General features: G+C 71.9%; 52 protein-coding genes. 23 read left to right on the top strand and 29 right to left on the bottom strand.

What is annotated here, in order from left to right; translation table 11 throughout:
* The first annotated feature begins 1 nt into the window (after position 1).
* The 7 genes from WD341_RS17725 (at position 2) to WD341_RS17695 (ending at position 6,586) form a co-directional block, all read left to right on the top strand.
* Complete coding sequence (locus WD341_RS17725; RefSeq protein ID WP_368426818.1) at positions 2-244, top strand: DUF6489 family protein; 243 nt, start codon at positions 2-4, stop codon at positions 242-244.
* Between the two features lie 4 nt (positions 245-248).
* Complete coding sequence (locus tag WD341_RS17720) at positions 249-845, top strand: nitroreductase (protein ID WP_368426817.1); 597 nt, start codon at positions 249-251, stop codon at positions 843-845.
* A gap of 33 nt (positions 846-878) precedes the next feature.
* A complete protein-coding gene (mnmE, locus tag WD341_RS17715; protein WP_368426816.1) occupies positions 879-2,216 on the top strand; it encodes a tRNA uridine-5-carboxymethylaminomethyl(34) synthesis GTPase MnmE in 1,338 nt (445 codons plus the stop codon).
* A gap of 80 nt (positions 2,217-2,296) precedes the next feature.
* The gene (gene mnmG, locus WD341_RS17710; protein ID WP_368426815.1) at positions 2,297-4,165 is read left to right on the top strand and encodes a tRNA uridine-5-carboxymethylaminomethyl(34) synthesis enzyme MnmG; all 1,869 of its coding nucleotides are present in this window, start codon (positions 2,297-2,299) and stop codon (positions 4,163-4,165) included.
* A complete protein-coding gene (rsmG, locus tag WD341_RS17705) occupies positions 4,165-4,788 on the top strand; it encodes a 16S rRNA (guanine(527)-N(7))-methyltransferase RsmG (protein WP_368426814.1) in 624 nt (207 codons plus the stop codon). The genes mnmG and rsmG overlap by 1 nt, the downstream gene beginning before the upstream one ends.
* Positions 4,785-5,657, top strand: a complete 873-nt coding sequence (locus tag WD341_RS17700; protein ID WP_368426813.1) for a ParA family protein — start codon at positions 4,785-4,787, stop codon at positions 5,655-5,657. Before rsmG ends, WD341_RS17700 begins: the two co-directional genes overlap by 4 nt.
* A gap of 17 nt (positions 5,658-5,674) precedes the next feature.
* Positions 5,675-6,586, top strand: a complete 912-nt coding sequence (locus WD341_RS17695) for a ParB/RepB/Spo0J family partition protein (RefSeq protein WP_368426812.1) — start codon at positions 5,675-5,677, stop codon at positions 6,584-6,586.
* Between the two features lie 35 nt (positions 6,587-6,621).
* Here WD341_RS17695 and holA read toward each other — a convergent pair whose 3' ends face one another.
* The 4 genes from holA to WD341_RS17675 all read right to left on the bottom strand — a co-directional run bounded on the left by holA (position 6,622) and on the right by WD341_RS17675 (position 11,478).
* Positions 6,622-7,674: a DNA polymerase III subunit delta gene (gene holA, locus WD341_RS17690; protein WP_368426811.1), complete on the bottom strand. Its 1,053-nt coding sequence runs from the start codon at positions 7,672-7,674 to the stop codon at positions 6,622-6,624.
* Between the two features lie 25 nt (positions 7,675-7,699).
* Positions 7,700-8,209, bottom strand: coding sequence for an LPS assembly lipoprotein LptE (gene lptE, locus WD341_RS17685; protein ID WP_368426810.1), 510 nt, complete (start codon positions 8,207-8,209; stop codon positions 7,700-7,702).
* A 52-nt stretch (positions 8,210-8,261) separates the two neighbouring features.
* Positions 8,262-10,826 (bottom strand): leucine--tRNA ligase, encoded by a 2,565-nt coding sequence (gene leuS, locus WD341_RS17680; protein WP_368426809.1) that lies wholly within the window; start codon positions 10,824-10,826, stop codon positions 8,262-8,264.
* Between the two features lie 85 nt (positions 10,827-10,911).
* The gene (locus WD341_RS17675; protein WP_368426808.1) at positions 10,912-11,478 is read right to left on the bottom strand and encodes a DUF3576 domain-containing protein; all 567 of its coding nucleotides are present in this window, start codon (positions 11,476-11,478) and stop codon (positions 10,912-10,914) included.
* A 506-nt stretch (positions 11,479-11,984) separates the two neighbouring features.
* Between WD341_RS17675 and WD341_RS17670 the strand changes: the two genes are divergently transcribed.
* The 5 genes from WD341_RS17670 to WD341_RS17650 all read left to right on the top strand — a co-directional run bounded on the left by WD341_RS17670 (position 11,985) and on the right by WD341_RS17650 (position 17,044).
* Positions 11,985-13,073, top strand: coding sequence for a porin (locus tag WD341_RS17670; RefSeq protein ID WP_368426807.1), 1,089 nt, complete (start codon positions 11,985-11,987; stop codon positions 13,071-13,073).
* A gap of 192 nt (positions 13,074-13,265) precedes the next feature.
* Complete coding sequence (locus WD341_RS17665; protein ID WP_368426806.1) at positions 13,266-14,513, top strand: cupin domain-containing protein; 1,248 nt, start codon at positions 13,266-13,268, stop codon at positions 14,511-14,513.
* Positions 14,514-14,517: 4 nt separating this feature from the next.
* Entirely contained in the window at positions 14,518-15,465 is a 948-nt protein-coding gene (locus tag WD341_RS17660; RefSeq protein WP_368426805.1) for a sulfotransferase domain-containing protein, read from the top strand.
* A gap of 11 nt (positions 15,466-15,476) precedes the next feature.
* Positions 15,477-16,364: a sulfotransferase domain-containing protein gene (locus WD341_RS17655; protein WP_368426804.1), complete on the top strand. Its 888-nt coding sequence runs from the start codon at positions 15,477-15,479 to the stop codon at positions 16,362-16,364.
* Positions 16,361-17,044 carry a YggS family pyridoxal phosphate-dependent enzyme gene (locus tag WD341_RS17650; protein WP_368426803.1) on the top strand — a complete coding sequence of 228 codons (684 nt, stop codon included), beginning with the start codon at positions 16,361-16,363 and terminating at the stop codon, positions 17,042-17,044. The genes WD341_RS17655 and WD341_RS17650 overlap by 4 nt, the downstream gene beginning before the upstream one ends.
* Here the strand turns inward: WD341_RS17650 and WD341_RS17645 are convergent.
* The 3 genes from WD341_RS17645 to ribA all read right to left on the bottom strand — a co-directional run bounded on the left by WD341_RS17645 (position 17,041) and on the right by ribA (position 19,849).
* Positions 17,041-17,559, bottom strand: coding sequence for a L,D-transpeptidase (locus WD341_RS17645; protein WP_368426802.1), 519 nt, complete (start codon positions 17,557-17,559; stop codon positions 17,041-17,043). The two genes, WD341_RS17650 and WD341_RS17645, sit on opposite strands and share 4 nt — an antisense overlap.
* A 56-nt stretch (positions 17,560-17,615) precedes the next feature.
* Positions 17,616-18,725, bottom strand: a complete 1,110-nt coding sequence (locus WD341_RS17640; protein WP_368426801.1) for a hypothetical protein — start codon at positions 18,723-18,725, stop codon at positions 17,616-17,618.
* 110 nt (positions 18,726-18,835) lie between these two features.
* Complete coding sequence (gene ribA / locus WD341_RS17635; RefSeq protein WP_368426800.1) at positions 18,836-19,849, bottom strand: GTP cyclohydrolase II; 1,014 nt, start codon at positions 19,847-19,849, stop codon at positions 18,836-18,838.
* Positions 19,850-20,089: 240 nt separating this feature from the next.
* On the opposite strand from ribA, the gene WD341_RS17630 reads away from it, so the two are divergent.
* The 5 genes from WD341_RS17630 to WD341_RS17610 all read left to right on the top strand — a co-directional run bounded on the left by WD341_RS17630 (position 20,090) and on the right by WD341_RS17610 (position 25,078).
* Positions 20,090-20,974 carry an alpha/beta hydrolase gene (locus WD341_RS17630; RefSeq protein WP_368426799.1) on the top strand — a complete coding sequence of 295 codons (885 nt, stop codon included), beginning with the start codon at positions 20,090-20,092 and terminating at the stop codon, positions 20,972-20,974.
* Between the two features lie 46 nt (positions 20,975-21,020).
* Positions 21,021-21,716, top strand: a complete 696-nt coding sequence (locus tag WD341_RS17625) for a response regulator transcription factor (protein WP_368426798.1) — start codon at positions 21,021-21,023, stop codon at positions 21,714-21,716.
* A gap of 91 nt (positions 21,717-21,807) precedes the next feature.
* Positions 21,808-22,647 carry an MBL fold metallo-hydrolase gene (locus tag WD341_RS17620; protein WP_368426797.1) on the top strand — a complete coding sequence of 280 codons (840 nt, stop codon included), beginning with the start codon at positions 21,808-21,810 and terminating at the stop codon, positions 22,645-22,647.
* Positions 22,648-22,687: 40 nt separating this feature from the next.
* On the top strand, positions 22,688-23,548 hold the full coding sequence (locus WD341_RS17615) for a class I SAM-dependent methyltransferase (protein ID WP_368426796.1): 861 nt from the start codon (positions 22,688-22,690) through the stop codon (positions 23,546-23,548).
* Positions 23,549-23,701: 153 nt separating this feature from the next.
* Complete coding sequence (locus WD341_RS17610; protein WP_368426795.1) at positions 23,702-25,078, top strand: adenylate/guanylate cyclase domain-containing protein; 1,377 nt, start codon at positions 23,702-23,704, stop codon at positions 25,076-25,078.
* 27 nt (positions 25,079-25,105) lie between these two features.
* Here the strand turns inward: WD341_RS17610 and WD341_RS17605 are convergent, their stop codons facing one another.
* From WD341_RS17605 to WD341_RS17565, 9 genes are all read right to left on the bottom strand, one after another.
* Positions 25,106-25,573 (bottom strand): tellurite resistance TerB family protein, encoded by a 468-nt coding sequence (locus tag WD341_RS17605; protein ID WP_368426794.1) that lies wholly within the window; start codon positions 25,571-25,573, stop codon positions 25,106-25,108.
* Positions 25,574-25,615: 42 nt separating this feature from the next.
* Positions 25,616-26,818, bottom strand: coding sequence for an ABC transporter permease (locus WD341_RS17600; protein ID WP_368426793.1), 1,203 nt, complete (start codon positions 26,816-26,818; stop codon positions 25,616-25,618).
* Entirely contained in the window at positions 26,815-27,813 is a 999-nt protein-coding gene (locus tag WD341_RS17595; protein WP_368426792.1) for an ABC transporter permease, read from the bottom strand. Before WD341_RS17595 ends, WD341_RS17600 begins: the two co-directional genes overlap by 4 nt.
* Positions 27,813-29,717, bottom strand: coding sequence for a dipeptide ABC transporter ATP-binding protein (locus WD341_RS17590; RefSeq protein WP_368426791.1), 1,905 nt, complete (start codon positions 29,715-29,717; stop codon positions 27,813-27,815). The genes WD341_RS17595 and WD341_RS17590 overlap by 1 nt, the downstream gene beginning before the upstream one ends.
* Positions 29,718-29,731: 14 nt before the next feature.
* Positions 29,732-30,283, bottom strand: coding sequence for a PH domain-containing protein (locus tag WD341_RS17585; RefSeq protein WP_368426790.1), 552 nt, complete (start codon positions 30,281-30,283; stop codon positions 29,732-29,734).
* Entirely contained in the window at positions 30,280-31,476 is a 1,197-nt protein-coding gene (locus WD341_RS17580) for a glycosyltransferase family protein (RefSeq protein WP_368426789.1), read from the bottom strand. Before WD341_RS17580 ends, WD341_RS17585 begins: the two co-directional genes overlap by 4 nt.
* Positions 31,473-32,612 carry a glycosyltransferase family 4 protein gene (locus tag WD341_RS17575; protein WP_368426788.1) on the bottom strand — a complete coding sequence of 380 codons (1,140 nt, stop codon included), beginning with the start codon at positions 32,610-32,612 and terminating at the stop codon, positions 31,473-31,475. Before WD341_RS17575 ends, WD341_RS17580 begins: the two co-directional genes overlap by 4 nt.
* Complete coding sequence (locus WD341_RS17570; RefSeq protein WP_368426787.1) at positions 32,609-33,856, bottom strand: glycosyltransferase; 1,248 nt, start codon at positions 33,854-33,856, stop codon at positions 32,609-32,611. The genes WD341_RS17575 and WD341_RS17570 overlap by 4 nt, the downstream gene beginning before the upstream one ends.
* 64 nt (positions 33,857-33,920) lie before the next feature.
* Positions 33,921-35,138: a glycosyltransferase family protein gene (locus WD341_RS17565; RefSeq protein WP_368426786.1), complete on the bottom strand. Its 1,218-nt coding sequence runs from the start codon at positions 35,136-35,138 to the stop codon at positions 33,921-33,923.
* Between the two features lie 171 nt (positions 35,139-35,309).
* On the opposite strand from WD341_RS17565, the gene WD341_RS17560 reads away from it, so the two are divergent.
* Both WD341_RS17560 and WD341_RS17555 read left to right on the top strand, forming a co-directional pair.
* Complete coding sequence (locus tag WD341_RS17560; RefSeq protein ID WP_368426785.1) at positions 35,310-38,024, top strand: ATP-binding cassette domain-containing protein; 2,715 nt, start codon at positions 35,310-35,312, stop codon at positions 38,022-38,024.
* A gap of 54 nt (positions 38,025-38,078) precedes the next feature.
* On the top strand, positions 38,079-38,522 hold the full coding sequence (locus tag WD341_RS17555) for a cyclic nucleotide-binding domain-containing protein (RefSeq protein WP_368426784.1): 444 nt from the start codon (positions 38,079-38,081) through the stop codon (positions 38,520-38,522).
* Positions 38,523-38,647: 125 nt separating this feature from the next.
* Here WD341_RS17555 and xth read toward each other — a convergent pair whose 3' ends face one another.
* Both xth and WD341_RS17545 read right to left on the bottom strand, forming a co-directional pair.
* Positions 38,648-39,433: an exodeoxyribonuclease III gene (gene xth, locus WD341_RS17550; RefSeq protein WP_368426783.1), complete on the bottom strand. Its 786-nt coding sequence runs from the start codon at positions 39,431-39,433 to the stop codon at positions 38,648-38,650.
* 312 nt (positions 39,434-39,745) lie between these two features.
* Positions 39,746-40,534, bottom strand: a complete 789-nt coding sequence (locus tag WD341_RS17545; protein ID WP_368426782.1) for a gamma-glutamyl-gamma-aminobutyrate hydrolase family protein — start codon at positions 40,532-40,534, stop codon at positions 39,746-39,748.
* 150 nt (positions 40,535-40,684) lie between these two features.
* On the opposite strand from WD341_RS17545, the gene WD341_RS17540 reads away from it, so the two are divergent.
* Positions 40,685-41,515, top strand: coding sequence for a sterol desaturase family protein (locus WD341_RS17540; RefSeq protein WP_368426781.1), 831 nt, complete (start codon positions 40,685-40,687; stop codon positions 41,513-41,515).
* Between the two features lie 19 nt (positions 41,516-41,534).
* Here WD341_RS17540 and WD341_RS17535 read toward each other — a convergent pair whose 3' ends face one another.
* From WD341_RS17535 to WD341_RS17520, 4 genes are all read right to left on the bottom strand, one after another.
* A complete protein-coding gene (locus WD341_RS17535) occupies positions 41,535-42,191 on the bottom strand; it encodes an outer membrane lipoprotein carrier protein LolA (RefSeq protein ID WP_368426780.1) in 657 nt (218 codons plus the stop codon).
* A gap of 99 nt (positions 42,192-42,290) precedes the next feature.
* The gene (locus WD341_RS17530; RefSeq protein WP_368426779.1) at positions 42,291-44,726 is read right to left on the bottom strand and encodes a DNA translocase FtsK 4TM domain-containing protein; all 2,436 of its coding nucleotides are present in this window, start codon (positions 44,724-44,726) and stop codon (positions 42,291-42,293) included.
* Positions 44,727-44,746: 20 nt separating this feature from the next.
* Complete coding sequence (locus WD341_RS17525; protein ID WP_368426778.1) at positions 44,747-45,982, bottom strand: aminotransferase class I/II-fold pyridoxal phosphate-dependent enzyme; 1,236 nt, start codon at positions 45,980-45,982, stop codon at positions 44,747-44,749.
* A 305-nt stretch (positions 45,983-46,287) separates the two neighbouring features.
* Positions 46,288-46,809 carry a cytochrome c gene (locus tag WD341_RS17520; protein ID WP_368426777.1) on the bottom strand — a complete coding sequence of 174 codons (522 nt, stop codon included), beginning with the start codon at positions 46,807-46,809 and terminating at the stop codon, positions 46,288-46,290.
* 140 nt (positions 46,810-46,949) lie between these two features.
* Between WD341_RS17520 and WD341_RS17515 the strand changes: the two genes are divergently transcribed.
* The gene (locus WD341_RS17515; protein ID WP_368426776.1) at positions 46,950-47,570 is read left to right on the top strand and encodes a glutathione S-transferase family protein; all 621 of its coding nucleotides are present in this window, start codon (positions 46,950-46,952) and stop codon (positions 47,568-47,570) included.
* Positions 47,571-47,685: 115 nt separating this feature from the next.
* Here WD341_RS17515 and WD341_RS17510 read toward each other — a convergent pair whose 3' ends face one another.
* Positions 47,686-49,035: an ammonium transporter gene (locus tag WD341_RS17510; protein WP_368426775.1), complete on the bottom strand. Its 1,350-nt coding sequence runs from the start codon at positions 49,033-49,035 to the stop codon at positions 47,686-47,688.
* A gap of 11 nt (positions 49,036-49,046) precedes the next feature.
* Positions 49,047-49,385, bottom strand: coding sequence for a P-II family nitrogen regulator (locus tag WD341_RS17505; protein WP_368426774.1), 339 nt, complete (start codon positions 49,383-49,385; stop codon positions 49,047-49,049).
* Positions 49,386-49,701: 316 nt separating this feature from the next.
* Here WD341_RS17505 and WD341_RS17500 point away from each other — a divergent pair, with 316 nt between their 5' ends.
* The gene (locus WD341_RS17500; protein WP_368426773.1) at positions 49,702-51,000 is read left to right on the top strand and encodes a UbiH/UbiF/VisC/COQ6 family ubiquinone biosynthesis hydroxylase; all 1,299 of its coding nucleotides are present in this window, start codon (positions 49,702-49,704) and stop codon (positions 50,998-51,000) included.
* Positions 51,001-51,105: 105 nt separating this feature from the next.
* Positions 51,106-52,050, top strand: coding sequence for a phytanoyl-CoA dioxygenase family protein (locus tag WD341_RS17495; RefSeq protein WP_368426772.1), 945 nt, complete (start codon positions 51,106-51,108; stop codon positions 52,048-52,050).
* A gap of 131 nt (positions 52,051-52,181) precedes the next feature.
* Here the strand turns inward: WD341_RS17495 and WD341_RS17490 are convergent, their stop codons facing one another.
* The 5 genes from WD341_RS17490 to trxA all read right to left on the bottom strand — a co-directional run bounded on the left by WD341_RS17490 (position 52,182) and on the right by trxA (position 55,756).
* Entirely contained in the window at positions 52,182-53,402 is a 1,221-nt protein-coding gene (locus WD341_RS17490; protein ID WP_368426771.1) for a M24 family metallopeptidase, read from the bottom strand.
* Between the two features lie 131 nt (positions 53,403-53,533).
* Positions 53,534-53,917 carry a gamma-butyrobetaine hydroxylase-like domain-containing protein gene (locus WD341_RS17485; RefSeq protein ID WP_368426770.1) on the bottom strand — a complete coding sequence of 128 codons (384 nt, stop codon included), beginning with the start codon at positions 53,915-53,917 and terminating at the stop codon, positions 53,534-53,536.
* A gap of 28 nt (positions 53,918-53,945) precedes the next feature.
* The gene (locus WD341_RS17480) at positions 53,946-54,143 is read right to left on the bottom strand and encodes a Trm112 family protein (protein WP_368426769.1); all 198 of its coding nucleotides are present in this window, start codon (positions 54,141-54,143) and stop codon (positions 53,946-53,948) included.
* A gap of 34 nt (positions 54,144-54,177) precedes the next feature.
* A complete protein-coding gene (locus WD341_RS17475) occupies positions 54,178-54,867 on the bottom strand; it encodes an LON peptidase substrate-binding domain-containing protein (protein WP_368426768.1) in 690 nt (229 codons plus the stop codon).
* Between the two features lie 13 nt (positions 54,868-54,880).
* The gene (trxA, locus tag WD341_RS17470; RefSeq protein ID WP_368426767.1) at positions 54,881-55,756 is read right to left on the bottom strand and encodes a thioredoxin; all 876 of its coding nucleotides are present in this window, start codon (positions 55,754-55,756) and stop codon (positions 54,881-54,883) included.
* Positions 55,757-56,094 lie beyond the last annotated feature (338 nt).

The raw sequence follows: 56,094 nt of genomic DNA, 5'->3' as shown, positions 1-56,094 counted from the left end.
GATGAAGGTCACCGTGGACATCGACTGCACGCCCGAGGAGGCGCGCGCCTTCCTCGGCCTGCCCGACGTGGCGCCGATGCAGGCCTCGCTGATGGCCGAGATCGAGAAGCAGATGAAGGCCAATCTCCAGGCGATGGACCCGGAGACGCTGTTCAAGACCTGGCTGCCGGCGACGATGCAGAACTGGGAGCAGCTGCAGAAGCTGTTCCGGAACCAGATGGCCGGCAGTGGCCGGAAGGAGTGACACTTTGGACGCCCTGGACGCGATCCTGACGCGCAGCTCGGTGCCGGCGCGGCTGCTGGGCGAGCCGGCGCCGAGCGACGGCGAGCTCGCCGAGGTCTTCGCCGCGGCCGTGACCGCGCCGGATCACGGCTCGATCCGCCCCTGGCGCTTCGCGGTGATCCGCGGGCCGGCGCTGGAGCGCTTCGCCGACCTCTTCGCCGAGGCGACCCGGCGCCGCGATCCCGAGGCCGGTGCGGCCGTGCTCGAGGAGGCGCGCCGCAAGGCGCTGCGCAGCCCGCTGGTCATCGCCGTCTGGGCGGAGATCCGCGAGGACCATCCCAAGGTGCCGCCGATCGAGCAGATCGTCTCGGCCGGTGCGGCGGTGCAGAACATGCTGATCGCACTGCACGCCAAGGGCTACGGCGCGATCCAGCTGACCGGCCCGAACGCCCACGACCCCTTCGTCAAGGCCGGCTTCGGGCTCCAGCCCAAGGACGAGATCGTCGGCTTCCTCTACGTCGGTACCCCGAGCGAGCCGCCGGCGGCCAAGCGCCGGCCCGATGCCGCGGCCTTCGTGCGCCACTGGGACGGCGCCGCCGCCCTCGATTCCGCAGCCGACTGAGCCCTCAGGAAGATACGGACCGGCAGCGGAACCGTGGCGGATCGGGACAGCATCTTCGCCCTCTCGACGCCGCCGGGCACCGGCGCGATCGCCGTCCTGCGCCTTTCGGGCCCCGGGGTCGGCGACGCCCTCGAGGAGCTGCTCTCCGGCCCGCTGCCGCCGCCCCGGCGCTTCAGCCAGCGCGCGCTCCGGGCACCCGACGGCGAACTGCTCGATCGCGGGGTGGTGGTCTGGCTGCCGGCCGAGGCGGGGAGCTACACCGGCGAAGACATGGCAGAGCTCCAGGTCCATGGCGGGCTCGCGGTCGTGCGCTCCCTGCTCTCGCTGCTCGCGTCGCTGCCCGCCTTCCGACCGGCCGATCCCGGCGAATTCACACGGCGCGCCTTCGAGGCGGGCCGGCTCGACCTGGTCGCCGCCGAGGCGGTCGCCGACCTGGTCGCCGCCGAGACCGCGCGCCAGCGGCGCCAGGCGCTGGCCGGCACCGAGGCCCTGACCGGGCGCCTCGCTGCCTGGGAAGGCGCGCTGGTCGCGGTCTCGGCGCGTCTGGAGGCGGCGATCGACTTTCCCGACGAGGATCTGCCCGCCGATCTCCTGGCGCGGGTCCGTGCGGAGACCGCCGGCCTCCGGGACGCGCTCCTGGCCGCCAGCTATGAGGTCGCGCTCGGCGAGCGGCTGCGCCAGGGCTTCGAGATCGCGCTGGTCGGCGCGCCCAATGCCGGCAAGTCGAGCCTGCTGAACGCCCTGGCGCGTCGGGAGGCGGCCATCGTCCACGAGACGGCGGGCACGACCCGCGACGTCGTCGAGGTCCGGCTCGATCTCGCAGGCTTCGCGGTGACGCTGCTCGATACGGCGGGCCTGCGGGCGGCGGCCGCGGTCGACCCCGTCGAGCAGGAAGGCATGCGCCGGGCCCGCGCGCGCGCGGCGGGGGCTGATCTCGTCGTTGTCCTGTTCGACAGCGAGATATTGCCGGTCATGGATCACGAAACGCTAGATCTGGTGGATGATCGGAGCCTGGCGGTGCTTTCGAAGTGCGATCTCGAAGCCGGCGGGGCAATGGCGCCCGGCGGCCTGCGAGCGCTGCGCGTGTCGGCGAAGACCGGCGAGGGCCTCGAGGCCTTGCAACAGCGCCTGGCCGAGCGGGTCACGGACCTATGTTCGGGGCAGGGCGATGCGCTCTTCAACCGCGAGCGCCATCGCGCCGCCCTCGCCGCCTGTGCAGAGGCGCTCGAGCGAGCCCTCGCGGCGAGGGAGCCGGCGCTGATGGCAGAGGATCTGCGGGTTGCCCGCAGCGCCCTGGGGCGACTGGTCGGGCGAATCGACGTCGAGCGGCTGCTCGACTCGGTCTTTCGCGAGTTCTGTATCGGCAAGTGACGCTGTTTCACGTGAAACAGCGGCATCGCCTGGCGACCCGGCGCCTTGACCGACGCGCACGGGCCTCGCATCTTGCGGACATGGCACCGCATTGGGACGTTCTGGTGGTCGGAGGCGGGCACGCCGGCTGCGAGGCGGCGGCGGCGGCGGCGCGCCTGGGTGCCCGGACCCTGCTCCTGACCCACCGGCCAGAGACCATCGGGGCGATGTCGTGCAATCCGGCGATCGGGGGTCTGGGAAAGGGCCACCTGGTGCGCGAGATCGATGCCCTGGACGGTCTCATGGGCCTCGCCGCCGACCGGGCCGGCATCCAGTTCCGGCTACTCAATCGCAGCAAGGGCGCGGCAGTCCGGGGCCCGCGGGCCCAGGCGGACCGCAAGCTCTATCGCCAGGCGATGCAGGGGCTGCTCGCCGAGCAGGCCGACTTGGCGATCGAAGCCGGGGCGGTCGAGGATCTGCTCCTCGACGGCGAGGGACGCTGCTGCGGCGTGCGCCTGGCGTGCGGGACGGAACGGCTGGCCGGCGCCGTGGTGCTGACCACGGGAACCTTCCTGCGGGGCGTGATCCACCTGGGCGAGAGCCAGACTCCTGCCGGCCGCGTCGGCGAGGCACCGGCCGTTCCCCTGGCCCTGACCCTGCAGCGCCTGGGCTTCGCGCTCGGCCGCCTCAAGACCGGCACGCCGCCGCGGCTCGACGGGCGCAGCATCGGCTGGGCGGATATCGAGCGCCAGTTGGGTGACGACCCGCCTGAAGCCTTCTCGACCCTCACCGAGACGATTGCCAATCCGCAGGTCGCCTGCGGCGTCACCTTCACGGGCCCCGAGACGCACGCCCTGATCCGCGACAATCTTCATCGCAGCGCCATCTACAGCGGCGCCATCGAGTCGCTCGGACCGCGCTACTGCCCCTCGATCGAGGACAAGGTGGTGCGCTTCGCCGAGCGGGAGCGGCATCAGGTTTTTCTCGAGCCGGAGGGCCTGGAAGACGACACGGTCTATCCCAACGGCATCTCGACGTCGCTGCCGGTCGAGGTTCAGAAAGCCTTCCTGAAGACGATCCCCGGGCTCGAGAAGGCCGTGATGCTGCAGCCCGGCTATGCTATCGAGTACGACTTCGTGGACCCCCGGCAGCTGAGCCGCGAGCTGGAATGTCGCCGTCTCCCGCGCCTCTACCTCGCGGGCCAGATCAACGGCACCACCGGGTACGAGGAGGCCGCCGCCCAAGGTCTCGTCGCCGGTCTCAACGCGGCCTTGGCCGCAGGTGGCGCCGAAGCCCGCTTCCTGCCGGACCGCGCGGACGCCTATCTCGGCGTGTTGATCGATGACCTGACCGGACGCGGCGTCACCGAGCCCTACCGGATGCTGACCAGCCGCGCCGAGTACCGGCTCCGGCTTCGGGCCGACAACGCCGACCAGCGGCTGACCGGGGTCGGCGTGGCGCTCGGTTGCGTGAGCCGCCGCCGGGAGCAGGCCTTCGCCGCCAAGACGGCGGCCCTGGCCGAGGCGCGGCGGCTGGCCGAAAGCCTGTCCGCGACGCCCGATGCCCTCGCGCGCCATGGCCTCGCGATCAACCGCGACGGTTTGCGCCGCAGCGCGTTGGCGTTACTCGCCTATCCCGAGGTCACCTGGGCACGGCTCTCGACGGTCTGGCCGGCGTTGGGTGCCGTCGCGCCGGCGATTGCCGAGCAGCTCGAGACCGACGCCCGCTACGCCAGCTATCTGACGAGGCAGGAAGCCGATGTAGAGGCTTTCCGCCGTGACGAAGCCCTGCGGCTGCCGCCGGCCCTCGACTACCGGCAGGTCCCCGGACTGTCTCGCGAGGCCTCACAGCGACTGTCCGAGGCGCGCCCGCTGACGCTGGGCTCCGCGTCGCGCCTGCCCGGCGTGACCCCGGCGGCGCTCCTGACGCTGCTGCGCTATGTCAAGCGTACCTCCGGCAGGGCGGCGTGATGGCCGCGCCGCTGACGGTGGAGGATCTGGCCGACCGGATTCCTGTTTCACGTGAAACACAGACCAAGCTCGAACTCTACGAGGCGACCCTGCGCCGCTGGAACCCTGCGATCAACCTCGTCGCCCGCAGCAGCCTCGAGGACCCCTGGCGCCGGCATTTCCTCGACTCCCTCCAACTCCTGCCGCTGATCGCGGCGGAAGGGGGTTCGTTGCCCCGGATTCTCGATCTCGGCAGCGGCGCGGGCTTTCCGGGGCTGGTGCTGGCCGTCGCCGGCGCCGGCGAGCTGCACCTGGTCGAATCGGATCGCAAGAAAATCGCCTTCCTCAGGGAGGTCGCGCGCGCCACGCAGACCCCGGTGACGCTGCACAACGAGCGCATAGAGGAATTGCCGCCGCAGCGCGCGGATTTCATCACCGCGCGCGCCCTGGCCTCCGCCGAGCGGCTCCTGGCCTGGTCGGCACCGCACCGGCAGGCGGGCACGGTCTGCCTTTTCCACAAGGGGCGCGGCGCGCAAGCCGAATTGACCCGACTCCCTAGCTCGGTGCAGGATCGCAGCGAGCTGTTGCCGAGCCTCAGCGACCCGGAGGCGCGCATCCTTCGCATTCGAGGACCCTGGACATGAACCCTGAGCCGGTCACCATCGCCGAGCGCGAAACCGCCGGCCCCGCAGCGCTCGCCCGTGCCCTCCCGGTGCGCACCAGCCGCATTCTCGCCGTCGCCAACCAGAAGGGCGGGGTCGGCAAGACGACCACGACGATCAACTTGGCGACTGCGCTGGCCGCCTGCGGCAAGGAAGTGCTGATCGTCGACCTCGACCCCCAGGGCAACGCCAGCACCGGCCTCGGTCTCGACCCCTCGAGCCGCAAGATTACCGTCTACGACGTGCTCATGGGCGAGCGTCCGCTCCTTGAGGCCGTGGTCGACAGCCCCGTGCCGCACTTGCAGATCGTTCCGGCCTCGGTCGAGCTGTCCGGTGCCGAGATCGAGTTGGTCGGCGAGATGGCGCGTGAGAACCGGCTGCGCAGCGCACTCGCCAGCTGCGCCGGCACTTGGGACTACATCCTAATCGACTGCCCACCGGCGCTCGGACTGCTGACTCTCAACGCCATGGTCGCCGCCCATTCCGTTCTGGTGCCGCTGCAAGCTGAGTTTTACGCCCTGGAGGGCCTGAGCCACCTGCTGCGTACCATCGAGCGCGTGCGTCGCGCTCTCAATTCGGAGCTCCGAATCCAAGGGGTCGTGCTGACCATGTACGACAAGCGCAACAACTTGTGCGACATGGTCGCCAAGGACGTGCGGCAGTATCTCGGCGCCCAGGTCTACGACACCATGATTCCGCGCAATGTCCGGATCTCCGAGGCGCCCTCCCACGGCAAGCCGGTGCTGCTCTACGACTTCCGCTGCGCCGGCGCCCAAGCCTACATCCGCCTTGCCCGCGAGATGCTGCGCCGCGAGGAGGCGCCGAAGCCGCTCGCCGCGATCGCCTCGTGAGCGGCGGACAGATCCCGATGACCGACAGCGACGCCCCCCGCCGCAGCAACCTCGGCCGAGGCCTGGCGGCCCTGCTCGGCGAGGACAGCGAGGACTACGCCTCCCTCGACCGCATGCGCAGCGCCAAGGAAGTGCCGATCGAGCGCCTGCACCCGAGCCGCGTGCAGCCCCGTCGCACCTTCACCGAAGATGCGCTTGAGAGCCTGGCCGCCTCGATCCGCGAGCAGGGCCTGCTGCAGCCGATCCTGGTGCGCCGCCATCCCGAGCGCACCAACGACTACGAGATCATCGCCGGCGAGCGGCGCTGGCGGGCCGCCCAGCGCGCCCAGGTTCACCAGATTCCGGTGGTCATCCGCGAGCTCACCGATGCCCAGGCGCTCGAGGCCGCCCTGGTCGAGAACGTCCAGCGCCAGGACCTCGACGCCATCGAGGAAGCCGATGGTTACCGCCGCCTGATGGAGGAGTTCGGCCACAGCCAGGACGACCTGGCCCGGCTGATCGGCAAGAGCCGGCCGCATATCGCCAACACGCTGCGCCTGCTCAACCTGCCCGAAGCGGTCAAGGAAAGCCTGCGGGCGCGGACCCTGACCGCCGGCCACGCCCGGGCGCTGCTGTCGGCACGCGATCCCGAGGCCCTGGGCCGGCAGGTCGTCGAGCGCGGCCTCTCGGTGCGCGAGACCGAGCGCCTGGCCGGCGAGGCGGCGAAGACGCCCCGGACCAGCCGCCAGCGGGCCGCCGCGGAGCGGTCCGCCAAGGCCTCGAAGGACGCCGATACCCTGGCGATCGAGCGGGATCTGGCCCAGGTGCTCGGCCTCAAGGTCCTGATCGACCTCAAGGACGGCGAGCGCGGCACCCTGACGATCCACTACGATACGCTCGACCAGCTCGACGACGTGCTGAAGCGCCTGAACAAGGCGGGCCAGCTCTAACCGGGCAGGGGCGGCGGGTTCAGCGCGCGCCGGTATCAGCGCGCCGGGCGCCGCTCGCGCCGCGCCGCCGCCAGCGCCGCCAGTTCCAGCAGCAGCCGGCCGCTCAGGGCCTCGTCGGGAAAGCCCGTACGCTTGCAGTCCGCCTCGGCCGCCATCAGCCGGTCCAGGGCCGACCCCAGCGCGCGCGGCGGCCACAACCGCATCTGTGCCTTGAAGGCCGCCGCCTGTTTCCAGAACACCGGTGGCCGCAGCTTCTTCATGGCGGCCTCGGCGTCGCCGCTCTCGCTCGCCAGGCCGACGGCCAGGTGGAGGCGCTGGAAGTGCCGGGAGACCGCGCGCAGCAGACCGACGGCCGTGACGCCCTCCTGCAGGCTGCGGGTCAGCGCCCGGTCGGCGCCGGCGAGGTCGCCGGAGCCGACGGCCAGCGCCAGGTCGTCCAGGCTCAGCGCCGCGCTGTCGCCGATCATCGCGCGGGCATCCTCGAGCTCGACGCGGCGCTTCGCGCCCTCGCCCATGTAGAGCACCAGCTTGTCGAGCTCGCGCCGCGTCAGCTGGCGGTCGCCACCGAGGTTGGCGGCAAGGTAGGCGGCGGCGTCCGGCGAGGCTGACAGCCCGGCCGCGCGGAGGCTCTCCTCGACGACCCGGCCGACGTCCCGGGCCTCGTCGCGGTAGCAGGCGATGACCGCCGCCTCGGGCCCGGCCGCCTCGAAGGCCTTGACCAGGGCCGCGCGCTTCGGGAGGTCGCCGGCCTCGACGACGACCAGGGCCTCGCCGGGCAGCGCGGCCAGGAACTCCTGGACCAGGCGGACCTGGGAATCCGCCAGGTCGCGCAGCGCGACGACGCGCCGGCCGCCGGTGAAGGAGAGGGCGGCCGCCTCGTCGAACAGGCGGGTCGGATCCTCCTTGAGGTCGCCGCCGGTCAGCTCGGTCAGGCGAAAGGGATCGTCGGCAGCGCCGAGCACGGCCGTGCGCGCGCCCTTGGCTCGCTCGCGCACCAAGCCGGCATCGGGGCCATAGAGCAGCAATGCGCGCAGCGTCGGCGGCGGGGCCTTGACCAGAGCCTCGGCTTGCTGCGGCTTGATCAGCATCGGCGGCGCGCGCCCCGGGCCCTGGTCAGGGCGCGACGGCGCCGGTCGCCAGGCGCTCGAAGTAGGCGGCCAGGCGAAGCCTCATCTGCTGCGCCAGCTGATCGATGCCACGATCGCGGGCGTCCGACTCGGCGGCATAGGTGCCGAACTCGGAATCGACGATGTTGTACGAGACGATCGACTTGGCGACGCCGCGGGTCATCAGCACTTTGTCGGCGTTGCGCACCAGCCGGTAGCTGCCGGCCAGGATCAGGTTGGCCCGGGTTGCCGTCTCGTCCTTGCGGACGCCGACCTCCTGCTCCTGGATCTCCAGGTCGACGCTGAGGTTGTAGCGTGGATCCACCGGCTGGCCGCGGGGGTTGAGCTCGTTGCGCAGGGCATTGTGCAGCTGCTGGCCGGGGCGGTCCGCGATCGGCAGGATCCGCACCGTCTGCAGCTCGCCCACGGTCGTTCCGCCTGCCGGGTGCTCGCCGTAGAGCGGCCGCAGGCCGCAGCCGGCGAGCGCGCCGGCCAGCAGCAGGACGCCGGCCGCCAAGAGAGCCGTGCCGCGCGCGGAACGGCGGCGGCCCGGGGCGCCTGCCGCGGCCCTAGGCAACGATGTTGACCACACGATTGGGCACGACGATCACCTTGCGCGGCTCCTTGCCCTCGAGATGCTTGCGGACCGAGTCCTCGGCCAGCGCGGCTTCGCGCACCAGCGCCTCGTCGAGGTCGCGGGCGAGATCCAGCCGGCCGCGCAGCTTGCCGTTGACCTGGATCGCGACGGTCACGCTCTCGTCGACGGTCAAGCGGCCGTCGGACTCGGGCCAGGGCTGGTCGGTCAGCAGGCCGGTGCGACCGAGATGGCGCCAGAGCTCCTCGCCCAGGTGCGGGACCATCGGCGCGGCGAGGCGCGCCAGCATTTCGCAGGCCTCGCGCAGGGCCCAGCGGTCGGCCTCGTCGCGCGGGGTGAAGCCGCCGAGCGCGTTGGCCAACTCGTAGAGGCGGGCGACCGCCTTGTTGAAGCCGAAGCCTTCGATGTCGCGGCCGACCTGCTCGACCGTCTTGTGAACCTGGCGACGCAGCACCGTGGCCTCTGCGCCGAAGGCCTCCGGCGCCGCCGAGCCGGGCGCCGGAAGCGAGGGCGCGGCCTCGGTCACCAGTCGGAATAAACGCTGAACAAAGCGCCAGGCGCCCTCGATGCCGGCCTCGGTCCATTCCATGTCCCGGTCCGGCGGGCTGTCGGACAGCATGAACCAGCGCGCCGTGTCGGCGCCGTAGCTGCCGATGATCGCCTCGGGATCGACCGTGTTGCGCTTGGACTTGCTCATCTTCTCGACCCGGCCGAGGGCGACGGGACGGCCGTCGGCGGTGGCGAGCCGGCCCTGGGCGTCCCGCTCGACCTCCTCGGGTGACAGCCAGCGGCCCTCCGGGTCCCGGTAGGTCTCGTGGCAGATCATGCCCTGGGTGAAGAGCGCGCCGAAGGGCTCGGCCTCGCGGGTGTAGCCGAACCGCTTGAGGCCGCGCGTGAAGAAGCGCGAGTAGAGCAGGTGCAGGATAGCGTGCTCGATGCCGCCGATGTACTGGTCGACCGGCATCCAGTAGTCGAGCGCCGCCCGGTCCAGCGGCGCCGCCTCGAGCTGCGGCGAGCAGAAGCGCGCGAAGTACCAGGAGGAATCGACGAAGGTGTCCATGGTGTCGGTGTCGCGCTCGGCGGCGCCGCCGCACTGCGGGCAGGCGACCGCCTTCCAGGTCTCGTGGCGCGACAGCGGGTTGCCGGGCTGGGCGAAGTCGACGTCCTCGGGCAGCGCGACCGGCAGGTCCGCGGCGGGCACCGGCACGGCGCCGCAGCCCGGGCAGTGGACGATCGGGATCGGGCAACCCCAGTAGCGCTGGCGCGAGACGCCCCAGTCGTGCAGCCGGTACTGGACCGTGCCGCGCCCGGCCTCCAGGGACTCGAGGCGTTCGACGGCCGCGCGCTTGGCCTCGGGCACAGCGAGGCCGTCGAGGAAGGCGGAGTTGATCAGGGTGCCGTCCTCGACGAAGGCCTCGTCCTCGACCTCGAAACCGTCCGCGGCACGGTTCGCCGGCAACACCACCGGCACGACCGGCAGGCCGTACTTGCGGGCGAAGTCGAGGTCGCGCTGGTCGTGCGCGGGGCAGCCGAAGATCGCGCCCGTGCCGTACTCGTAGAGTACGAAGTTCGCGACGTAGAGCGGCAACCTGCGCTCCGGGTCGAAGGGGTGGCTGACGCGCAGCCCGGTGTCGTAGCCCTGCTTCTCGGCGCGCTCGATGGCCTCCTCGCTGGTCCCCAGACGGTCGCACTCGGCGATGAAGTCGCGCAGCGCCGGATCGCCGGCGGCCAGCTCGGCGGCCAGCGGATGGTGCGGCGAGAGGGCGCAGAAGGAGGCGCCGAACAGCGTGTCGGGCCTGGTCGTGAAGACTTCGAGCGCATCGTCGCGGCCCTCGAGGCGGAAGCGGACCCGCGCGCCCTCGGAGCGGCCGATCCACTTGCGCTGCATCATCCGGACCTTTTCCGGCCAGCCGTCCATGCCATCCAGGGCATCGGCCAGCTCATCCGCAAAGGCGGTGATGCGGAAGAACCACTGCGACAGCTTGCGCCGCTCGATCGGCGCGCCGGAGCGCCAGCCGCAGCCGTCGATGACCTGCTCGTTGGCGAGCACGGTGCGGTCCACCGGGTCCCAATTGACCCAGGATTCCTTGCGGTAGACCAGCCCGGCCTCGAGGAACTGCAGGAACAGGTGCTGCTGGTGCCGGTAGTAGCTCGGATCGCAGGTCGCCAGCTCGCGGCTCCAGTCGATCGAGAGACCCATCGACTTCAGCTGTTCGCGCATGGCGTCGATGTTGGCGTACGTCCAGGCCGCGGGGTGCACGCCGCGTTCCATGGCCGCGTTCTCGGCCGGCAGGCCGAAGGCGTCCCAGCCCATCGGGTGCAGCACGTTGAAGCCGCGCGCACGCTTGTAGCGCGCGATCACGTCGCCGATGGTGTAGTTGCGCACGTGCCCCATGTGGATGCGCCCCGAGGGATAGGGAAACATCTCGAGGACGTAGTACTTCGGGCGCTCCGGATCGGCCTCGACCCGGAAGCAGCCGGCCGCGTCCCACGCCGCCTGCCACTTCGGCTCGCTGACCTTCGGATCGTAACGGCTCATGGGAGTCCTCGTGCTGCGGCCGGCAAGGGCCGCGGTCGTGATCGGTGCCGCGCCGGCGCGGGCGAGCCAGCGCTCGCGCCCGGGCTCAGCCCGCCTGCGCGATGCGCAGCTGCCGGGCCCGCGTCAGGATCGCGTCCTCCATCTCGGTATTGGTCTCCTCGCTGGCCGGCGCGTCGGCCCAGACACCGGCCTCGTCGCGGACCTGGCGGAACACGGAGGCACGGACGCCGTCGGCGCGCAGTTCCCGTCCCAGGATGAAGATGTTGACCTTGAAGCGCTCGCGCGCGCTCTGCTCGGGCGTGTACCACTCGGTGATGATGACGCCGCCGAAGGGATCGGCCGAGGCGAGCGGCATGAAGGACAGCGTGTCAAGCGAGGCGCGCCACAGGAAGGCGTTGACGCCGATGCCGGTGCCGCCGCCGTCGAACCCGGGCTGCTCCTTGCCGCCGCCGAAGAGATTGAGGCCGCCGGGGCCGAACAGGCTTTCCGACTCCTCGTAGGTGGCACCACCGCCTGGCCTGCTGCGGGGGTACGTCGTATTGGGGTCTGCTGCCGAGCAGGCGACGAGGCCGCCGACCAGGAAAGCGGCTACGGCGCCGCGAAGCAGGGGCCTGGCGGCCCGCGACAGACCGGTCGTGACGGAGAGGTTCAAGGACGGCATCGCTCTTCTTCAGTGCAAGCCCACCGCCGGTCGCGGGGGGTGGTCCGAGGGCGCCCGATGATAGACCATGGCCTTCGCCGCTGCGTCAAGCTGGCGGGGTTCTCCGGCTGCCCCGGCGTGCGCCCCCGCGTGAGCCGTGAGCGCGCTCGCGGCCCCGTCGGCGCCGAGGGGGCGGGGCGACGCAGCCCGATCGCTGCTTTCGCCCGGCGCGGCGACCCCGACCTAAGGCTGTTCGCGAAGGTGGCTCACTAAGGCTTTGTATCGACGGAGCTTCGCCGCCCTGTGGCATCGATGACACAGTATTGTCCAAACAGCACAGGACCGGCACGATCCACGTTGACCGGGGCCCGGCCGTCGAAGAGACTGCGCCTCGGATCGGAGCGCGGCTCGGCGCATCGATCGCCTTCTGTGACCGGGGTCGGGGACACTCCCATCCCTCTGGGGCAGAAAATCAACCGGTCCGGCACAAGCCGGGCTTAAGAAGGAAGGGTTGAGCAATGAAGAAGCTTCTTCTCAGCGGTACGGCTCTGGCGGCTGCCGGTGCTGTCGCTGGTGTGGCTGCTCCCGCCCAGGCTCAGATTGAGCTCGGTCTCGGCGGCTACATGTGGCAGTACGTTGGCTACGCCAACAGCGACACGAACATGGGCTCCGACAGCGACGCCTTCAACGGCTTCGACGTCAAGTCCAACTCCGAAATCTTTTTCGTCGGTTCGACGACCCTGGACAACGGCCTGAAGTTCGGCGTCAACGTCCAGCTCGAGGCCAACAGCAACGCCGCCGACCAGATCGACGAGTCGTTCCTGTTCGTCGAGGGTTCGTTCGGCCGCTTCAACATCGGCTCCGAGAACTCGGCCGGCTACCTGATGACCTACACGGCGCCGAACGTCGGCGTGGGCATCAACTCCACGGGCATCCTGACCGGCTTCCTGCCGCAGGGCGGCGGCACGACGGCGCAGTTCTTCCGCGCGCCGCTCGGTTCGACCTACCTCGAGGTCGATGCCAACAACGACTCGAACAAGATCACCTACTTCACCCCGCGCTTCTCGGGCTTCCAGTTCGGTGCGTCCTACCTGCCGGATCCGCAGCAGGACTCGAACTCGCAGGTCGACGAGGCGACCGTCTCCTACCGTGACGGCTTCTCGCTGGGCGCCAACTTCGTCGAGTCCTTCAGCGGCTTCGACGTCGCCGTTTCCGGTCGCTACGACTGGGCGAACGACGAGTCGGCTGCCAGTACCGACCCGCGGGTCTGGTCCGTGGGCGCGCAGGTCGGCTACGCCGGCTTCTCCGTCGGTGGTTCCTATGCGGACGCCGACGACATGGGCGCCAACACCGGCCGTTCCTATCACGTCGGTGCGGCCTACGAGACCGGCCCCTGGGGCGTCTCGATCGGCTACTTCAACGGCGAGGCGGACGGTTCCGCCGCTCCGGGCGACGACGAGTACCAGGCCTACGAGGGCGCGGTTGCCTACGCCTTGGGCCCGGGCATCACGGCCGTCGGCTCGGTCAGCTACCAGGACGTCGAGGCCGACAACGGCAACGAGACCGAGACCTGGGCTGTCATCGGTGCGTTCAGGCTCGCTTTCTGATCCGCGACCGATACCTGACCACGAGAGGGGGAGCGGCTTCGGCCGCTCCCCTTTTTCGTTCCCCGCTTTTCGTGCCGGGGGATTGCCGGCCCGCTCGCTGCCGGCGGTTTGCGTCCGCCGCGGGCGCTGAGTAGTCTGGGCGCGCAAGCATCCGGGCCTTCCGCCCTGGCCCGTCCCGTGGAGCGCCGCCAAGTGACATCAGCCGGTCTCGCCAAGCCGTCGCCGGCGGCCCGGCCCTCGAGCGAGGGCCCTGAAGCGCCGCCCGCCGCCGACCCGTCCCGCGCCTCGGCGCCGCTGGGCTTCGCCGAGCTGATCCACCCGCTCGCGCCCGACCGCTTCTTCTCGGAATTCTACGGGCGCCAGCCCCTGCACATCCCCGCCGGTTCGCTCGACAAGGCCGGGCGCACCGTAAGCTGGGCCGAGGTCAACCAGATGCTGGCGATGACCTCGATCTGGAGCGACTCCTCCCTGGAGCTCGCCCTCGCCGGCCGCCCGGTGCCGCCCCAGAGCTACTGCTACGAGGGCATCGACCGCGAGGGCCGCCGAACCCTGAAGCCGGACACGGCGCGCGTCCAGGAGGCGGTCGCCCGCGGCGCGACCCTTGTGCTCAACTACATCGATACGCTGGTCCCGGGCATCCGCTCGACGGCCGCCGCCGTCGCCTCGGCGACCGGCGCACCGGTCTCGGTCAGCCTCTTCGCCTCCTGGCAGAAGGTCCAGGGCTACAACGTCCACTTCGACACGCAGAACGTCTTCGCGCTCCAGGTCGTCGGCCGCAAGACCTGGCGGATCTATGCCAACCGCGAGGTCAATCCGGCGCGCATTCCCGGCTTCGACAGCGCCAGCGTGCCGCCGGACGAGGCGGAGAAGCGCAAGGGGCCCCTGCTGCTGGAAGTGACGCTCGAGCCGGGCGACCTGCTCTACGTGCCGCCCGGCTTCTACCACCAGGCACTGGCCGAGAGCGACGCCTCGGTGCACGTCGGCTACGGCGCCTGTCACTTCGTGATCCAGGACTTCCTGAACCTGCTGGTCCGCGACCTGCCGAAGATCCCGGCCTTCCGCGCGCCGCTCGCGCACTTCGACGAGCCGGAGGCCCTGGCCCGCCAACTCGCCGAGGTCGCCGAGCAGCTGCGGGCGATCGTCGCGCAGCCGCAGCAGGCCGAGACCATGCGCGGCTTCCTGCGCGCCAAGGCCTTCGAGCAGTACGCCGTCTTCGACCTGCCGCAGCGGCGGCCGAACCAGCGGTTCCGCCTGCGCCGGACGGCGAAGGCCCCAGATGCCGGCACCGGCACCCTGGCGGCGGACTTGGCCGCCTGGGCCGGCCGTGCCGAGCTCTTCGCCCTCAGCGACCTCCGGGCCGCCTTCGCGGAGCGCCCGGAAGCCGAGCTCGAGGCCGCGCTCCAGGACCTGATCCGCCGCGGCCTGGTGGAGCCGGTCTGAGGCCATGGCGACCCTGACGCCCCCCGGCTTCCGCCCGGCGACCCTCGGAGCCCCGGGCGCCGTCCCGATCCCGGGACAGGCCGCCGCGCTGCCGCCGGCACGTCCGACCCTTGTCTGGCTGGCCTCCTATCCGAAGTCGGGCAACACCTGGCTGCGTCTGTTCCTGGCCAACTACCTGCTGGACCGGACCGAGCCCTATCCGATCAACCAGGTCCACAAGATGACCTTCGGCGACATGCTCGCCGAGCCCTACGTCAAGCTGGCCGGCAAGCCTGCCGGGGCTCTCGACGCGGCGACGATCCACCGGCTCAAGCCGCGCGTGCATCGGCTGCTCTCGACCCAGGGGCCGGACCTGATCCTGATCAAGACCCACAGCGCGCTCTTCGTCGAGGACGGCATCCCGAGCATCACCGTGCCGGCGACCCGAGCCACGGTCTACCTGGTGCGCAATCCCTTCGACGTCGCCGACTCGGTCGCCCACCACTACGGGCTCAGCCTCGACGACGCGGTCTCCTCGCTCTGCTCGCCGGGCAGCGAGCTGCACGGCGACGGCCTGCGCACGCTCGGCCAGAAGATCGGCGCCTGGGGCAGCCACGCGACCCGATGGGCCGACGCCCGCCCGCTCAAGCCCCTGGTGCTGCGCTACGAGGACATGCTGCGCGCGCCCTTCGACGCCTTCTCCGCCGTCATCCGGCATCTCGGCGTCACCCACGACGCGGCGCGCATCCAGCGCGCCGTCGGCTTCGCCTCCTTCGAGGAAGCACGAAGCCAGGAGGACCGCTTCGAGTTCCTCGAGCGCTCCCTGCAGGCCGAGAAGTTCTTCCGCGTCGGCCGCGTCGGCAAGGGCTTCGAGTCCCTCGACGAGGGCCAGCGCCGGCGCCTGATCGAGGCCAACCGGGAGGCGATGCGCCGCTTCGGCTACCTCGACGCCGACGACCGGCCGGTCCTCTGAGGGGCGGCGCCGTGGGCGGCATCCTCTGGCTCGCGTCCTACCCGAAGTCGGGCAACACCTGGGTCCGGGCCTTCCTGGCCAACCTCTTCGCCAACCAGCCCGGGCCGCTGGCCATCAACGAGTTCAACCGCTTCGCCGTCAGCGACCAGCGGGTCGGCGAGTACGAGACCCTGACGGGGCGCGCCTACCAGGACATCGACGACGAGGAGGTCAACCGGCTGCGTCCCCAGGCGCAGCGCATGATCGCCGCCTCGCGGCCCGAGACCGTCCTCTGCAAGACCCACAGCAGGATCGCCGTGCTCAAGGGCTCGCCCACCGTCGAGCCGAGCGTCACCACCGGCGCCGTCTACGTGCTGCGCAACCCGCTCGACGTCGCGCCCTCCTACGCCGACCACTTCGGCATCGATCTCGACACCGCGATCGCCTACCTCTGCGACCCGAACAACCACATCCAGCGGCACGACCGCCTGACCTTCGTCTACCTCGGCAGCTGGCAGGAGCACGCGACCAGCTGGCTCGGCGCCCCGGGCCTGCGCTGCCACTTCCTGCGCTACGAGGATCTTCTGGCCGAGCCCGCCCGCGGCTTCGGCGGCCTGGTGCGCTTTCTCGGCCTGCCGGCCGATCCGCGGCGCTTCGAGCGGGCGTTGCGCTTCTCCTCCTTCGACGTGCTGCGCCGGCAGGAGGAGCAGAGCGGTTTCGTCGAGCGCTCGCCCAATGCCGAGCGCTTCTTCCGGGGCGGGCGGGCCGGCGTCTGGCGGGACATCTACACGCCGGCCCAGCTCGAGCGGCTGATCGAGGGCTGCCGCGACGGCATGCGGCGCTTCGGCTATCTCGACGAGCACGACCGGCCGGTCGAGACGGCGCTGCCGATCCGCCAGCAGACGGGGGCGGCGGGATGAGTTCGGAGCCGGCCGCGCAGGCGATCGCCGCCAGCCTCGCCGAAATCCGCACGCGCATCGAGCGCGCCGCCGAGGCGGTCGGCCGACCGGCCGGCGAGGTCACGCTGGTCGCGGTCTCCAAGACCTTCGGCGCCGAGGCGGTCGCGGCCGCCATCGCCGCCGGCCAGCGGGTCTTCGGGGAGAACCGGGTGCAGGAGGCCCAGGGCAAGTTTCCGGAGCTGCGCGCGCGTCATCCGGACCTGGAGCTGCACCTGATCGGGCCGCTGCAGAGCAACAAGACCGCCGAGGCGGTGGCCCTGTTCGACGTCATCCAGACGCTCGACCGGGAGAAGCTGGCGCGTGCCCTGGCGCGCGAGATGGCCAGGCAGGGCCGGCGGCCGCGCTGCTTCGTCCAGGTCAACACCGGCGAGGAGCCCCAGAAGGCCGGGGTGGCGCCGGCGGAGGCGGCGGCCTTCGTGCGGCTCTGCCGCGACGAGCTCGGGCTGCCGGTCGAGGGGCTGATGTGCATTCCGCCGCTCGAGGACGCGCCGGCGCCCCACTTCGGGCTGCTGCGCGGCCTCGCCGCCGACTGCGGCCTCGCCGGCCTGTCGATGGGCATGAGCGCGGACTTCGAGGCCGCGGTCCAGCTCGGCGCAACCCACGTGCGTGTCGGCAGCGCGATCTTCGGCAGCCGTTCTTAGTCTGGGTCTCTCACCAGCACGCCGTCGCCGGGCGCCGCGTCGCGCAGCAGGCTGCGCAGGTCCTCGTGGGCGAGGGCGACGCAGCCCTCGGTCGGCCGCCAGTCCGGCCGCGCGCAATGCAGGAAGATCGCGCTGCCGAGACCGGGGCGTGGCGGGTCGTCGTTGTGGCCGAGCACGACCAGCAGGTCGTAGAGCCCGTCCTCGCGCCACAGCTGCTCGTGGCTGGCGGGGAAGGGCAGGGCGACCGGCCGGTTGTAGGCGGGGTGGCCGGGATCGTCGCACCAGCCGTCCTGCGGCGCGATGGCGGCGGCCGGCAGCGGCCAGGCGGCGGGCGTCTCGCGGTCGGGACGGAACAGCAGGCGGCGCAGCGGCCAGCGCCCGAGTGGCGTCGCCCCGTCGCCCTCGCGCTTGGCTTCGGCCGCGACCACGCCGCCCCGGCCGACGACGCAGCGCCAGCGCTGCGCGCCCCAGCGGGCCTGCCAGGCGGCCCCGTCACGGGTGACGACGAGATCCATGGCGAGCGCTATAGCGCGGCGCGCGTCCCGGGGCCAGGGCCGAGCCGCCGGCCTCCTCAGTTGGCCGCGGTGCCGCCGCCGCCCTGGCCGCTCAGCGCCTGGTACTTGCCCAGGGCCTCCATCATGCGGTCGGTGAAGTTGGCTTGGGGCGCAATGCCGCCGGCGAAGCGCGGATCGGCGCGCAGGCCGGGGGCGACTTGGCTCGTCTCGACCAGGCTCGCACCGGCCGCGTCGGCTTCGCCCGGCTCGAGCGACGCCGCCTCGCGGCGTATGGCGGCCCGGCTGAGGCTGGCCGGGTAGATCCCGGGCTGGCGCGGCGGCAGCGGGCTGGTGTCCGCGGCATGCTCCGTGCTGACCTGGCTGGCTATGGCGGGGCCGGAGAAGTCGCGCGGGCTCAAGGGCATGAAGCTCTCGCGCGGCGGCACACGGCCGCCGCTGGCGGCCGGGACGCCGGCCAGCGCGGCCCGGTCCTCCTCCTGCAGCCCCTGGTCGGCCTCGGCCTGCGCCGGCGTCGGGCTCCCGCCGGCCTGCGCGCCCGACTGCGAAACGGCACTGCGGACGTCGTTGGCCAGGGCCGACAGCGCGTCGGCACCCGTCAGCACCGCGCCCCGGCCGGCCTCGGCAGGCGGCCCCGGCTGGGTCACGGCCTGGCGCGCCGCCGCCTGGACGGCTGGCGCCTCGGTGCCTGCGGGCAGTGCTGGGGCAGACGTCGCGCGCTGCGCCAGGCCGCCGTCGGTGGGCGGAGTCGTCGCAGCGGCCGTCTGGTCGGGGGTCGTGGCGCCTGCCGCGGAGCCCCGAGCCGCGGTATCGGCGGCAATCGGCGCGGACCCGTCGCCGCCGGAGATCATGGCGAGGGCGAGTCCCCCGATGTCGCGGCCGCTGGCCTGCTGGACCACCGCGCCGACCAGGCCGGCGACGAGGCCGACGGGGCCGCCGTAGATCAACGAGCCGACGACCGCGGCGCTGCTGTCCAGGGTGTCGCCGGTGACCGCGCGGTAGATCGGGCCGACGACGGGGATGTGCTGCAGCGGGTTGATGACGTCGAGGAACTGCCCGAAGGTCATCTCCCGGTCTTCCGGGCCCATTTCGCCGGCGGCGCGCAGGCGCTCGCGCTGCTCGGCCTTGAGCGGCGGATGGATGAAGGGATCGAATTCGGAGCTGTCCATTATGGCCTGCATCACGCAAGACCGATGCCAGAGGCCGTCACCAGCCGAGTCAGGCACTTAGCGAAGCGGTCCGGCGGCACCGGCCACTCTTGCCCGGCAGAAGCTGCCGGTCAGAACAGGTGGCCGAAGCGTGCCGCCTTGGTCGCCAGGTAGCCTTCGTTGTGGCCGTTGGAGGGGAAGCTGTGCGGCACCCGCTCGACGATCTCGATGCCGGCCCCGGCGAGGGCCTCCAACTTGTCGGGATTGTTGGTCAGCAGGCGCACGCGCGCGACCCCGAGGGCCTCGAGCATCGCCGCCGCCGGCCGGTAGGTCCGTTCGTCGCCGGCGAAGCCGAGGGCCTCGTTGGCCTCCAGGGTGTCGGCGCCGCGATCCTGCAGGGAATAGGCGCGCAGTTTGTTGACCAGGCCGATGCCGCGGCCTTCCTGGGCGAGATAGAGCAGGATGCCGCCGCCCGCGGCGCTCATGGCGGCGAGGGCGCCGCGCAGCTGCTCGCCGCAGTCGCAGCGCAGCGAGCCCAGCAGGTCGCCGGTGAAGCACTCGGAATGGACCCGCACCAGCGGCGTGGCCTCCTCCTCGGGGCGCCCGACCAGCACCGCCAGGTGCTCGCGGCCGCCGTCACGCGGCCGGAAGGCGACGATTCGCGCGTCCCCGGCGAGCGCCAGCGGCACCCGTGCCTCGGCGACCCGGACCAGGGTCGTATCGACCCAGCCAGCGTAGGCCGCGACTTCGCCCGTCGAGACCCGCCAGGGGCAGTCGAGCGCGCTATGGGCGAGCAGGGCGATCGGCATCAGGTGCGCCAGCTTGCAAAGGCCGAGCGCGGCTTCGGTACCGCTGGGCGCGGCCCCGAGGCGGTCCTCGGCGGGCAGGTCGGCCCGGGGCCGGCCCGGATCGATCAGCGGCAGCAGCTCGGCGAGGCCGAGTCCGGAGACCTCGAGGGCCGCGTGGCCGGCGTCGTCGTGCCAGGCGGCGCTGACCAGCCACAGGCCGCCAGGGCCGGCCTGCGACCTGAAGGCGCGCAGGCCGGCCTCGTCCAGGCACTCCGGCGCCGCCGCGAGCAGCGGCCCGCCGGCCGCCTCGAGGACCACGGCGGCGCCGCGGCGCAGCGCCGCCAGGGCCTGCTGCACGCGATGAGCCGCCTCCTGGCCGGAGGGGAGTGGGGGCGAGCGCTGGTCCATGGCGGTGCGTCGAACTCCGTGAAGGAAGCGACAAGGGCAAGGTCGGCGAGGCGACGGGACGACGGCAGGGGCGCTGCCGCCACCCGACGGTGGCCGATCCTCTGCGGCAGCCGGCTTTCCATGGCCGGCCACGCTGCCTATACATGGGGCAACCGGCGGCGCCGGCAACGCAGGGGAGGCTTGAAGCGCATGGGCGGGACGCTATGGCGGGGCTACGACAAGGCGGCGCTCGATCGGCAGATCAACCTGCGGGCCCGGACGCCCGAACATGTCGAGTTCTTCGCGCGCTGGGCCGAAGACAGCCGCCGGGTGCGCGCCGCGGCCGACGGCCGGCTCGACCTGCCCTACGGCGACCAGCCAATGCAGACCCTCGACTTCTTTCCGGCCGGCAAGCCCGACGCGCCCCTGATCGCCTTCGTCCACGGCGGCTACTGGCAGTCGCTCGACAAGGGCGACTTCTCCTATCTGGCGCCGCCCTTCATCGAGGCGGGCGTCGCCTACGCCTCGATCAACTACAGCCTCGCCCCGGGGGCGACCATTCCCCAGATGGTCGACGAAATCGAGCAGGCCATCGCCTGGCTCTACGAGAACGCCGAGGATCTCGGCTTCGACCGCGAGGGCATCGTCGTCGCGGGGCACTCGGCGGGTGGCCACCTGGCGGCCATGGCGGCCGTCTGCGACTGGTCCCGGCGCGACCTGCCGCACGACCTGCTGCGCGGGGTCTGTGCCGTCTCGGGTATCTACCAGCTCGAGCCGATCCGCCTGTCCTACCAGCAGGAGACCCTGAAGCTCGACGCGGCCGCGGTGGGGGCCTGCAGCCCACAGCAGCGCCTCGCCGCCCTGTCGCCGGAGCTGGCGCCGGCGATCCTGCTGGCGGTCGGCGAGGAGGAGCCGGAGGAGTTCATCGAGCAGCAGGGCGAGTTCCTGGCGGCCTGGCGCGGCCAGGGGCTGGCCGGCGCCGAGCTGACGCTGCCCGGCCGGCACCACTTCAGCGCGATCGATGCGCTCGGCGAAAAGGGTCATGCGCTGCATGAAGCGCTATGCTATCTAGCGCAAAACGGGGCGATTTCCTGAGTCCGCCCGGTTCGGAGACCACGAACGCGGGAGTGCCGAGCTGACCATGCGGGCGCCGGCTTCGAAGAAGATTCTGATCGTCGACGACGACGAGAGCCTGCGCGGCTCCCTGGCCGAGCAGCTGCAGCTGCACGAGGAGTTCTCGACGGTGCAGGCGGAATCCGGCTGCCGCGCCCTCGAGCTCGCCAAGGCCGACCACTTCGACGCGATCCTGCTCGACGTCGGCCTGCCCGACCTCGACGGCCGCGAGGTCTGCCGGCTGCTGCGCCGCAACGGCGTCAAGTCGCCGGTCATCATGCTGACCGCCATGGAGAGCGACGCCGACCAGATCCTCGGCCTCGACGCGGGCGCCAACGACTACGTCACCAAGCCCTTCAAGCTCGGCGTGCTGCTGGCACGGCTGCGCGCGCAGCTGCGCCAGCACGAGCAGAGCGAGGATGCGGTCTTCTCGATCGGCCCCTACACCTTCCGTCCCGCCGCCAAGCTGCTGCAGCACGGCGAGACCAGCCGCAAGGTGCACCTGACCGAGAAGGAGACGGCGATCCTCAAGTACCTCTATCGGGCCGGCGACCGGGCGATCGGCCGCGACACGCTGCTCGGCGAGGTTTGGGGCTACAACGCGGGGGTCACGACCCACACGCTGGAGACCCACGTCTACCGGCTGCGCCAGAAGATCGAGACCGACCCCTCGAACGCTGCGATCCTGGTGACCGAGCCGGGCGGATACCGCCTGATCCCTTGAGCGCCCTTCCGACCGCAGCAGGCGCGCTACTTGGTCGGCCGACCGCGACGCCTTACATAGAGGGCGCTATGGCACTGACCGAGTCCGGCCGTTGACGCAAGGCACCGACTTCTCCGTGACTTTCTGGGGGGTTCGCGGATCGATCGCCTGTCCCGGCCCCGAGTACAACCGCTACGGCGGCAACACCTCCTGCCTCGAGGTCCGCTGCGGCGACCAGCTGCTGATCTTCGATGCGGGCACCGGACTGCGTCCGCTCGGCCAGCGCCTGATCAGGCAGTGCGGCCCCGAAGGCCTCGACTTCGACATCTTCCTGACCCACACGCACATCGACCACATCGCCGGCGTGCCCTTCTTCGCGCCGCTGTTCGACAGCCGCAACCGGATCCGCCTGCACGCCGGCCACCTGGAGGCCGGCCTCGAGCTGCACAACGTGCTCTGCAAGTTCATGTCGGCGCCGCTCTTCCCGGTGCCGCCCGCGATCTTCGCCGCGGACTGCAGCTTCCTCGACTTCACCTGCGGCACGACCCTGCGGCCGCGGCCCGGCGTGACGCTCAGGACGGCGGCGCTCAACCATCCGAACGGCGCCTGCGGCTACCGGATCGAGTTCGATGGCCGGGCGATTTGCTACGTCACCGACACCGAGCATGTCGAAGGCGAGCTCGACTCGACGATCCTGGGGCTGATCGAGGGCGCCGACCTGATGATCTACGACTCGAGCTATACCGAGAGCGAGTATCCGCGCTATCGCGGCTGGGGCCACTCGACCTGGCAGCAGGGCGTGCGCCTCGCCGAGGCCGCCGGCACGCGGCTCGCGATCTTCCACCACGACCCGTCCCACGACGATGCCTTCATGGACCGGGTCGCCGAGGAGGCCGAGGCCGCCCGCCCGGGCACGGTCGTCGCCCGCGAGGGCATGACCCTCTCGCCGTGACGGCCCCAGCGAGGAGCGAGGCTGCGATGGGCGGGGCGCGATGAGCAGGGGCCTGCGCCGGCGCCTCGCCCTCGGCCTGCCGACGCTGCTCGGGCTGGCGGAGCGCGGGTTCTTCCTGCCCCATCGCTACGCCGGCAGCTGGCCGCGGCGGGTCCGCGACAATGCCTATCCGGAGCTGGCGGAGAGCTTCCGGGCCGCCGAGCCGGCCCTGCTGGCTCTGCTTGAAACCATGGAGCGCCACGCCCCGGCGCTGCGCGCGATCGGCGACGCGCCGCCGTCGGCGCCGCGCTGGCGGCAGAGCTGGTTTCCGCGCCTCGACGCCGCCGCCGCCTACGTGCTGCTGCGCGAGCGGCGGCCGCGCCGTCTCGTGGAGGTCGGCTCCGGCCACTCGACCCGCTTCTTCCGCCGGGCCGCCCAGGACGGCGACTTCGCCCTGGCGATCACCGCGATCGACCCGGCGCCGCGCGCGGACATCGCCGCCCTGCCGATCACCCTGCACCGCCGGCTGCTGCAGGAGCTGGTGCTGGCACCGGGGCCGGGGCCCTTCGACGGACTCGGCGCCGGCGATGTCGTGTCGCTCGACTCCAGCCACCTGCTGGTGCCCGGCAGCGACGTCGACCTCTTCTTCGGCCGGGTCCTGCCGCGCCTGCCGCTCGGCTGCCTGCTGCAGATCCACGACATCTTCCTGCCGGACGACTACCCGCCGGCCTGGGACTGGCGGGGCTACAACGAGCAGCAGGTGCTGCCGCCCTTGCTCCAGGGCGGCGGCTGGAGGATCCTCTGGTCGAGCCGCTGGGCGGCGACGCGCCTCTCCGAGCGGGTTGCGAAGGGTGTCGCGGGCAGCCTGCCGCTGATGCCGGGCGCCCTCGAGACCAGCCTCTGGCTCGAGCGGGTGCGCTGACGCCGCGCGCCATCACGCGCTTCTGATCGCCGCTTGAGCGCGAAAACCGCTAAGGCTCAGTCTCGGCCCCAGCAAGCGAGGGAGGCGGCGGTGGTTTCCAAGGAGCTGACGCCCGGGCCGAGCGCAGGAGATCCGGCCTCCCCGCAGGTTGCCGTGACTTCGCCGGCTCCGGCAGCCGAGGCCCGCCCTTCGCTCGCGGCGCGGCTGTTCGGCCGCGACGTCGATCGCCTGCAGCTGCCGCGCCGGGTCCGGGAGGCGATCCAGGGCCAGGAGGACCGGACCGAGCGGCTGATCGGCTGGCTGCAGCTCGCCATCGTCCTGCTGTTCGGCACGCTCTACCTGATCTCGCCGAAGACAGCGCCCGAAGGACTGGAGGTCCAGCCGGTGCCGATCGCGCTCGGCGTGTACCTGGCGCTGACCCTGGTGCGCATCGCCTGGGCCTATGCCGGGCGGCTGCCGGACTGGGCGGTCGCGCTGTCCTCGGTCGTCGACATGGCGCTGCTGATGGCGCTGATCTGGTCGTTCCACCTACAGTACGGCCAGCCGCCCTCCTTCTACCTGAAGGCGCCGACCCTGCTCTACGTCTTCATCTTCATCGCCCTGCGCGCCCTGCGCTTCGACGCCCGCTTCGTCGTCTGGTCGGGCGTGGTGGCCGCGGCCGGCTGGCTGATGATGGTCGCCTACGTGATCTATTCGAACCCGCAGGACTCGATGATCACGCGCAACTACGTCGACTACCTGACCTCGAACGCGATCCTGCTCGGCGCCGAGTTCGACAAGGTCATCTCGATCCTGGTCGTCGCCATCGTGCTCGGCGTCGCTCTGGCCCGCGGGCGCAACCTCCTGGTCCGCTCGGTCAGCGAAGGCATGGCCGCGCAGGAGCTGTCGCGCTTCTTCGCGCCGCAGATCGCCCGGCGCATCACCGGCTCCGAGCAGGTCGTCCAGGCGGGCAGCGCCGAGATCTGCGAGGCCGCGATCCTCAACCTCGACCTGCGCGGCTTCACCCCGCTCGCCGAGACCGAGCCGCCGCAGGCGGTGCTCGCGATCCTCGGCGAGTACCAGGCGCGGGTCGTGCCGATCGTCCAGGCCCACGGCGGCTCGATCGACAAGTTCCTGGGCGACGGCATCATGGCCTCCTTCGGCGCGACCCAGCAGAGTGAGACCTATGCCGCCGACGCCCTCCGCGCGCTCGAGGCGGTGGTCGCGGAGGGCTCGCGCTGGCGCGAGGAGCGCAGCGCCGCCGGACGACCGGCGCCGGCGGTCAACGGCGCGGTGGCGACCGGGCCGGTGCTGTTCGGCGCGGTCGGCACTGCCAAGCGCCTGGAGATCACCGTAATCGGCGAGGCCGTCAATCTCTCGGCCAAGCTGGAGAAGCACAACAAGCAGGCCGGCAGCCTGGCGCTGGCGACCGCCGCGGCCTACGCGCTCGCCTGCCGCCAGGGCTTCGAGCGGCGGCCCGCCCACCAATCGCTGCCCGGCGAGGCACTCGCCGGGGTCGGCCTGCCGCTCGACCTCGTGCGGCTCGTCTGAAAAGGGCGCGGCAGACCGGCAAGCCGCTCAGCGGCCGTTGCCGCCGTTGCGCTCCTGCTCCTCGCCGAGGACCAGCCCGGGGTCGAGGCCGAGCAGGCCGCAGAGGCGCTTGAACTCGCGGATCTCGGCCGGGTGGTCGACGCCGTCGGCGCCCAGCACGAGGTAGGCGGCCCGCAGCAGCGTCCGGCTGTGCTTGTAGCGGCCCTGGAAGCGCTCGACCTTGCGGTAGAGCACGCGGCGCGCCCGCAGTGCCTCCAGCGGATCGGCCAGCAGCGTGCGGTACTGCTCGAACAGCAGCAGCGCCTTGGCGCTGTCCAGCTCACGCAGGATCGGCAGGCGATCGAAGGCCTCGCGGACCGTCGCCTGCTCCAGCGCGTCGACCTCGCCGTCGGCCTCGGCGATCAGCAGGCAGGCGGCCATGGTCGCCCTCAGGAACTCCTTGTCGCGGAAGCGGCGCAGCTCGGTTTCGAGCTTGGCCAGGAGGCCGGGTTGCATCGCGGTCGAGGTTCCTGCGAGAGGGGTGCGGCAGCGCCGGCCCTATTTGTAGGGATCGGCGGCGTCGCGCAAGCCGTCGCCGAGGAAATTGAAGGCGAGGACGACCAGCACGACCGGCACGCCCGGCAGCAGCAGCCAGGGGTAGACGTTGATCACCGAGCTCGATTGCGCCTCGGTCAGCAGCACGCCCCAGGAGGTTACCGGCGGGCGTAGGCCGAGACCCAGGAAGGACAGCGCGGTCTCGGCCAGGATGATGGTCGGGATCGACAGGGTCGCCGAGGCGATCAGGTGGCTGGTGAAGCTCGGCAGCAGGTGTCGGCCGATGATGCGCACCGGCCGGGCGCCCATCAGCTGGGCGGCGGTGGTGAAGTCCTCCTCGCGCAGCGAGAAAAGCTTGGAGCGCACGGCCCGCGCCAGCCCCGGCCACTCCAGGAAGGCCAGGATCAGGGTCAGGCCGAAGAACACGCCGATCGGCGACCAGGTCACCGGCAGGATCGCCGAGAGCGTCATGAACAGCGGGATCTCGGGGAAGGAGCGGATGATCTCGATGGTCCGCTGCACGACATTGTCGACCCAGCCGCCGTAGTAGCCGGCGAGGCCGCCGATGACGATCCCGAGCACGAAGGACAGGGTGATGCCGATGAGGCCGATGGTGAGCGAGATGCGCGCGCCGTAGATGATCCGGCTCAGCACGTCGCGGCCCAGGCGATCGGTGCCGAGCGGGAAGAACTCGCCGCCCACGGCCGGGCAGACGAGGTGGAAGTCCGCCTCGAAGAGACCCCAGAAGCGGTACTCGTCGCCGGAGCAGAAGTACCGCAGCGGCTGCACCTTGTCGGGATTCGAGACGTACACGCGGCGTAGCGTGTCCATGTCGAGCGTCTGGTCGAAGCCGTAGACGAAGGGCCCGATGAACTCGCCCTCGTGGAACAGGTGCAGCGCCTGGGGCGGAGCGTAGATGAAGTCGGTATGCCGGCTGTGCAGCTCGTAGGGCGCCTGGATCTCGGCGAAGAGCACGAAGCTGTAGAAGAAGACCAGCACGGCGAGGGAGATCAAAGCCAGCCTGTGGCGCCGGAACTTCCACCACATGATCGTCCACTGGCCGGCCAGGTAGTAGCGCTCCTGCTCCGGCGACATGGCCGTCGTTTCGTGCGGGTCGAAGGGTGTCTCGTCGACCCAGTGCTCGAGCCGGTCTTCCGCCGGCCCTCCGTCGGGCGTCCGTTCCGGTCCGCGCGTCGTGTCGCTCACTTGGTCGCTCCCCCGGTCAGGCGGATCCGCGGGTCGAGCGCGGCCAGCGCGATATCGGAGACGTACACCCCGATCACGACCAGCATCGACTGGAACATCAGGAAGGAGCCGGCCAGGTACATGTCCTGGCTCTGCAGCGCCGTGACCAGCATTTGCCCGGTCGTGTTCAGGTCGAGCACGACCGAGATCACCGCCGCGCCGGAAATGACCTGGGGCAGCAGGTTGCCGATGTCGGCGATGAAGGGGTTGATCGCCAGGCGCAGCGGATACTTGAACAGCAGCTTGAGCGGCGGCACGCCCTTGGCCCGCGCCGTCACGACATACTGTTTCTCCAGCTCGTCGAGCAGATTGGCGCGCAGCCGGCGGATCATGGCCGCGGTGCCGGCGGTGCCGATCACCAGCACCGGGACCCAGAGGTGCGCCAGCACCGAGCCGGCCTTGGCCCAGGACCAGGACTGGTTGACGTACTCGGGGTCCATCAGGCCGCCGATCGAGGTGCCGAACCACTCGTAGGCGAGATGGAGCAGGATCAGCGCGAGCAGGAAGTTCGGCGTCGCCAGGCCGAGCAGGCCGATGAAGGAGAGGGTGTAGTCGCCGAAGGAGTACTGCTTGACCGCCGTGTAGACGCCGATCGGAAAGGCCACGACGTAGGTGAAGACGATCGAGGCGGTGGCGACCACCACGGTCAGCAGCAGCCGGTCGCCGACCACATCCGACACCGGCAGGCGGTACTCGAAGGAATAGCCGAGGTCGCCCTGCAGCAGGCCCAGGACCCAGACCGCGTACTGCTCCAGGAACGGCCGGTCGAGGCCGTACTGCGCGCGCAGGAAGGCGATCTTGGCAGGGTCGACCGCCTCGCCCTGGGCCTGGAGCTCGGCGATGTATGTCTCCAGGTAGTCGCCCGGCGGCAGCTGGATGATCACGAAGATGATGAAGGAGATCACCAGCAGCGTCGGGATCATGATCAGCAGGCGGCGCAGCGTGTAGGCCAGCATCAGACCGCCCGCCTGTTCTGCCGGTCGACGGCGCCGAGGTCGGGGTCGTAGCGCACGAAATGGCCCTCGCCGATGTCGATCAGCCGCGGGTGGGTGCGGCCGTCGGTGGTGAAGGGCGCGGGCCAGGCCTCCGGGTCGGAGGCGCGGCCCTCCATCAGCGCGCTCAGGTCGAGCGGCTTGGACAGGCTCGGCTCCGGCACCGCGGCGAGCAGCGCCTGGGTGTAGGGGTGGATCGGGTCGTTGAACAGCATCTGCTTGGGCGCCAGCTCGACCAGCCGCCCGCGGCACATGACGGCGATCCGGTCGGCGATGTAGTCGACGACGGCCAGGTTGTGGCTGATGAACAGGTAGGTCAGGCCGAGCTCGGCGCGCAGGTCCTTGAGCAGGTTGAGGATCTGCGCCTGGATCGAGACGTCGAGCGCGGACACCGGCTCGTCGCAGATCAGCAGCTCCGGGCGCAGCGCGAGCGCCCGGGCGATGCCGATGCGCTGGCGCTGGCCGCCCGAGAAGGAGTGCGGGTAGCGCTTGAGATGGCGCACGTCGAGACCGACCAGGCGCATCAGCTCCTTGACCAGCTCGGCGCGGCTGGCGTCGTCGCCGATGCCGTGGATGACCAGTGGCTCGCTGATGATCTCGAACACCGTCATGCGCGGGTTGAGCGAGCCGAAGGGATCCTGGAAGACGAACTGCATGCGCCGGCGCAGGGCGGTCAGCTCGGAACCCTCCAGCGCCAGGACGTCGACCTCCCCGCTGCCGTCGTGGAAGGTGATGCTGCCGGAATCGGGGGTCAGCGCCCGCATGATCATCTTCGAGACGGTGGTCTTGCCGCAGCCGGATTCCCCGACCAGTCCCAGGCACTCGCCACGCTGGATCGTGAAGCTGACGCCGTCGACGGCCAGCACCGTCTCGGCGCGGCGCGGCGAGGTCCAGCCGGACTTGCGGATCGCGAACTCCTTGCGCAGGCCCTCGACCTCGAGCAGCGGCGCGTCGCTCGGGGCGCCGGCGTCCTGGGCCTGCCAGTGGCGCAGCAGCTCGCTGTCGGAGTCGGTCTCGATCTCGCGCAGCGGCTCCAGGCGCTCGCCGGGCTTCATGTCGAAGCGCGGCACGGCGTGCAGCAGGGCCTTCAGATAGGGGTGGCGCGGGTCGCGGAAGATATCCTCGACCGTGCCGCGCTCCATGACCTGGCCGCGGTACATGACCACGACCTCCTCGGCCATGTTGGCGACCACGCCGAGATCGTGGGTGATGAGCAGGATCGCCATGCCGAGCTCAGCCTGCAGGTCCTTCAGCAGCTTCAGGATCTGGGCCTGGATCGTGACGTCCAGGGCGGTCGTCGGCTCGTCGGCGATCAGCAGGGCCGGCCGGCAGACCAGCGCCATGGCGATGACCGCGCGCTGGCGCAGGCCGCCGGACAGCTCGAAGGGATAGGTCCTGAGGGCGCGCTTCGGCTCGGGGAAACCGACCAGCCCGAGCATCTCCTCGACCAGTTCGTCGGCCTCCCGGCCGCGCAGCGAGCGGTGCAGCTCCAGCGCCTCGCCGACCTGGTTGCCGATGGTGTGCACCGGCGACAGCGAGGTCATCGGCTCCTGGAAGACGATCGACAGGCGACCGCCGCGCAGGTCGCGCATGGCCCGCGAATCCCGGTCCAGCGCGGCGATGTCGACGACCGCTCCCTGGTTCTGCGGGTCGGCGAAGAGGATACGACCGCCCGTGACCCGGGCGCTCTTTGGCAGGATCCCGAGGATCGCCTGGCTGACCACCGACTTGCCCGAGCCGGATTCGCCGACCAGGGCGACGGTCGAGCCCGGCCGGACCCGGAAGGAGACGCCGCGCACCGCTTCCAGCTGGCCTTCCGGCAGGCGGAAGCCGACCTTCAGGTCCTCGACCCTGAGCAGATCCTGCACCGGCGCGCCCCCCGTCAGCGCCCGAAGTCCGGCTCGGCCGTCGGCCGCGGCGTCTCGCTGTCGGTGTCGATGCCGATCGCCAGGAAGTTGCCCGCGGTCGCCGGGTCGAGCGTCAGGCCGTTGCGCCGTGCCGCCCGGCAGGACCACCAGGCGATGTCCCGGAAGCCGGCGATGGAGGACTCGATCTTCATCTTCCGTGCGGGACCGTAGAGCGTCAGTTCCAGGAAGCCGCCGCCGCGCCCCTTGCGCTGCCGGTGCGTGCCGAAGTAGCGCAGCCGCAGGCCCTTCAGCTCGGCCCAGGGCAGCGCGCGCGTCGCGTTGGCGGTGCGGGTGAAGATGCCCTCGTCGTTGACCGCGACCTCGGTCAGGTGCTGGCGTAGCGTGCGCAGGGCGAACAGCCCGAAAGCCAGGGCCAGACCGCCGAAGATCAGCCCCATCAGCCAGTTGACCCGTTCGGCGGCGAGGAGCACCGCGAGGCCGAAGGCGACTCCAATGACGGCACGCAGGTAGTCCCCGACCAGCCGGTTCGGCGGATAGCGGTAGTAGGCCGTCACCGCGTCGCTCATTCCCCCTCCCGGTCGGCAGCGCGGCGCACTATAGCAGCCATGGCCGCGACGATCTCGGCCGAGTGGCGGGCCCCCTCGATATTTATCGAGGGCGTCGGCCGCGGTTGCAACGCGGCGGCCTCGGCGGCCTCGGCTAGGTTCTGGGGCGACAGGGCGGCCTCGTCAAGCAGGCTCAGCCAACCGCGCTCGGCGAAGCGCCGGGCACGTTCCCCCTGCTCGGTCTCGCCGGCCTCAGCATAGGGCACGGCGAGCAGGCGGGCGCCGGCGGCCAGCCCTTCCAGCAGGGTGTTGACCCCGGCCTGGCCGATCGCCAGTCGGCAACGGCCGAGCAGGGCCGGGAAGTCCGACCGGGCGGGCTCGACGAGGACGCCCTCGTCGCTCGCGGCGAGCAGCCGCCGACGACCCTCCTCCGGCAGGTTCGGGCCGAGCAGCAGCCGCCAGGGCAGGGTGCCGAGGTTCGGGCAGAGCGGCCGTGCGGCCAGCGCCGTCTCGAGCAGCGCCAGGCCGAAGGCGCCGCCGCCGGCGGAGACCAGGACCTCGTCGCGCCCGGCCTCGGCACCGGCGGCCTCGGTCGCCTCGGCGCGGGTCGCGACGTAGCCGGTGTAGCGCAGCCGGTCGCCGAGCTCGCCGGCCAGGGCGAAGCTCTCCTCGAAGCGCAGGACCGCCGGGTCGCCGTGGACCAGGAGGGCGTCGTAGGGTGCGGCCGCCTCGACCATCCAGCGCAGCTTCTCGACCGGCTTGGCGACCAGCAGGTCGCGCACCGAGGCGAGCAGCCGCGGCCGCGGCTGCGCCGCCTGGACGGCCGCGACCAGCGCCTCGACCTCGGCGCGCAGCGACCGCCGGCCGAAGGGGTACATCTCGGTCATGACGACCGCGGGGCGAGCCGTCTCGAAGGCCGCGAGCAGCTGCTCGCGGCGGGCGGCCAGCAGGTCGGGCCCGGCCGCCGCCCCGGCGGCGGCGCCCAGCCGGGCGAAGCTCGCGTCCGGGCTGTGCAGGGACGGCAGCTGGACCAGCGCCACGCCGGCGCGCGCCAGTGCCGGCGCCAGGCTCGGCACCGGCCGGCCGCCGGAGACCAAAGTCACCGCCAGCCCCTCGGCGCGGCAGGCCCGGGCGATCGCCGCCGCGCGGCGCAGGTGGCCGATGCCGTAGAGGTGGGTGACCCAGATCAGCAGCCCGTCCGGCGCGGCCTTCACGGCACCAGCTCCCGCAGGATGGCATCGAGCCGGCGGCTGGCCGCCGGCAGGTCGTGGCGCTCGGCGACGCGCCGCCGCGCCGCGGCGCCGAGGCGGCGGCGCAGGGTCTCGTCGTCGAGCAGCCGGGCCAGCTCCGCCGCGAAGACAACGGGGTCGTCGCGGTCGGCGAGCAGGCCGGTCTCGCCGTCGGCGACCACGGCCGATACCCCGATGCCGTGGCCGGCCACGACCGGCAGGCCGGCGGCCTGGGCCTCGAGCAGGGCCATGCCGTAGGCCTCGTCGATCGCCGGCCAGGCGAGCAGGTCGGCGCTGGCGTAGGCGGCGGCCAGGGCCGGGCCCTCGAGCCGGCCGGCGAGGTGGCAGCGTTCGCCCAGCGGCGCCAGCAGCGCCGCGACCTCGGCGCGCGCCGGGCCGTCGCCGACGACCAGCAGCCGCCAGTCGCGGTCGCGAAGCCGTTCCAGTGCCGCAACGAGCAGGCGGTAGGAGGCGAGCTTGGCGCCCGGCCGCATCATGCCGACCGCCAGCAGCCACGGACCCCGGGGATCGAGCGCAGGCCAGCGCGTCCGGGCGGGCGCGGCCTCGCGAAGGGGCGCGGCCTCGAGGAAGGGCGGCAGGTCGCGCAGCTTGGCGCGCTCGGGCAGGCAGGCGACGTTGGCCGGGTTGAGCGGGATCACCGCGGCGGCCGCGGCCAGCGCCTCCAGCGTCGCCCGGTAGCCGGGCGCCCAGGGCCCATCGGCGCGCTTCGGAGCGACCGAGGCCTCGGCGACCAGGTAGGGAATCCCGAGCCGCCGGCTCGCCGCTGGCCCGACCCAGTCCGGCGCCTTGTAGTAGAGGTGGTAGGTGAACCAGAGGTCCGGCCGGAAGCGCGCGCCGGCGCCGGCGGCATAGCGGGCGGCGAGCCGGTCCCCGAGCAGGGCGAGCCGTGCCTGGCGGGCCGGGTCGCCCTGCGCGTCGCGGCTGCGCAGGCGGCAGGCCAGGGCGACCTCGTGGCCGGCCAGCTCGAGGGCCTGGACCAGGCGGCGCGCCATCGTACGGTCGCCGGAAGGCACGGGGTCGTCGGGCGGCTTGAGCGGGGCGTAGAAGGCGACGCGCAGGGGTCGGCGGGCCGGCGGCCGCGCACCGCGTTCGCCCGTCACGGCGCGCCCCGCGCCGGCAGCGCGCCCGGCGCCAGCCGCTCGACCAGCCGCGCGACGTTCGCCTGGAAGTCGAAGTCGCGGCACACCCGCTCGGCGCCGGCGCAACCGAGCCGCTCGCGCTCGGCTGGCGCGGCGATGAGGCCGGCCAGCGCCGCGGCCAGGGCGGCGGGATCGCCCGGCGGCACGAGCACGCCGGTCCGGCCTTCGAGGATCAGCTCGGGGATGGCCGAGAAGCGGGTCGCCAGGCAGGCCAGCGCCTGGCTCTGCGCCTCCATCAGCACGTTGGGCAGGCCGTCGCGGTCGCCGTCGCCGGCCTCGCGCGAGGCCAGGACGAAGAGGTCGGCGGCGCGGTAGGCGGCGATCACCTGCTCCTGGGCGCAGGGGCCGAGCCACTCGATGCGCGCCGAGAGTCCGAGGGCTTCGGCCTGCCGCCTGAGTCGTCCGGCCAGGGCGCCGCCGCCGATGTGGGTCAGGCGCCAGGACAGCCCCTGCGGCAGCCGCGCCAGCGCCTCCAGCAGGTCGTCGTAGCCCTTCTTCTCGACCGCGCGCCCGACCGAGAGCAGGCGGACCGGGTCGCCGGGATCGCTGCCGTCGCGCGCCGGGCGGGTGCCCGGAGGCGGTGGGAAGCGCGCGAGATCGAGGCCGTGGTAGAGCAGGACCACCTTATCCGGCCGATCGGCGAGCGCCGCGAGATGGTCGTGGCCGACGGCGGTGCAGGTGACCAGCCAGTCGAGGTCGGCCAGCTTTTCGCGCTTCTCCCAGTCCGGCGTCGTCCAGATGTCGCGGGCGTGGGCGGAGGCCGACCAGGGCAGGCCGCGCATCGCTGCGGCGTAGCGGGCGACCGAGCCCGGCGTGTGCAGGAAGTGGACGTGGAGCCGCTCCGTCTCGGCGGGCAGCTCGGCGGCGGCGACGCAGGCCTGCCCGAAGCGGCGCAGGCGGTTGCGCGTCGGCTCGCGCCTCAGGTCGCGCAGGAAGCGGGCGAGGGCGCCGCGGTAGCCGGGCAGGCGGCGCGCGCGCCACCAGCCGCGCAGCACGCGCCGGGGCGCCTCGTGCAGGTACTCCGGCAGGTATCGCAGCGGTGCGGCGATCTCCCGATGCACCGGGTGGACCGCCGGGTCGGTGGGCCGGCGCAGCGAGACGATCTCCAGCTCGATGCCGGCGCGCTGCAGCGCCAGGATCTCCTGGGCGATGAAGGTTTCCGACAGGCGGGGATAGCCCTTGAGCAGGATCGCGAGACGCGGCATGGCGGGGTTGGTGTGCGGGGCCGGGGTGCGTCCGTCAAGCGCCAAGCCCGAACGGGCCTGGCGTTCAGCGCATCCGCGCGGCCACGGGCGCCTTGTTGCGTCCCAGCGCGAGGCGGTGGCGGGTCAGGCGCACCACCGACTCGCGGCCGTCGAGCAGGCCGGGCACGACCCGCTCGGAAGGCCGCGGCTGCTGGACCAGGTTGCGCAGCGCGGTCGCCATGGTCTGGGCGTCGCGCCGGCCGTCGTCGGCGAGCATGCGCACCAGGCCGAGCTCCTGGGCCCGCGAGGCGCGGATCAGCTGCTCTCGGCGCGGTTCCTGGCGCGGCACGATGATCGCCCGCTTGTCGAAGGAAAGCACCTCGCAGAAGGTGTTGTAGCCGCCCATCGCGACGACCCCGACGGCGCGCTCCATCAGGCTCTCGAGGTGCGCCGAAAAGGTCAGCGCCTCGACCCGCTCGAGGCGGTTCACCCGGCGCTGGAAGTCGTGCTGGAGCTCCGAGCCCATGAAGGGACCGAGCACGATCAGCGCGGGATGCGGAATGCCGGGATCGCGCTCGTAGGCGCGCAGCACCCAGTCGACGATCTGCTCGCCGTCGCCGCCGCCGCCGACCGTCACCAGGACGTAGGGCTCCTCGATCTTCTCGAGCGGCACCTCGGGGGCGTTCTCCGAGATCGCCCGGCGCAGGTAGCCGGTGTAGCTGACGCGCTTGCGCACGCCGGCCGGCACGGGCAGCCCTTCCAGCGGGTCGCAGATCTGCGGCAGGCCGTAGACCCAGAGGTCGTCGTAGTAGGCGTCGAGCGCCGGCAGGGCGTTCTTGCGCGCCCACTCGGTGGCCAGGAGCTCGGGGTCGTCCATGACGTCGCGCAGGCCGAGCACGCAGGGCACGCCCCGCTCGCGCATCAGCTCGAGGGTCGGCTCGACCTCGCCGCGCAGGCCGAGCGGCTCCTTGTCGACCAGCAGCAGGTCGGGATCGAAGATCTCGGCCGTGTGCTTGATGATCGAGGCGCGCAGCGCCAGGGTCTGCTCGATGTCGAGCGGCAGCTTGAGCGAGACGTAGTCGCCGTCGCGCAGCTTGATGACGCCCGGGATGCGCACGAAGTCGACGCGGTTCTGGAAATCGAAACTGCCGATGATCGGCGAGCCCGAAAGGATCAGCACCGAGAGGTCGCGCTCCGCCTCGACCAGGGCATGGGCGATCTCGCGGCAGCGCCGCAGGTGGCCCAGGCCGAAGGAGTCGTGGCTGTAGACGAGGATGCGCGCGCCGTCGCGTCCGTCGGTCATGGTTCGGATTTCCCCCCCGGGCCCCGCGGCAGCGTCTTCCGCGGGGCGACTATGCCACAGGGCCGGGCACGGCCAAAGCGCGAGTTGGCGGCGCGCGCCGGGCAGGCTAAGCTCCGCGCCGGCCGGCCGGTGGGCCCGGCCGATCCTCGGCCAGGGGTTTCGCAGGGGGCGATGGAGCCGAACCTTTTCAAGTACATCTGGCGGCACAGCAGGCGCGACCAGCTGGCGATCCTGCTGCTCGTTCTGATCTCGCTGCCCTTCTACTTCGCCTCGCTGAACCTGCCCAAGCAGATCGTCAACCAGGGCATCCAGGGCAACGGCTTCGAGAGCCCCTCCGACACCCAGGTGTTCGGCAGGGTCCACCTGCCGCTCGGCGACCGGCTGTTCGGCGAACCGGTCTTGCTGTTCGAAGGCGTTCCGCTCGACCAGGTCGAGACGCTGATGACCCTGTCCTTCATCTTCCTGGGCCTGGTCTGCGTCAACGGCGGCTTCAAGTTCATCATCAACACCTCCAAGGGCCGGCTCGGCGAGCGCATGTTGCGGCGCCTGCGCTTCGAGCTGGCCGACCGCCTGCTACGATTCCGCCTCGGCCAGCTCCGACGCATGAAGGGCCCCGAGGTCGCGACCATGATCAAGGACGAGGTGGAGCCGCTCGGCGGCTTCATCGGCGACGCCTTCGTCACGCCTGCCTTCCTCGGCGGCCAGGCGATCACCGCCATGGTCTTCATCATGTCGCAGTCGCTCTGGCTGGGGCTGGTCGCCGGCGGCATCGTGCTGTTCCAGGCGATCCTGATCCCGCGCCTGCGGATTCCGATACTGCGCCTCGGCAAGCAGCGCCAGCTGACCGCGCGGCAGCTCGCCGGCCGGGTCGGGGAGGTCATGGACGGGGCGGTCGAGATCCACTCCAACGACGGCTCCAACTGGGAGCGCGCCGAGCTGACCAGCCGCCTCGGCCAGATCTTCCACATCCGGTTCGAGATCTACCAGCGCAAGTTCTTCGTCAAATTCCTGAACAACTTTCTCAGCCAGCTGACGCCCTTCATCTTCTACGCGGGCGGCGGCCTGCTCGCGATCCGTGGGCAGCTCGACATCGGTGCCCTGGTCGCGGTGATCGCGGCCTACAAGGACCTGCCCGGGCCGATCCGCGACCTGATAAACTGGGAGCAGCAGCGCAACGACGTCCAGATCAAGTACGACCAGGTGATCGAGCAGTTCCAGCCGACCGACATCCTGGAGCCCGCCAAGCAGGACTCGGAAGTCGAGGTCCTGCCGCTGACCGGCGCCCTGACCGCCGCCAGCCTGAGCCTTGTCGACGACAACAACGCCCGCCACGTCGACAACGTCTCGGTGGAGCTGCCGCTTGACCGCCGCGTCGCCGTCGTCGGCGACGCCACCAGCGGCAAGGACGACCTGGCGCTGCTGCTCGCCGGCCTGTTCCCGCCGAGCGGCGGCAAGCTGCGGATCGGCGGGCGCGACGTCCAGGAGCTGCCCGAGGCCCTGCTCGGCCGGCGCATCGGCTACGTCGACCCGGCCGCCTACCTGTTCGCCAACAGCCTGCGCGACAATCTGCTCTACGGGCTCCGGCACCGGCCGCTGCGCGAGTCCGACAGCAGCGGCAAGGCGCTCGAGCGCTGGAAGGCGCAGCTCGCCGAGAACCGGCGCGCCGGCAACTCGGCCTTCCACCTGGAGGCCGACTGGACCGACTACGAGGCGGCCGGCTGCAGCGGCCCCGAGGAGCTGCTGGAGCGCATCCTGGAGGTCCTGGAGACGGTCGACCTGGCGGAAGACGTCTACCGCTTCGGCCTCAACGGCTCGATCGACCCCGCGGCCATGCCGGATGTCGCGCAGCGCCTGCTCGAAGCGCGCGACGCCCTGGCCGGGCACCTCGCCGAGCAGGACCGCGCCGACCTGGTCGTGCGCTTCGACGCCGAGACCTACAACGCCAACGCCTCGCTGGCGGAGAACCTGCTGTTCGGCACGCCCAAGCGCGCCGATTTCGCGGCCGAGGCCCTGGTCGACAACCCCCTGGTCGGCGAGGCCCTGAAGCGCGCCGACCTGCAGGGGCTGCTCGCGGAGAAGGGCCTGGCGATCGCTCAGACGATGGTCGAGATCTTCGCCGACCTGCCGCCGGGCCATCCCTTCTTCGAGCAGTTCTCCTTCATCGACGCGGACGACCTGCCGGAGTTCCGCCAGCTCGTTACGCGAGCGGAACAGCGTGGCGTCGAGCAGCTCGCCGGCGAGGAGCGGCGCCGTCTCGAGGCGCTGCCGTTCCGCTACATCGAGGCGCGGCACCGCCTGGGCCTGGTCGACGACAGCTTCGCCGCCCGCGTCGTCGAGGCGCGCCGGCTGATCGCCGAGGCGGTCCGTGCGCGCGACCCGGAGGCGGTCGAGTTCTACGACGCCGCGACCTACAACGCCGCCGCCTCGATCCTGGACAACGTGCTGTTCGGGCGCCTGGTCTACGGCCAGGCGGGCGCCGAGGAGGCGGTCGGCGCCGCGGTCCGAGAGACGCTGGATTCCCTGGGTTTGCGGCCGGCGGTCTGTGCGGTCGGGCTGGACTTCCACGTCGGCGTCGGCGGCAAGCGGCTGTCGGCGACCCAGCGCCAGAAGACGGCGCTGGCGCGCGCCCTGCTGAAGCGCCCGGACCTGCTGGTCATCAACCAGGCCTCCGCGGTCATGGACGGCGCCACGCGCGCGCGGCTCGTCGAGAGCGTCCTGCGCGCCCGCGAGGGGCGTGGCCTGGTCTGGTCTCTGGAACGCGCGTCGCTCGCCGAGCGCTTCGACCTGGTGCTGGTGATGCGCCACGGCCGCCTGATCGACCAGGGTACGTTCGAGGAGCTGAAGGAGCGGTGCGAGGAGCTGCAGACGTTGCTCGCAGCCGATTGACCAGGGCTCCGCTGCCCCGGTGGGGGCCGCGGCGCCTAGTGAGGGGAAAGACGCATGAGCCTCGACCAGGAAGTGGCGACACTGAAGCGGATTCCGCTGTTCGCCAACATCGACACGGCCCGGCTCAAGCTGATGGCCTTCGCCAGCCAGCGGATGGTCTTCAGGGACGGCCAGGCGCTGTGCCGCCAGGGCGACGCTGGCGACGCCGCCTACATCATCATCGAGGGCACCGCCGATGTGCTGATTCCGACCGACGAGGGGCCGCTCAAGGTCGCGACCGTCGGCAGCAACGACATCGTCGGTGAGATCGCCATCCTGATCGACGTGCCGCGCACCGCCACGGTCCAGGCGACTGGCGAGGTCGTCACGCTGAAGATCACCAAGGAGCTGTTCTTCCGTATGGTCAGCGACTTCCCCGAGATCGCCATCGAGGTCATGCGCGTGCTGGCGCACCGGCTCGAGAAGACCAACGAGCGCCTGCGCGCCGGGCGCGGCTGACCGCCACCCACGGGCCGCCGCCCCGCCGACGCCGTCTTCGCGCCTCTGGCTTGTGCTCCGTCCCCTCGAGGGGCGTGGGAGCGCAGGGCTGGGGATCGTTCCTCCCCGGCAACGAACCCGCCGCGCTACCCGAGCTGAAGGATCACCGGGACGTGGTCCGAAGGCCGCTCCCACGTCCGGGTCTCCTTGAAGACCTCCAGGCTGGTCACGGCGGAGAGCGCGGATTCGCTGGCCAGGGCGTGGTCGAGGCGCCAGCCGTAGTTGCGCTCGTAGGACTGCGGGAAGCGGTAGCCCCACCAGGTGAAAAGATGTTCCGAAGACGGAACGAAGTGGCGCCCGAGGTCGGTCAGGTGCCCGGCTTCCAGCAGGGCCGCGATCCGCTCCGACTCGCCCGGCGTGTGGCCGACGCTGCGCAGCTGCTTCTTGTGGTTCCAGACGTCGGTCTCGAGGGGCGCGACGTTGAGGTCGCCCAGGATCAGGCACTTGCGGCCCTTCGCCTCGACCCCAGACCAGCTCGCCATCTCCTCGAGAAAGCGCAGCTTGTGGGCGAAGCGTGGATTCCGTTCCGGATCCGGAATGGGCCCGCCTGAGGGGACATAGAAGCAATGCACCTCGAGGTCGCCGTCGGTCACAACGCTGACGTGGCGCTTGTCGTCGCGCTCGCACCAGACCCGGTGGTCGACGGCGCGGAAGGGCTGCTTCGAGAGGATCGCGACGCCGTTGTAGGACTTCTGGCCGCGGCGCTGCTGGTGCGGGTAGCCGAGGGCGGCGAGCTCCTGCCCGGGAAAGAGGCTGTCGTCGACCTTGGTCTCCTGCAGGCAGATCAGGTCGGGCTCGCGCGCCGCGACGAAGCGCGCGAGGTGGTCGAGCCGCTGGCGCAGCGAATTGACGTTCCAGGTCGCGATCCGCACGGAATCCCCCCTCTGCCGCCGCCGAGGTCCGAGTCCGGGCGCCAGCGGCGCGCAGGCTATCCGCCGGACGCGCGCGTCGGCAAGAAATCAAAAGCGGCAGGGAGAAGCCGAGAAAAGGAACGCCCGGTCGGGGGGCAGCCGGGCGTTCCTCGCTCCTCGGAGCGCGTGGGACCTGTCAGGGGATACAGGGGGCTCCCACGTTCTGGGCGGAACCTGTAAGGGCCCCGCCTTGTACCCCTGAGATAGTCAGCCCGTGGCGGCGCGCAATCCCTGCGTCAGCCCGCCGCACGCAAAGTTGATCGAAGGCTCGGCCTACTGCGCCGCCTGCGCGAAGCGTCCCCTGCGCTCGCGCGCGGCCGCGCCGAAAGCGCGGAACAGGGCCGTCGAGACCGGATCCTCGAGCACCTTGTACTCGGGATGCCACTGGACGCCGAGCGCGAAGGCGGCCGCGCCGGTGACGCTGATCGCCTCGATCGTGCCGTCGGGCGCCAGCCCCTCGGCGGTCAGGCCCGGGGCCAGGCGGTCGATGGCCTGCCAGTGCAGGGAGTTGACCTGGATCTCCTCGCTGCCGGCGATGGCGGCGAGCGGCCCGCCGGGCGACAGGCGGACGGTGTGGCGCCTGCCGTACTGGACGTCCATCTCCTCGTGCTGCGGCCGGCGGTGGTCGAGGCGCTCGGGCAGCTCGTGGACCCGGGCGTGCAGCGTGCCGCCGAGCGCGACGTTGAGCTCCTGGTGGCCGCGGCAGATCGCGAAGAGCGGCAGGCCGGCCTCGAGCGCCGCCTCGATCAACGGCAGCGTCGTCGCGTCGCGCGCCTCGTCGTGCGGCTCGTGCTCCGGGGTCGCACCCTGGCCGTAGCGGGTCGGATGGACGTTCGAGGGGCTGCCGGTCAGCACCAGGCCGTCCAGCCGCGCCACGATCGCGCGCGCCTCAAGGAGGTCGCCGAGCGCCGGGACGACCAGTGGGATCGCCTCGCTGGCCAGCGCGACGGCCCGCACGTACTTGTCGCCGATGGTGTGGAAATCCTGGCCGTCCAGCGGCTTGACGCAGGCCGGCAGGCCGACCAGCGGCCTGGGGCCCGAAAAGTGCGCTTGCGAGCTCATCGGCTAGACCTAGCCCGCGCCTGCGGCCGAAACAAGCGTCAGGGCGGCGCTCCTGCCATGCCACCGAGCCCCCCGCGTGGGAGTTCCCGTCGCGGGGACGTGACCGCGTGCCGCCTTGCCCGGCGCGACCGGCCATGACATCTGGGGAGCATGGAGTCATTGCAGCAGGAGCTGGTCACCTGGAAGGGCTTCGCCGTCGCCGTCTGGCTGGCCGCGCTGTTCCTCGCCGAGCGCTTGCGGCCGGCGGCGCGACCGGCGCCACCGGCCCCGGGCGAGCCGGCCGGCGGTGCGGGCCGCCTGCTGCGCAATGCCGGCCTGTGGAGCCTGACCCTGCTGCTCTCGGTCCTGGTCGTGGTGCCGCTGACCTGGTGGGCGGCCGAGCAGGCTCTCGGCTGGCGGCCGGCCTGGTGGCAGGGTGCCGGCGGCCTGCTGCTCGACCTGCTGGTTCTCGACCTGCTGATCTACTGGTGGCACCGGGCGAACCACGAGCTGCCGCTGCTCTGGCGCTTCCACGAGGTCCATCACCTGGACCGCTTCCTGGATACCACGAGCGCGCTGCGCTTCCATGCCGGCGAGGTGCTGCTCTCGGCCGCGGCCCGCGCGCTGGTCGTGCTGCTGCTCGGCTTTCCCTTCGTCTCGGTGCTGGTGTTCGAGACCCTGGTGCTGACCGCGACGCTGTTCCACCACTCCAACCTGCGCCTGCCAGGTGGTCTCGAGCGCGCCCTTTCGCGGGTCGTGATCACGCCCTCGATCCATTGGGTGCATCATCACGCCCGGCGGCGCGACACCGATTCGAACTACGGCACGATCCTGTCGATCTGGGATCCGCTGTTCGGCACGCGCAGCCCGACCGCGCGCACTCCCGGCATGGCGATCGGCGTCGAGGGCCGGCGCGAGCGCAGCCTCGGCGCCCTGCTGCTCCAGCCCTTCGCGCCGCGCGCCGAGATCGCCGCGCCGGCGAAGCTGCCGGCGAGGGAGTGACGGAACGCTTCGAGGCGGCTCAGCGGCTGTTGCGCTGGAGCGACCGGTAGCCTGGCAGCTGCTTCTCGTCGAACATCTCGCTGTCCAGCTCGACGCCGTAGCGGGTGTTCTCCAGCGCGACCTGCACCGAGACGCCGGCGGCGTCGACGATCTCCCAGCCGCGGAACTGCATCGGCTGCTCGGAGAAGACCAGGTTGACGGTGCCGCGGTCGTTGCCCTCGCGCTGGGCGACGCGCACCACCATGACGTCCTCGCTGCGCTTCATCCAGAGCACGTCGAGGCCGTCGCCGAAGCTGATCCGGTCGCGCAGCAGGAACCACAGCGGCGTCTCGAAGGTCGGCAGCTGCCGCGCTTCCTGCAGCTCGCGGTCGTAGTAGGTCAGCTCGTAGCCGTCGGCGATCATCACCACAGGGTGCGGCGCGTCGTACTCGAAGCGCATCCGGCTCGGCCGGTCGAGCGCGAGAAAGCCGGCCGCCTGGTTGCCGTTCGAGGCGGTCTGCCGGAACCGGCTGTACATCGTGTCGATGCCGTTCAGGTAATCCTCGGCGCGGCGCAGCTCGGCGCGGTCGGCATCGGTGAGCGTGCCGCTGAGGGACTGCGCCCGGGCGCGCGGAAGCGCCAGGCTGGAGGCGGTAAGGGCGGCGGCGCCGCCGATCAGGAAATCGCGTCTTTTCATGGGTGCGGGAATCCTCGCTGACATCCCTGTCATATGGGATGCGTCGCGCGGAAAGCAGCCGGCAGATTTGGGCAACTCCAGGGCGCGCGGCGCGAGCGGTCACCGCTCCGGCAACAGGACCTCCCGCTTGCCGACGTGGTTCGCCTCGCTGACAACGCCTTCGGCCTCCATTCGTTCAACCAGGCGCGCGGCGCGGTTGTAGCCGATCTGGAGCTGACGCTGGATGAAGGAGGTCGAGGCCTTGCGGTGCTGCGCCACGACGGCCACGGCGCGGTCGTAGAGGTCGTCGCCGGAGCCGCCGTCCAGCTCGTCGCCGAAGCTCAGGCCGCCCTCCTCCTCGTCGCGGGTCACCTCCTCGATGTACTCCGGCTCACCCTGGCGCTTGAGGTGGCCGACGATGCGCTCGACCTCCTGGTCCGAGACGAAGGGCCCGTGGATGCGCGAGACCCGGCCGCCGTGCGCCATGTAGAGCATGTCGCCCATGCCGAGCAGGTGCTCGGCGCCGGACTCGCCGAGGATCGTGCGGCTGTCGATGCGCGAGGTGACGTGGAAGGAGATGCGGGTCGGGAAGTTGGCCTTGATGGTGCCGGTGATGACGTCGACCGAGGGGCGCTGGGTCGCCATGATCAGGTGGATGCCGGCGGCACGGGCCATCTGGGCGAGCCGCTGGATGGCGCCCTCGACCTCCTTGCCGGCGACCAGCATGAGGTCGGCCATCTCGTCGACGATGACGACGATGTAGGGCAGCGGCGTCAGGTCGAAGGGCTGCTCCTCGTGGACCGGCTGGCCGGTGTCGGGGTCGAAGCCGGTCTGGACCTTGCGGGTCGGCACCTCGCCGGTGCGCCGCGCCTCCTCGAGGCGGCCGTTGTAGCCCTCGATGTTGCGCACGCCGAGCAGCGACATCGAGCGGTAGCGCTGCTCCATCTCGCGCACCGCCCACTTCAGGGCGACGATCGCCTTCTTCGGCTCGGTGACCACCGGCGACAGCAGGTGCGGGATGCCGTCGTAGACCGACAGCTCGAGCATCTTGGGATCGACCATGATGAAGCGGCAGGCCTCCGGCGGCAGCCGGTAGAGCAGCGACAGGATCATGGCGTTGACCGCGACCGACTTGCCCGAGCCGGTGGTGCCGGCGATCAGCAGGTGCGGCATGCGCGCGAGGTCGACGATCTGCGGCGCCCCGCCGATGTCCTTGCCCAGGGTCAGCGGCAGCCGGACCTTGGATTCCTCGTAGGACTCCGAGGCGAGCAGCTCGCGCAGGTAGACGGTCTCGCGCTTGGCGTTCGGCAGCTCGATGCCGATGGTGCTGGAGCCCGGCACCACGGCGACGCGCACCGAGACCGCCGACATCGAGCGCGCGATGTCGTCGGCGAGCCCGACCACCCGGCTGGTCTTGGTGCCGGGCGCCGGCTCCAGCTCGTAGCGGGTGACCACCGGGCCGGGCCGGACCTTGACGATCTCGCCGCGCACGCCGAAGTCGGACAGCACGCCCTCGAGCAGGCGCGCGTTCTTCTCCAGGGCGTCTCGGCTCTCGCGGGCGTCGAGGTTGTGCTTCGGCTCGGCGAGCAGCGAGAGCGCCGGCGCCTCGTAGCGGCCGCCGAAGGCGAGCGAGCCCTGGGCCTCGGCCTTGTCGCGCTTGCCCGGGGCCGGCCGCCGCCGTGTCTCGACCCGCTCCGCGCGCGGCTCCACCGCCAGCGAGGGCTCGGCGCGCTGCGATCCCCGCGCCCGCGGCGCCGGCGCGCCGGGTCCGGCCGGCATCGCCTCGGCGAGCGCCTCCTCCTCCTCCTCCTCGTCCTCCTCGTCCATTTCCGCCTCGCCGCCCGGCAGCAGGCTCGGCGCGCGCCGGCGTCGCGGCTCGGCGGCGGAGGCTGGGCGCTCGCCGCCCTGCAGCCGGCGGCCGGCGCGGGCCGCGCCGCGGCCGAGGCTGACGCCCAGCCAGTTGAGGGCGCGGCCGATCGCCCGCCACTCCGGGCCGGTGAGCGCGACCGCGTAGAGCAGCAGCAGCAGGCCGGCCAAGCCGGCGGTGAACGCGATCGCGGTGGCGGGCAGCCCGCTCAGCGCGGTCAGCTGGCCGAGCGCGAGCTCGCCGACGAAGCCGCCCAGCCCGGAGCGCAGCGACCAGGTGTCGGGCCGCGGCAGCGCGTCGAGCGCAAGCGCGACCAGCAGCCAGCAGCCGACCGCGGCGGCCAGGCGCAGGCCCCAGGCCGGCAGGCCGCGGGCCCGCCACAGCCGCCAGGTCCAGGCGAAGGCGACGATGGCGACCAGGAAGGCGGTGAGCCCGATGCCCTGCAGCGCCAGGTCGGCGACCTGGGCGCCGAGCGGGCCCAGCAGGTTGCGCGCCTGCGCGTCGGTCGCGCGGTTCAGCGACGGGTCGCTGGGCACGTAGGTCAGGCAGGCGGCGACCAGGGCCGCGCCGGCCGCGGCCAGCAGGCCGCCCAGCAGCTCGGCCCCGCGGCGCCGCAGGAAGGGCCCGCTGCCTGGCGGCAGCAGATGCCCACCCCCGGCTCGACCCTGGATGCTCTCGCGCAGCGACATGGCGCCCCCGCCCCCTCCGGCTAGCCGTCCAGCAGTTCGACCAGGCGCTCCAGCGCCGGGCCGGTCACCGACTCGTCGTGGACCAGCGCGACGCGCAGGAAGCCGGCGGCCGGGTTCGGCTGCAGGTGCGCATCGGCGACCATGTAGCTGCCCGGCAGCGTGCGGATGCCCGCCTCGCGCCACAGCCGCAAGGCCGCCGCCTCGTCGTCGCCGACCTCGAGCCAGAGGAAGAAGCCGCCGGCGGGCTTGTGCCAGCCGAAGCGGCCGCCGAGAGTCGCTTCGGCGCGCTCGAACAGCCGCGCGTAGAAGGCGCGGTTTGCCTCGGCGTGGGCGTCGTCGTTCCAGAGGGCGGCGCCGGCCTGCTGGATCGGCAGCGGCACCGAGGCGCCGCCGAAGCGGCAGAAGGCGTCGACCGTGTCGACCAGCGCGGACTCGCCGGCCAGGAAGCCGCAGCGCAGGCCGGCGGCGTTGGAGCGCTTCGACAGGGAGTGGAAGGCCAGCAGACCGTCGAGCGAGCCGGTCTCGGCCGCGGCCTGCAGGGCCCCGGCCGGCGGTGCGCCGACATAGATCTCGGCGTAGCACTCGTCGGCGGCCAGCACGAAACCGTGGCGGCGCGCCAGGGCCAGCAGGTCGCGCCAGCGCGGCAGGTCGGCCGCGGCGCCCTCGGGGTTGGAGGGCGAGCAGACGAAGGCGATGGCGGCGCGGCGCAGGATCGCCGGGTCGAGCGCGGCGTAGTCGGGCAGGAAGCCGCTGGCGCGGGTCACCGGCACGAACACCGGCTCGGCGCCGGCCGCAGCCGCCGCGCCGGCGTAGACATGGTAGCCGGGCGCCGGCAGCAGCACGCAGTCGCGGCCCTCGGCGGCGCCGGCGCTGAGCGCCGAGAGCGCCGCGAAGAACAGGCCCTCGCGGCTGCCCGGGATCGGCAGCAGGTTGCGCTCGCCGTCGACCAGGCCCTCGGGCAGGCCGTAGCGCCGCGCCAGCCAGCCGACCGCGGCCCGCTGGTAGTCGGGGGTGCCGCGGAAGGGCGGGTAGCTCGACCAGCCGTCCGGATGGGCCGCTACGGTCTCGGCGAGCAGGGCCGGCGCCGGCTGCTGCGGGTCGCCGACCGCCATGTTGATCGGCAGGCCGCTCGCCAAGGGCGAGCGCCCCGGCGCGACGTCGGCGAGCAGCCGGGCCAGGCGCAGGAAGGGCTGGAAGGTCCGCGGATCCCGACGCATGGGTTCGTTGCGGAGCAGGTTCGGTGCGACGGTCGCCATCAGATCGCGCGGGTCCTCTCGGCCGTGGTGCGAGGGCGGTTCGAGGTCTGGCGGAAGCCGCAAGCCGCCGCCTGGCCGGCGGGCCCGGCGGCGGCTCGGGACAAACCGTGAATCATTCTATGGGCAGATTCGCGGTGCAGCAAGTTGTAGCGCCTGAAAATCCGCGAATCCCAACATTTTGGAGAACAGAGTTGGTACAGGTTCTTAGCTGCCGCCACCGGCGCCAGTGAGCTGGGCCAGTGAGCTGGGCCAGTCAGGTGGGCCAGTCAGGTGGGCCAGTCAGGTGCGCCAGTCAGGTGGGCCGGTCAGTTCGGCAGGACGAGGTCCAGGTAGGGCAGCGGCGCCGGGGCGCCGACCGCCACCGGCTCGGGCACCTGGTTCGAGACCGGCGGCAGGCTCTGCAGGTAGGCGACCAGGGCCGCCATGTCCTCGGCCTCGAGGGCAGCGTAGGCGCGCCACGGCATGATCGGCGCCAGCTCGCGGCCGTCGGGGCGCAGGCCCTGGCGCAGCGCCGCCTCGATCTCCGCGGCGCTCCAGGCGCCGAGGCCGGTCGCCGGGTCGGAGGTCAGGTTCGGCGGGAAGAACACGCCGAGCGGCCCGACCCGGAAGCCGACCGTGCCGCCGGACAGCGGATGGTCGAGGTCCGGCTCCGGCGTCATGGCGCCGGGCGTATGGCAGCCGCCGCAGTCCATGATCCGCGCCAGGTAGGCGCCGCGCGCCAGCTGCGCGGGATCCGCGGCGGCGGTCGAGACAGCCGAGCCCGTGACGGCCAGCCCTGCACCGGCCAGAACGGCGGCCGCCAGGGCCGCCTTCCACCCAAGAGACATCGTCCTTTTCCTTCTTCTGGTTGATGCGGGCCCCCGCCCGCGGCGGCGAGACTAGCCGAAACCGCGGGCGCCTGGAATCGGGCTTGAGGGCGGTGGCGGCGGCGCCGATGATCGGACCGGACGGCGACGGGAGGGACGGCATGCTGACGGTCTGGGGCCGCAGGAACTCGATCAACGTGCAGAAGGTGATGTGGGCGGTGGGCGAGCTCGGCCTGCCCCACAGGCGCCTGGACGCCGGCGGCGCCTTCGGCGGCCTCGACACCGCCTCCTACGCCCGGCTCAACCCGAACCGCCGGGTGCCGACGCTCGAGGACGGCGACTTCGTGCTGTGGGAATCCAACGCCATCGTGCGCTACTTGGCCGAGGTCTACGGCAGGGCGCCCTTCTTTCCCGACGATGCCCGCGGCCGGGCGCTGGCCGGCCAGTGGATGGACTGGATGACGACGACCCTGCTGCCGCCGCTCACGGTCGTCTTCTGGGGCCTGATCCGCACGCCGCCGGAACGGCGCGACGCGGCGGCGATCGAAAGCGCGCTGGCCGGCTGCGCCGAGGCCTTCCGGCTGCTCGACGGCCAGCTCGAGGGCCGCGATTTCCTGCTCGGCGAGGCGCTGACGATGGGCGACCTGCCGGTCGGCTGCGCCGCCTACCGCTGGCTCGCCCTGCCGATCGAGCGGCCGGCCCTGCCCGCCCTGGAGGCCTACCACGCGCGCCTGGCCGCCCGCCCGGCCTTCGCCGAGCACGTCATGCTGCCGCTGACCTGAGCCGGAGCGCCGGCTCCCTTACGTCGGCCGACAAAAAAGAGGCCCGGCAGGAAGCCTGCCGGGCCCGAGTCTGGCGGAAAATCGCCGTCGGTGAAGGATTGTTCGGCTCGCGCCGCTACATGCGCTGGGAGCCGGTGCCGAACTCGGGATAGGCCTCCATCCCCAGTTCCGCCCTGTCGAGACCGAGCGCCTCCTCCTCGTCGGAGACGCGGATCCCGATGGTGTACTTGAGAGCCAGCCAGACGATCGCCGAGGTGATCGAGACGAACAGGCCGATCGCGACGATGCCCAGGATCTGGGCGCCGAAGTTGCCGTCCTCGAGGGCGACCGCGAAGGTGCCCCAGATGCCGGCGATCAGGTGCGCCGAGACGGCGCCGACGACGTCGTCGACCTTGAGCCTGTCGAGCAGCGGCACCGCGAAGACGACCAGGGCGCCGCCGACGCCGCCGACCAGGAGCGCCCACCAGATCGCCGGGACGTCCGGATTGGCGGTGATCGAGACCAGGCCGGCGATCGCGCCGTTGAGCGCCATGGTCAGGTCGATCTTGCGGTAGAGGAGCTGGGTCAGCAGCATCGCCACCACGACGCCGCCCGCCGCCGCCATGTTGGTGTTGGCGAAGACGATGGCCATGTTGGCGGCGTCGGCCGCCGAGCCCAGAGCGAGCTGCGAGCCGCCGTTGAAGCCGAACCAGCCGAGCCAGAGCACGAAGGTGCCCAGCGTCGCCAGCGGCAGGTTGGCGCCCGGCAGCGGGTTGACCCGGCCGTCGGGGCCGTACTTGCCCCGGCGCGCACCCAGGATGATGGCGCCGGTCAGGGCCGCCCAGCCGCCGCAGGAGTGGACCAGCGTCGAGCCGGCGAAGTCGCTGAAGCCGCGCTCGGCCAGCCAGCCGCCGCCCCACACCCAGGAGGCCTGGATCGGGTAGATGAAGGCGGTCAGGACGACGACGAACAGCAGGAACGGCCAGACGCGGATGCGCTCGGCCAGGGTGCCCGAGACGATCGAGGCGGCGGTCGCCACGAAGACCATCTGGAAGAACCAGTCCGACATCACCGCGTAGCCGTTGTCGACCACGGCCGTGATCAGCTCCGGCGTCGCCTCCTCGGCGCCGATCAGGGCGAGCTCGGCCGGGCTGGCGTCGTAGAAGATCGAGAAGGTGCCGATGTAGCTGCCGACGTCGACGTACATCAGGTTGTAGCCGACGAGGTAGAACATGATGCCGGCGACGGAATAGAGCGCGATGTTCTTCAGGCAGATCGAGGCCGTGTTCTTGCTCCGCACGAGGCCCGATTCGAGCATCGCGAAGCCGGCCGCCATCCACATCACCAGGGCGCCGCAGATCAGGAACGAGAAGGTGTCGAGGGCGAATTTCGTCTCCGCCTCGACCTGTGCGAGGGCCGGCCCGGCGGCCAGCAGGACGGCGCTGCCGAGAGCACCGGCGGCCGCGAGCTTTCTCAACTGGATCATCTACCCCCCTCCTAAAGCGCTTCGGCGTCGATTTCGCCGGTGCGGATGCGCACGGCGTGGGTGATGTCGAGGACGAAGATCTTGCCGTCCCCGATCCGGCCGGTATTGGCGGCCTTCTGCACCGTCTCGACGACCTGCTCGACCTGCTCGTCGACGACCGCGAGCTCGATCTTGACCTTTGGCAGGAAGTTCACCGAGTACTCCGCGCCGCGGTAGATCTCGGTCTGCCCCTTCTGCCGCCCGTAGCCCTTGACCTCGCTGACGGTGAGACCCTCGATCCCGATCGAGGTGAGCGCCTCGCGCACGTCGTCGAGCTTGAAGGGCTTGATGATGGCAACGACCATTTTCATGCGTCGTCTTCCCCTTCGTTCTCTGCTTCCGCCGGCCCCCCGGCCTCCCGCCCGTACGGCGGGGTCGTGCCGCGCTGCGGAACCGAACCCGCCCCGGGAGAGTCAAGAAGCGTGCCAGTCGCGCTGCAGCGCACAAAAGCGCCGCTGTCGCCGGCCGGCCGGCGGGGATCGGCGCCGCGGGTGGACGTCCGGCGGACAAGAGCTGAGCAAAAAACAGGCAGTTCTGCGAAATTGCACAAAAATCGCTCAACGGCCTGTGGGGACTGCGGCGGCGCGGCCTCTGGACAGCGTCGCCGGGCGATCCGATGGTAAGGCCATGGCAAAAGCGGCAAAGCGGCAGCGGGACGGAGCGACGGAAGGCCTCGACGTCGAGGTGGCGGTGGCCGGCGGCGGGCTGGTCGGCCTGTCGCTCGGCTGTGCCCTGGCCGGCGCCGGGCTGACGGTGGCGATCGTCGACGCCGAGCCGCCGGAAAGGGTGCTCGAGGAGCCCTTCGACGGACGCGCCTCGGCCATCGCCCTCGGTTCGCAGCGCCTGCTGGAGACGATCGGAGTCTGGCGGCACGTCGGCGCGGCGGCGGCGCCGATCCGCGACATCCGCGTTTCCGACGGGCGCGTCGGCGAGGCCGCCAGCCGCCTCTTCCTGCACTACGACGCGGACGAGGTGGCCGGCGGCGGACCGGTCGGCAGCGGCGTCATGGGCTGGATCGTCGAGAACCGGGTGCTGCGCCAGGCCCTCCACCGGCGCGCCGGCGAGCTCGCCTCGCTGCGCCTGATCGCGCCGGCGCGCGTCGCCTCGGCCGAGCGCGGCCCCGGCCGGGCCAGCCTGCTGCTCGAGGACGGCCGCAGCCTGCGCGCGCCGCTGATCGCCGGCTGCGACGGCCGGGCTTCGCCGCTGCGCGAGGCCGCCGGCATCGCGGTGACGCGCTGGGACTACCCGCAGGACGGTATCGTCGCCACCCTGCTGCACGAGCTCGACCACGAGGACGTCGCCCACGAGCACTTCCTGCCCTCGGGCCCCTTCGCCGTGCTGCCGCTGACCGACGCCCCCGACGGCGGTCACCGCTCCTCGCTGGTCTGGACCGAGCGGCGCGCGGTCGCCGACGGCGTCATGGGCCTCGACGACGTCGGCTTCGCGCGGGAGATCGAGCGGCGCTTCGGCGACAGCCTCGGTCGCATCCGGGTCGCGGGACGGCGCTGGCGCTACCCGCTCGGCCTGCAGCTGGCGCAGCGCATCGTGGCGCCGCGGCTGGCGCTGGTCGGGGACGCCGCCCACGTCATCCACCCGATCGCCGGCCAGGGCTTCAACCTCGGCCTGCGCGACATCGGCGCCCTCGCCGAGGTGCTGGTCGACGCCCGGCGCCTCGGCCTGGACCTGGGCGCCGAGTCCGTGCTCGAGCGCTACCAGCGCTGGCGCCGCTTCGACAACCTGGCGCTGGCCGGGGTCACCGACGGCCTGAACCGGCTGTTCTCCAACGACTTCGGGCCGCTGCGCCTGGTCCGCGACCTCGGCCTCGCGGCGGTCGACCGCTCCGGGCCGCTGAAGCGCCTCTTCATGCGTCACGCCATGGGTCTGGCCGGCGACCTGCCCCGGCTGTGCCGCGGCGAGCCCCTCTGAGCGGCGCGGCCGCCCCGCCATTTAGCGGGCTTGCAGACGCCCGGAGAGAGTCTGCATACTGCTGATATGTCAGACAGCACCCATCCCGCCCCGGAGGTTGCCGCCATGTCCGCTCTCGAAGCCCGCCCCCGGCCCGCCGTCCTGTCCGCCGAGCAAGTCGCCGCCTATCACCGCGACGGCTACCTGCTGGTCGAGCGCCTGATCGGGCCGGAGCTGCTCGGCCGCCTCCACGAGCGGGTCGCCGCCTTCCTGGAGCGCAGCCGATCGGTCGCCGCCAGCGATTCGGTCTTCGACCTCGCGCCCGGCCACGGCGCCGAGAGCCCGCGGCTGCGCCGGCTGAAGACCCCGGACGAGCAGGACCCGCTGTTCTGGGAGGTCGCGAGCGGGATCCTGGCCGACGTCGCCGCCGACCTGATCGGCGCCGAGGAGGGCGGTGGCGTGACCTTCCACCACTCCAAGCTGAACTTCAAATGGAGCGAGGCCAATCCCCAGGCCAACGCGGTGCGCTGGCACCAGGACATCCAGTTCTACCCGCACACCAACTACAGCCCGATGACGATCGGCCTCTACCTGCAGGACGTCGGCCCGACCGACGGGCCGCTGACCGTGCTGCCCGGCAGCCACGACGGGCCGCTCTACGACCAGTACGACGCCGAGGGCAACTGGACCGGCTGCCTGTCCGACGCCGATGCCGCGGGCCTGGACGAATCGAAGGCGGTGATGCTGACCGGCCCGGCCGGCTCGATCACCGTGCACAACTGCCGCACGGTGCATTCCTCGCCGCCGGCGACCACCGCGCACGGCCGGCCGCTGCTGCTCAACGCCTACGCCGCGGCCGACGCTTTCCCCTACACGGTCAACCCCTCGGTCTCGCGCCACGACCGCGAACTGCTGCGCGGCCGGCCGGCGCGCTGGGCCCGCCACGATCCCCGGCCCTGCCTGATCCCCCCCGACTGGTCGGGCGGCTACAGCTCGATCTTCGCGGCGCAGTCCGGCGAGGAGAAGGGGACGGGCAAGGCGAAGGCGGCCGGCAAGCCCGCGATGATGTAGGCGGCGCTTGCGCCTTCACGCCCCTCGACAGGCTCGGGCCGAAGCATAAGTCGGTGCGACGCGGCCCACCCCCTGCTTCGCCCTGAGCCTGTCGAAGGGCGTGGGTGCAGGGGCCTCGACGCACCCCGGCGCTACACCCAACGCTCGAGCAGGCTGTCCTCGAAGGGGAAGCTCGAGAGCGGCTCCAGGCCGGTCTCGGTGACCAGCAGCTGCTGCTCCAGCTTGACGCCCTCGCCGCCGGCCTCGGCGCCGACGTAGGATTCCAGGCAGAGCGTCATGCCGGGCACGACCAGGGCGTCGTAGCCGGCGCTCTCGAAGTCCTCCAGGTAGAGGCAGGCGGGATACTCGTCGCACAGCCCGACGCCGTGGAAGATCACCGAGTAGCGGTTCGCCCGGTAGCGCTCCGGCAGCGCGAAGGAGCGCTCGGCGAACTCGCGGCAGGTCATGCCCGGCTTCAGGAGGGCGGCGTTGGTCTCGATCTGCTCCAGCGCCAGGGCGTAGAGCGTGCGCTGCTCGGCGCTGCCCCGGCCGTCGCCGCACAGGAAGCTGCGCGAGATGTCGGCGCACATGCCGTAGGGGCCGATCAGGTCGGTGTCGAAGGAGACCAGGTCGCCGGCCTCGATAACCCGCTCGCCGCACTCCTGGAACCAGGGGTTGGTGCGCGGGCCGGACGCGAGCAGGCGGGTCTCGATCCACTCGCCGCCGCGCGCGATGTTGACCTGGTGCAGGATCGACCAGAGCTCGTTCTCGGTCATGCCCGGCCGCAGCGCCGCGCGCATCGCCGCCATGCCGGCCTCGCAGGCGGCGACGGCGTGGCGCATCGCCACGACCTCGTCGGGCGTCTTGAGGTGGCGCGCCATCTCCATGGGCTCCTGGCCGTCCAGGATCTCCAGGCCGCGCGCCTCCAGGGCGCGGGCGCCGAGCGGATCCAGGCGATCGACGGCGAGCCGCCGGTTGCCGCCGCCGTGGCGGTGCATCAGCGCCGCGATCTCGTCGGCCCAGCGGGCGACGCGGCGGCCGGCCTCGGGACCGGCGCCGAACCAGTACCAGCCGGTCGCCGGGCGCACCTCCTCGACCGTCTCCAGGCCCGCCGACAGGTGGCCGCAGTTGTGGAAGTCGAAGACCACGACCGGACCCTCGAGCGGCACCAGGGCGTAGCGGACCGGGTTGTGCAGGGTCCAGACGGCCATGTTCCGCGAGTCGGTCGCGTAGCGGATGTTGACCGGGTCGTAGAGCAGGATCGCCGCCAGGTCGCGCTGCGCCAGCTCGGCGCGGACCTTGGCCAGGCGGGCCCGCCGCAGGCGCGGCAGGTCGGGGGTCTCGAGCGCGGGACGGACGGCGGTGTCGGGCATCGGAGCGCTCCCTGCCGCAGGATCACGCGGGGCAGGCTCGCGCATCTGCGGCGAGGCCGCTCGCGCAGCGGCGACCTGCGAAGGTCGCTAAAGCCGCAGGGGTCCGGGCACCGGGGCGACGAGGGCCGTCGTCAGGCGCGGCGGGGCGGCTCGCGCGACAGGCCGCGCGCCTCCAGGTTCTCCAGGTAGTCCGCCCAGATCTTCTCCTGCTCCTCGCCGAGGCGGTAGAGGTAGTCCCAGGAGAAGATGCCGGTGTCGTGGAGGTCGTCGAAGCGCAGCCGGACGGCGTAGGTGCCGACCGGCTCGATCGCCAGGATGCCGACGTGCCGGCGGCCGCCGAGGACCTGCTTCTGGCCGGGCCCGTGGCCCTGGACCTCGGCCGAGGGGCTCTCGACGCGGAGCAGCTCGGCCGGCAGCGAGAAGCTGCGGCCGTCCTCGAAGTCGATCTCCAGGCGCTTCTCGGCGGAGCGGTAGCGGATCTCGCTGGGATGGTGCTTGACGTCGAACGCGCTCATCGGTCCGCTGCTCCCTTCTGGTCCTGCCCTAGTCCTCGAGCTGCCGGGCCTCGTCGGGCAGCATGATCGGGATGCCGTCGCGGATCGGGTAGGCCAGGCCGGCCTGGCGGCTGATCAGCTCCTGGCGCTCGCGGTCGTAGTCGAGCGGCCCCTTCGTCAGCGGGCAGACGAGGATCTCCAGGAGCCTGGGATCGACGGCTGTGTGCGGCGTCTTGCTGTCGCTCATCTCTCTTCCCCGCTGGGCCGCCGTCGCGGCCGGTTCAGTGTCGCGCGGCGTCGCCGCCGTCCGGCGCCGGCGTGCCGCGCAGCGCCGCCATCTCCAGGATCGCGGTCATCGCCTCGGCGCGCCGCTCCAGGGTCGGCGCCTCTAGCAGCGCCTGCTTCTCGCTGTCCTCGAAGGGACAGATCATGGCGACCGAGGTGATCAGCTTCTCGTTCGGCGTCTCCTCGATCGCCTCCCAGTCGCCGGCGATGCCGGTCGCATCGAAGTAGGCGCGCAGCGCCTCGAGAATGCGCGGCCGGTCAATCCCGGGCGGGTCGGCGACCTCCAGGTCGCCGGCGTAGGGATCCCACTCGGGCTGAACCAGGCGGTAGCCGCGCAGGCTCGGCAGCTCGCTCGTGACGTCGAAGCGGATCAGGCCGCTCAGGGTCACGAGGTAGCGCCCGTCGTCGGTCTCCTGGAAGGCGGTGAGCCGGCCGGCGCAGCCGGTGCCGTAGAGCTCGGCGGCGCCGACGTCGCGCAGGTCGCCTGCGTCCGGCTCCGACCTGGGCTGCACCATGCCGATCAGGCGCGGTCCCTTGAGGGCGTCCTCGACCATCGCCAGGTAGCGCGGCTCGAAGACGTTGAGCGGCAGCCGGCCGCCGGGCAGCAGCAGCACGCCCGGCAGGGGAAAGACCGGCAGGCTGCCGGGCAGCTCGTCGAAGGCCGGGTCGAAGGGGAGCCGGCTCATGGAAGGCGGCGGCTCACGCGAAGAGGATCGAGGAGAGCCGGCGGCGGAAGTCGAGCGTCAGCTCGTGGGTCGGCCCCCAGGCCTCGAAGTACCTGACCAGCTCCTTGCGCGCCGCCTCCTCGTTCCAGTCGCGCTTGCGGCGGACGATCTCCAGCAGGTGGTCGCCCGCCTCCTCCTGGCGCCCGGCGGCGTAGAGCGCCTGGGCCAGCTCGAAGCGCGCGGCGTGGTCCTTGGGATCCTGCTCGACCTTCGCGGAGAGCGCCGCCAGCTCGGCGCCGTCGACCTGGCGGCCGGCCAGCTCGAGGGCGGTCGCCACGGCGACGACCTCGGGCTTGGCGCGCATCTCCTCGTCCAGCGACTCGAGCATCTCGCGGGCGCCCTCCTGGTCGCCGAGCGCGATGCGGGCGCGCAGCATGCCGGCGATCGCCACGGCGTTCTCGCCGTCGGCCTGCAGCGCCTCGAGGTAGAGCGCCTCGGCCTCCTCGACCGCGCCCTCGGCGAGGCTGGCGTCGGCCGCGGCCAGCAGCGCCCCGACGTCGACGGCGCCCGGCGCGGGCTGGGCGCCGCTCATCTGGATCAGGCGCTCGACCAGGGTCTTCAGCTGGCTTTCGGGCACGGCGCCCTGGAAGCCGTCGACCGGCTGGCCCTGGAAGAAGGCGTAGACGGTCGGCACCGACTGGATGCGCAGCTGCTGAGCCAGGGCCTGGTTCTTGTCGATGTCGATCTTGACCAGGCGGACCGCGCCGCCGGCCGCCGTGACGACCTTCTCAAGCAGCGGCGTCAGGGTCTTGCAGGGCCCGCACCAGGTCGCCCAGAAGTCGACCAGGACCGGCCGCTCCATCGAGGCCTCGATGACGTCGCGGGCGAAGTTCTGGAGGTCGCTGTCCATGATCGTGGCGCCCGCGGCCCCGGCGCCGGGCCCAGCGCCGGGCGTGGCGCCATTGGGGGCTTGGCCCGAGGGAGTCGCGGGGGCGTTCGGCTGACCGATCAGGGATGACATGGCTTGGCTCCGCTCTCTCGCCGACCCGGCGCTCTCGATGGCGCGGGACGCGTGCTCGCTGCTGCTTCGGAAGGCGACGAGGCCTCTATTTGGCGGTTCGGCGCCGCCGTGGCAAGGCTCCGCCGCGCCTGCGGTGGAAGCTCGAGGCCGGAAGGCCCGGCCGCTCAGTCCCCGGTGCTCAGTCCCCGGCGCTCAGTCCCCGGCGCTCAGTCCCCGGCGCTCAGTCC

The sequence above is a fragment of the Tistlia sp. genome, assembly GCF_040905785.1.
Lineage (GTDB): Bacteria > Pseudomonadota > Alphaproteobacteria > Kiloniellales > DSM-21159 > Tistlia.
This window is presented reverse-complemented; position numbering and strand designations above follow the sequence as displayed.

Coding starts and splice junctions, on each gene's coding strand:
- WD341_RS17615 (WP_368426796.1), top strand. CDS start 22,688: ATGAGCAGGGGCCTGCGCCGGCGCCTCGCCCTCGGCCTGCCGACGCTG.
- trxA (WP_368426767.1), bottom strand. CDS start 55,756: ATGGACAGCGACCTCCAGAACTTCGCCCGCGACGTCATCGAGGCCTCG.
- WD341_RS17595 (WP_368426792.1), bottom strand. CDS start 27,813: ATGCTGGCCTACACGCTGCGCCGCCTGCTGATCATGATCCCGACGCTG.
- WD341_RS17585 (WP_368426790.1), bottom strand. CDS start 30,283: ATGAGCGACGCGGTGACGGCCTACTACCGCTATCCGCCGAACCGGCTG.
- WD341_RS17695 (WP_368426812.1), top strand. CDS start 5,675: ATGACCGACAGCGACGCCCCCCGCCGCAGCAACCTCGGCCGAGGCCTG.
- WD341_RS17650 (WP_368426803.1), top strand. CDS start 16,361: ATGAGTTCGGAGCCGGCCGCGCAGGCGATCGCCGCCAGCCTCGCCGAA.
- WD341_RS17515 (WP_368426776.1), top strand. CDS start 46,950: ATGCTGACGGTCTGGGGCCGCAGGAACTCGATCAACGTGCAGAAGGTG.
- mnmG (WP_368426815.1), top strand. CDS start 2,297: ATGGCACCGCATTGGGACGTTCTGGTGGTCGGAGGCGGGCACGCCGGC.
- WD341_RS17510 (WP_368426775.1), bottom strand. CDS start 49,035: ATGATCCAGTTGAGAAAGCTCGCGGCCGCCGGTGCTCTCGGCAGCGCC.
- rsmG (WP_368426814.1), top strand. CDS start 4,165: ATGGCCGCGCCGCTGACGGTGGAGGATCTGGCCGACCGGATTCCTGTT.
- WD341_RS17485 (WP_368426770.1), bottom strand. CDS start 53,917: ATGAGCGCGTTCGACGTCAAGCACCATCCCAGCGAGATCCGCTACCGC.
- WD341_RS17540 (WP_368426781.1), top strand. CDS start 40,685: ATGGAGTCATTGCAGCAGGAGCTGGTCACCTGGAAGGGCTTCGCCGTC.
- WD341_RS17505 (WP_368426774.1), bottom strand. CDS start 49,385: ATGAAAATGGTCGTTGCCATCATCAAGCCCTTCAAGCTCGACGACGTG.
- WD341_RS17480 (WP_368426769.1), bottom strand. CDS start 54,143: ATGAGCGACAGCAAGACGCCGCACACAGCCGTCGATCCCAGGCTCCTG.
- WD341_RS17725 (WP_368426818.1), top strand. CDS start 2: ATGAAGGTCACCGTGGACATCGACTGCACGCCCGAGGAGGCGCGCGCC.
- WD341_RS17700 (WP_368426813.1), top strand. CDS start 4,785: ATGAACCCTGAGCCGGTCACCATCGCCGAGCGCGAAACCGCCGGCCCC.
- WD341_RS17545 (WP_368426782.1), bottom strand. CDS start 40,534: ATGAGCTCGCAAGCGCACTTTTCGGGCCCCAGGCCGCTGGTCGGCCTG.
- WD341_RS17625 (WP_368426798.1), top strand. CDS start 21,021: ATGCGGGCGCCGGCTTCGAAGAAGATTCTGATCGTCGACGACGACGAG.
- WD341_RS17645 (WP_368426802.1), bottom strand. CDS start 17,559: ATGGATCTCGTCGTCACCCGTGACGGGGCCGCCTGGCAGGCCCGCTGG.
- leuS (WP_368426809.1), bottom strand. CDS start 10,826: ATGAGCCGTTACGATCCGAAGGTCAGCGAGCCGAAGTGGCAGGCGGCG.
- WD341_RS17520 (WP_368426777.1), bottom strand. CDS start 46,809: ATGTCTCTTGGGTGGAAGGCGGCCCTGGCGGCCGCCGTTCTGGCCGGT.
- WD341_RS17500 (WP_368426773.1), top strand. CDS start 49,702: ATGGCAAAAGCGGCAAAGCGGCAGCGGGACGGAGCGACGGAAGGCCTC.
- WD341_RS17640 (WP_368426801.1), bottom strand. CDS start 18,725: ATGGACAGCTCCGAATTCGATCCCTTCATCCATCCGCCGCTCAAGGCC.
- WD341_RS17605 (WP_368426794.1), bottom strand. CDS start 25,573: ATGCAACCCGGCCTCCTGGCCAAGCTCGAAACCGAGCTGCGCCGCTTC.
- WD341_RS17560 (WP_368426785.1), top strand. CDS start 35,310: ATGGAGCCGAACCTTTTCAAGTACATCTGGCGGCACAGCAGGCGCGAC.
- WD341_RS17670 (WP_368426807.1), top strand. CDS start 11,985: ATGAAGAAGCTTCTTCTCAGCGGTACGGCTCTGGCGGCTGCCGGTGCT.
- WD341_RS17525 (WP_368426778.1), bottom strand. CDS start 45,982: ATGGCGACCGTCGCACCGAACCTGCTCCGCAACGAACCCATGCGTCGG.
- WD341_RS17555 (WP_368426784.1), top strand. CDS start 38,079: ATGAGCCTCGACCAGGAAGTGGCGACACTGAAGCGGATTCCGCTGTTC.
- holA (WP_368426811.1), bottom strand. CDS start 7,674: ATGCTGATCAAGCCGCAGCAAGCCGAGGCTCTGGTCAAGGCCCCGCCG.
- WD341_RS17660 (WP_368426805.1), top strand. CDS start 14,518: ATGGCGACCCTGACGCCCCCCGGCTTCCGCCCGGCGACCCTCGGAGCC.
- WD341_RS17570 (WP_368426787.1), bottom strand. CDS start 33,856: ATGCCGCGTCTCGCGATCCTGCTCAAGGGCTATCCCCGCCTGTCGGAA.
- WD341_RS17630 (WP_368426799.1), top strand. CDS start 20,090: ATGGGCGGGACGCTATGGCGGGGCTACGACAAGGCGGCGCTCGATCGG.
- WD341_RS17535 (WP_368426780.1), bottom strand. CDS start 42,191: ATGAAAAGACGCGATTTCCTGATCGGCGGCGCCGCCGCCCTTACCGCC.
- WD341_RS17530 (WP_368426779.1), bottom strand. CDS start 44,726: ATGTCGCTGCGCGAGAGCATCCAGGGTCGAGCCGGGGGTGGGCATCTG.
- WD341_RS17490 (WP_368426771.1), bottom strand. CDS start 53,402: ATGCCCGACACCGCCGTCCGTCCCGCGCTCGAGACCCCCGACCTGCCG.
- WD341_RS17565 (WP_368426786.1), bottom strand. CDS start 35,138: ATGACCGACGGACGCGACGGCGCGCGCATCCTCGTCTACAGCCACGAC.
- WD341_RS17495 (WP_368426772.1), top strand. CDS start 51,106: ATGTCCGCTCTCGAAGCCCGCCCCCGGCCCGCCGTCCTGTCCGCCGAG.
- WD341_RS17475 (WP_368426768.1), bottom strand. CDS start 54,867: ATGAGCCGGCTCCCCTTCGACCCGGCCTTCGACGAGCTGCCCGGCAGC.